Source organism: Mucilaginibacter angelicae, from assembly GCF_042434235.1.
Taxonomy (GTDB): domain Bacteria; phylum Bacteroidota; class Bacteroidia; order Sphingobacteriales; family Sphingobacteriaceae; genus Mucilaginibacter; species Mucilaginibacter angelicae.
Genome location: NZ_JBHLTS010000024.1, coordinates 173,015 through 230,685 on the forward strand (window position 1 = coordinate 173,015; position 57,671 = coordinate 230,685).

At 40.6% G+C, this 57,671-nt stretch carries 49 protein-coding genes and 5 tRNA genes (2 of these 54 running past the window's edge); 3 read left to right on the forward strand and 51 right to left on the reverse strand.

Annotated elements, in window-relative coordinates:
- From ACFFGT_RS18715 to ACFFGT_RS18940, 46 genes are all read right to left on the reverse strand, one after another.
- Positions 1-212, reverse strand: the 5' portion of a protein-coding gene (locus tag ACFFGT_RS18715) for a NanQ anomerase/TabA/YiaL family protein (protein ID WP_377024060.1). It extends 244 nt beyond the left edge of the window; only the first 212 of its 456 coding nucleotides appear in the window; its start codon is at positions 210-212; the stop codon falls past the left edge of the window.
- Positions 213-221: 9 nt separating this feature from the next.
- Positions 222-1,283 (reverse strand): AroB-related putative sugar phosphate phospholyase (cyclizing), encoded by a 1,062-nt coding sequence (locus ACFFGT_RS18720; protein WP_377024061.1) that lies wholly within the window; start codon positions 1,281-1,283, stop codon positions 222-224.
- Positions 1,276-2,037 carry an SDR family NAD(P)-dependent oxidoreductase gene (locus tag ACFFGT_RS18725; RefSeq protein WP_377024062.1) on the reverse strand — a complete coding sequence of 254 codons (762 nt, stop codon included), beginning with the start codon at positions 2,035-2,037 and terminating at the stop codon, positions 1,276-1,278. Before ACFFGT_RS18725 ends, ACFFGT_RS18720 begins: the two co-directional genes overlap by 8 nt.
- 9 nt (positions 2,038-2,046) lie before the next feature.
- Positions 2,047-2,652, reverse strand: a complete 606-nt coding sequence (locus ACFFGT_RS18730; RefSeq protein ID WP_377024063.1) for a D-sedoheptulose-7-phosphate isomerase — start codon at positions 2,650-2,652, stop codon at positions 2,047-2,049.
- Positions 2,653-2,676: 24 nt separating this feature from the next.
- A complete protein-coding gene (locus ACFFGT_RS18735; protein ID WP_377024064.1) occupies positions 2,677-3,666 on the reverse strand; it encodes a Gfo/Idh/MocA family protein in 990 nt (329 codons plus the stop codon).
- Between the two features lie 9 nt (positions 3,667-3,675).
- On the reverse strand, positions 3,676-4,593 hold the full coding sequence (locus tag ACFFGT_RS18740) for a phosphoglycerate dehydrogenase (RefSeq protein ID WP_377024065.1): 918 nt from the start codon (positions 4,591-4,593) through the stop codon (positions 3,676-3,678).
- Between the two features lie 155 nt (positions 4,594-4,748).
- Positions 4,749-5,687, reverse strand: coding sequence for a glycosyltransferase family 2 protein (locus ACFFGT_RS18745; RefSeq protein WP_377024066.1), 939 nt, complete (start codon positions 5,685-5,687; stop codon positions 4,749-4,751).
- 19 nt (positions 5,688-5,706) lie between these two features.
- Complete coding sequence (locus tag ACFFGT_RS18750) at positions 5,707-7,113, reverse strand: O-antigen ligase family protein (protein ID WP_377024067.1); 1,407 nt, start codon at positions 7,111-7,113, stop codon at positions 5,707-5,709.
- Positions 7,114-7,147: 34 nt separating this feature from the next.
- On the reverse strand, positions 7,148-7,798 hold the full coding sequence (locus ACFFGT_RS18755; RefSeq protein ID WP_377024068.1) for a CatB-related O-acetyltransferase: 651 nt from the start codon (positions 7,796-7,798) through the stop codon (positions 7,148-7,150).
- Positions 7,799-7,806: 8 nt separating this feature from the next.
- Positions 7,807-8,793 (reverse strand): glycosyltransferase family 2 protein, encoded by a 987-nt coding sequence (locus tag ACFFGT_RS18760; protein WP_377024069.1) that lies wholly within the window; start codon positions 8,791-8,793, stop codon positions 7,807-7,809.
- An 8-nt stretch (positions 8,794-8,801) separates the two neighbouring features.
- Positions 8,802-10,190, reverse strand: a complete 1,389-nt coding sequence (locus tag ACFFGT_RS18765; RefSeq protein ID WP_377024070.1) for a lipopolysaccharide biosynthesis protein — start codon at positions 10,188-10,190, stop codon at positions 8,802-8,804.
- A gap of 32 nt (positions 10,191-10,222) precedes the next feature.
- On the reverse strand, positions 10,223-11,086 hold the full coding sequence (locus ACFFGT_RS18770; RefSeq protein ID WP_377024071.1) for an NAD-dependent epimerase/dehydratase: 864 nt from the start codon (positions 11,084-11,086) through the stop codon (positions 10,223-10,225).
- Between the two features lie 40 nt (positions 11,087-11,126).
- Positions 11,127-12,428 carry a lipopolysaccharide biosynthesis protein RfbH gene (rfbH, locus tag ACFFGT_RS18775; protein ID WP_377024072.1) on the reverse strand — a complete coding sequence of 434 codons (1,302 nt, stop codon included), beginning with the start codon at positions 12,426-12,428 and terminating at the stop codon, positions 11,127-11,129.
- Between the two features lie 43 nt (positions 12,429-12,471).
- The gene (gene rfbG / locus ACFFGT_RS18780) at positions 12,472-13,548 is read right to left on the reverse strand and encodes a CDP-glucose 4,6-dehydratase (RefSeq protein ID WP_377024073.1); all 1,077 of its coding nucleotides are present in this window, start codon (positions 13,546-13,548) and stop codon (positions 12,472-12,474) included.
- A gap of 1 nt (position 13,549) precedes the next feature.
- Positions 13,550-14,320, reverse strand: coding sequence for a glucose-1-phosphate cytidylyltransferase (gene rfbF / locus ACFFGT_RS18785; RefSeq protein WP_377024074.1), 771 nt, complete (start codon positions 14,318-14,320; stop codon positions 13,550-13,552).
- Between the two features lie 30 nt (positions 14,321-14,350).
- Positions 14,351-15,391: an FAD-binding oxidoreductase gene (locus ACFFGT_RS18790; RefSeq protein WP_377024075.1), complete on the reverse strand. Its 1,041-nt coding sequence runs from the start codon at positions 15,389-15,391 to the stop codon at positions 14,351-14,353.
- A 47-nt stretch (positions 15,392-15,438) separates the two neighbouring features.
- Positions 15,439-17,847: a GumC family protein gene (locus tag ACFFGT_RS18795; protein WP_377024076.1), complete on the reverse strand. Its 2,409-nt coding sequence runs from the start codon at positions 17,845-17,847 to the stop codon at positions 15,439-15,441.
- Between the two features lie 18 nt (positions 17,848-17,865).
- Complete coding sequence (locus ACFFGT_RS18800; RefSeq protein WP_377024077.1) at positions 17,866-18,693, reverse strand: polysaccharide biosynthesis/export family protein; 828 nt, start codon at positions 18,691-18,693, stop codon at positions 17,866-17,868.
- 160 nt (positions 18,694-18,853) lie between these two features.
- A complete protein-coding gene (locus ACFFGT_RS18805; protein ID WP_377024078.1) occupies positions 18,854-19,165 on the reverse strand; it encodes a DUF3467 domain-containing protein in 312 nt (103 codons plus the stop codon).
- 226 nt (positions 19,166-19,391) lie between these two features.
- Complete coding sequence (rpoC, locus tag ACFFGT_RS18810) at positions 19,392-23,681, reverse strand: DNA-directed RNA polymerase subunit beta' (RefSeq protein ID WP_377024079.1); 4,290 nt, start codon at positions 23,679-23,681, stop codon at positions 19,392-19,394.
- Between the two features lie 110 nt (positions 23,682-23,791).
- A complete protein-coding gene (rpoB, locus tag ACFFGT_RS18815; RefSeq protein WP_377024080.1) occupies positions 23,792-27,595 on the reverse strand; it encodes a DNA-directed RNA polymerase subunit beta in 3,804 nt (1,267 codons plus the stop codon).
- A gap of 249 nt (positions 27,596-27,844) precedes the next feature.
- Entirely contained in the window at positions 27,845-28,228 is a 384-nt protein-coding gene (rplL, locus tag ACFFGT_RS18820) for a 50S ribosomal protein L7/L12 (RefSeq protein ID WP_073405423.1), read from the reverse strand.
- A gap of 61 nt (positions 28,229-28,289) precedes the next feature.
- Entirely contained in the window at positions 28,290-28,808 is a 519-nt protein-coding gene (gene rplJ, locus ACFFGT_RS18825; protein WP_110585431.1) for a 50S ribosomal protein L10, read from the reverse strand.
- Positions 28,809-28,810: 2 nt separating this feature from the next.
- On the reverse strand, positions 28,811-29,509 hold the full coding sequence (gene rplA / locus ACFFGT_RS18830; RefSeq protein WP_091145359.1) for a 50S ribosomal protein L1: 699 nt from the start codon (positions 29,507-29,509) through the stop codon (positions 28,811-28,813).
- A 108-nt stretch (positions 29,510-29,617) separates the two neighbouring features.
- Positions 29,618-30,058, reverse strand: coding sequence for a 50S ribosomal protein L11 (gene rplK, locus ACFFGT_RS18835; protein WP_330859560.1), 441 nt, complete (start codon positions 30,056-30,058; stop codon positions 29,618-29,620).
- Positions 30,059-30,256: 198 nt separating this feature from the next.
- Positions 30,257-30,799, reverse strand: a complete 543-nt coding sequence (gene nusG / locus ACFFGT_RS18840; protein ID WP_377024081.1) for a transcription termination/antitermination protein NusG — start codon at positions 30,797-30,799, stop codon at positions 30,257-30,259.
- Positions 30,800-30,815: 16 nt separating this feature from the next.
- Positions 30,816-31,010: a preprotein translocase subunit SecE gene (secE, locus tag ACFFGT_RS18845; RefSeq protein WP_090529653.1), complete on the reverse strand. Its 195-nt coding sequence runs from the start codon at positions 31,008-31,010 to the stop codon at positions 30,816-30,818.
- 18 nt (positions 31,011-31,028) lie between these two features.
- A tRNA-Trp gene (locus ACFFGT_RS18850) sits at positions 31,029-31,099 on the reverse strand.
- A gap of 83 nt (positions 31,100-31,182) precedes the next feature.
- Positions 31,183-32,370 carry an elongation factor Tu gene (tuf, locus tag ACFFGT_RS18855; protein WP_290324709.1) on the reverse strand — a complete coding sequence of 396 codons (1,188 nt, stop codon included), beginning with the start codon at positions 32,368-32,370 and terminating at the stop codon, positions 31,183-31,185.
- 59 nt (positions 32,371-32,429) lie between these two features.
- Positions 32,430-32,501: transfer RNA gene (locus ACFFGT_RS18860), tRNA-Thr, on the reverse strand.
- 97 nt (positions 32,502-32,598) lie between these two features.
- Positions 32,599-32,671 (reverse strand) — tRNA-Gly (locus tag ACFFGT_RS18865).
- Positions 32,672-32,793: 122 nt separating this feature from the next.
- Positions 32,794-32,874 (reverse strand) — tRNA-Tyr (locus tag ACFFGT_RS18870).
- 65 nt (positions 32,875-32,939) lie between these two features.
- Positions 32,940-33,012 (reverse strand) — tRNA-Thr (locus tag ACFFGT_RS18875).
- Between the two features lie 240 nt (positions 33,013-33,252).
- On the reverse strand, positions 33,253-33,600 hold the full coding sequence (gene hpf / locus ACFFGT_RS18880) for a ribosome hibernation-promoting factor, HPF/YfiA family (RefSeq protein ID WP_377024082.1): 348 nt from the start codon (positions 33,598-33,600) through the stop codon (positions 33,253-33,255).
- Between the two features lie 12 nt (positions 33,601-33,612).
- Positions 33,613-34,524: a tyrosine-type recombinase/integrase gene (locus ACFFGT_RS18885; protein WP_377024083.1), complete on the reverse strand. Its 912-nt coding sequence runs from the start codon at positions 34,522-34,524 to the stop codon at positions 33,613-33,615.
- Between the two features lie 89 nt (positions 34,525-34,613).
- Positions 34,614-34,805, reverse strand: a complete 192-nt coding sequence (gene rpsU / locus ACFFGT_RS18890) for a 30S ribosomal protein S21 (RefSeq protein WP_090528691.1) — start codon at positions 34,803-34,805, stop codon at positions 34,614-34,616.
- A 102-nt stretch (positions 34,806-34,907) separates the two neighbouring features.
- A complete protein-coding gene (locus ACFFGT_RS18895) occupies positions 34,908-35,579 on the reverse strand; it encodes a hypothetical protein (RefSeq protein ID WP_377024084.1) in 672 nt (223 codons plus the stop codon).
- A gap of 203 nt (positions 35,580-35,782) precedes the next feature.
- Complete coding sequence (locus tag ACFFGT_RS18900; protein WP_377024085.1) at positions 35,783-37,225, reverse strand: TlpA family protein disulfide reductase; 1,443 nt, start codon at positions 37,223-37,225, stop codon at positions 35,783-35,785.
- 190 nt (positions 37,226-37,415) lie between these two features.
- Complete coding sequence (locus ACFFGT_RS18905; protein ID WP_377024086.1) at positions 37,416-38,906, reverse strand: SusD/RagB family nutrient-binding outer membrane lipoprotein; 1,491 nt, start codon at positions 38,904-38,906, stop codon at positions 37,416-37,418.
- 14 nt (positions 38,907-38,920) lie between these two features.
- Entirely contained in the window at positions 38,921-42,109 is a 3,189-nt protein-coding gene (locus ACFFGT_RS18910; protein ID WP_377024087.1) for a SusC/RagA family TonB-linked outer membrane protein, read from the reverse strand.
- A 726-nt stretch (positions 42,110-42,835) separates the two neighbouring features.
- Positions 42,836-43,216, reverse strand: a complete 381-nt coding sequence (locus ACFFGT_RS18915) for a hypothetical protein (RefSeq protein ID WP_377024088.1) — start codon at positions 43,214-43,216, stop codon at positions 42,836-42,838.
- 138 nt (positions 43,217-43,354) lie between these two features.
- Entirely contained in the window at positions 43,355-44,536 is a 1,182-nt protein-coding gene (locus ACFFGT_RS18920) for an acyl-CoA dehydrogenase (protein ID WP_377024089.1), read from the reverse strand.
- A 246-nt stretch (positions 44,537-44,782) separates the two neighbouring features.
- Positions 44,783-44,923 (reverse strand): hypothetical protein, encoded by a 141-nt coding sequence (locus ACFFGT_RS18925; protein ID WP_377024090.1) that lies wholly within the window; start codon positions 44,921-44,923, stop codon positions 44,783-44,785.
- A gap of 2 nt (positions 44,924-44,925) precedes the next feature.
- Positions 44,926-45,225, reverse strand: coding sequence for a hypothetical protein (locus tag ACFFGT_RS18930; protein ID WP_377024091.1), 300 nt, complete (start codon positions 45,223-45,225; stop codon positions 44,926-44,928).
- 215 nt (positions 45,226-45,440) lie between these two features.
- Complete coding sequence (locus ACFFGT_RS18935; protein WP_377024092.1) at positions 45,441-45,968, reverse strand: adenine phosphoribosyltransferase; 528 nt, start codon at positions 45,966-45,968, stop codon at positions 45,441-45,443.
- On the reverse strand, positions 45,965-46,834 hold the full coding sequence (locus ACFFGT_RS18940; protein ID WP_377024093.1) for a ComEA family DNA-binding protein: 870 nt from the start codon (positions 46,832-46,834) through the stop codon (positions 45,965-45,967). Before ACFFGT_RS18940 ends, ACFFGT_RS18935 begins: the two co-directional genes overlap by 4 nt.
- A 74-nt stretch (positions 46,835-46,908) precedes the next feature.
- On the opposite strand from ACFFGT_RS18940, the gene ACFFGT_RS18945 reads away from it, so the two are divergent.
- From ACFFGT_RS18945 to ACFFGT_RS18955, 3 genes are all read left to right on the forward strand, one after another.
- Positions 46,909-48,663: a bifunctional lysophospholipid acyltransferase family protein/GNAT family N-acetyltransferase gene (locus tag ACFFGT_RS18945; RefSeq protein ID WP_377024094.1), complete on the forward strand. Its 1,755-nt coding sequence runs from the start codon at positions 46,909-46,911 to the stop codon at positions 48,661-48,663.
- 159 nt (positions 48,664-48,822) lie between these two features.
- On the forward strand, positions 48,823-50,526 hold the full coding sequence (locus tag ACFFGT_RS18950; protein WP_377024095.1) for a sensor histidine kinase: 1,704 nt from the start codon (positions 48,823-48,825) through the stop codon (positions 50,524-50,526).
- A complete protein-coding gene (locus ACFFGT_RS18955) occupies positions 50,519-51,214 on the forward strand; it encodes a response regulator transcription factor (RefSeq protein ID WP_377024096.1) in 696 nt (231 codons plus the stop codon). The genes ACFFGT_RS18950 and ACFFGT_RS18955 overlap by 8 nt, the downstream gene beginning before the upstream one ends.
- Positions 51,215-51,290: 76 nt before the next feature.
- On the opposite strand, the gene ACFFGT_RS18960 is transcribed toward ACFFGT_RS18955, so the two are convergent.
- The 5 genes from ACFFGT_RS18960 to ACFFGT_RS18980 form a co-directional block, all read right to left on the reverse strand.
- Complete coding sequence (locus ACFFGT_RS18960; RefSeq protein ID WP_377024097.1) at positions 51,291-54,566, reverse strand: TonB-dependent receptor; 3,276 nt, start codon at positions 54,564-54,566, stop codon at positions 51,291-51,293.
- 313 nt (positions 54,567-54,879) lie between these two features.
- A complete protein-coding gene (locus ACFFGT_RS18965) occupies positions 54,880-55,428 on the reverse strand; it encodes an Mpo1-like protein (protein WP_377024098.1) in 549 nt (182 codons plus the stop codon).
- Between the two features lie 64 nt (positions 55,429-55,492).
- Entirely contained in the window at positions 55,493-57,058 is a 1,566-nt protein-coding gene (gene rny, locus ACFFGT_RS18970; RefSeq protein WP_377024099.1) for a ribonuclease Y, read from the reverse strand.
- Positions 57,059-57,300: 242 nt separating this feature from the next.
- Complete coding sequence (locus tag ACFFGT_RS18975) at positions 57,301-57,591, reverse strand: cell division protein ZapA (RefSeq protein ID WP_090529762.1); 291 nt, start codon at positions 57,589-57,591, stop codon at positions 57,301-57,303.
- A 21-nt stretch (positions 57,592-57,612) separates the two neighbouring features.
- Positions 57,613-57,671: the 3' end of a hypothetical protein gene (locus ACFFGT_RS18980; protein WP_090529765.1), read on the reverse strand. It continues 232 nt past the right edge of the window; only the last 59 of its 291 coding nucleotides appear in the window; the start codon falls outside the window, past its right edge; the stop codon is at positions 57,613-57,615.

Genomic DNA, 57,671 nt, shown 5'->3' on the forward strand with positions numbered 1-57,671 from the left:
TGAATGTCAATCACATGCTTATGAGCCTCATATCCTCTTGAAAAATCGGCAACGGTTTCATATTCGCTAACCACCGCTTTTACATTATCATTTATAGGGTATGTTCCAACTGCTATATCCGGAGTTGCATTTTGCAAAAACTGCAGTCCCGCATATATATCAGGCGAAACCCCTTTATAGATATCTATATTTTTTAACTGATCAAGTATCATAAGGCAACGTTACAATTGTGTTTCAAAATATTCCTTCATCCAGCCTATAAATTCGTCATCCATCGGCCTCATATCCCTGAATATTTTACCGTAACCTTTGTTAAGGATCAATCCTAATGTTTTACCAACATTCTTTTTATCCTTACTCAGGGCCGTTGTAAACTTATCAAGCGAAATATCATCTATTGAAGTACCTTCCCAAACCTGCTTTAACAGCTCACGGATGTTTTGGCGGATAGATTCATCAATATAGCCTAATTTAACCGATACAAAATTAGCCATATCCATACCATAGCTTACAGCTATACCATGCGGGATACGATAATTTGTAAGCGATTCGATAGCATGGCCGAATGAATGCCCGTAGTTGAAAACAAGACGCTCGTTTTTATCAAACTCATCGCGCTCGATATACCCCTTTTTTATCTCAAGGCTCCTGTTGATGATACCGGCCAAAACTTTTTTATCAACCAGCGCGCTGGCATATTCGTTTTTAAACCTGGTAAAATCCTCCTCGCCCGATACGATAAAGTAATGGCACATTTCGCCCATGCCCGATTTCAGGTCCCACAGTGAAAGGGTATCTAAAAAGTGCAGGTTAATAAAGATCTGGTTAGGTGGATAAAAACCGCCTAACTGGTTCTTGTATTTATTAAAGTTGATAGAGGTTTTGCTGCCTATACAGCTATCACCCTGTGCAAGCAATGATGTAGGGAAAAAGTACCAGGCAACACCACGGTACATGATAGAAGCAATAAACGCAGTTGCATCCTGGGTAATACCACCGCCAATAGCAATTAAACGGTGATTTTTTCTGAAGCCGTTATCAATGAGGTTTTCAATTATCGGCATTACACCCTGGTAACTTTTTACCGATTCAGAAGCGTCAAGACCGATATGTGTATAACTATCCAAAACAGGCTGAAGTATCTCTTTATACAGCTCCTTTATTTTGTTGTCGATGATGATCACATCGCCCTCTTTTAATTCGCTTAAAAGTGTTTTCTGGGTATCATCAATAAATTGTACACTATAATCGTGTATGATTGATTTAACTGTGAAATTATACATTGGTATATCCTCCGTCAACAATTATGTTTTGACCTGTTAAATAACTGTTGAGATTACTGCTTAAAAAAAGAATTACGTTGGCTATTTCAACCGGCTGCGCCATCCTGTTCATGGGGATAAGCTCAGTTATTTTCTGAAGTTCTTCGGCGGTATTTGTAGTTGCCGTAAGTTCAGTTAATGTAAAGCCGGGGCCAACCGAATTTACAAGGATATCATATTTACCAAGCTCAATAGCCAGTGTTTTGGTTAAGCCCGCAACTGCATTTTTATTGGTGGTGTAAATTGACCTTCCCGGCCTTGTTATAGCGCTCCAGATAGAGGTTATATTAACAATGCGGCCATAGCCATTCTTTTTCATCAGCTTGCTTATTTCGCGGCAAAGCACATATGGCCCTTTTACGTTAACGTTATGAAGCAGATCAAAATCTTCGTCAGTAGTTTCGGTGTTCAGGGCAATTTTGTTGATCCCGGCATTATTGATCAATACATCAATCCTGTCGAAATCATTTAGCTTAGCTACAAAAGCAGTAACCGAAGCCTGATCGTTGAAATTTAACTGCAAATAGCTAACTCTTTCGGCCGTATTTGCAGCATTTAAGCGTTCAACTTCGGCAGCATCAGTTCCGGTGAGGATAACGGATGCGCCGGCTTCCAGGAAACGTTCGGCTATAGCTTTTCCAATACCGCGGGTTCCGCCGGTTATTAAAGCAATTTTGCCGGTAAGGTCAATCTTTATATTTGATATGCTATCCATTAGCGGTTATTATTGAGCGGTAAGCGCTAAAAATTCTTCGTCGGTTGAAAGGTAGTTAACAATAATGTGGTTCAATATCATGTGTACGTCTTCAATCGGGCCGTAATCGCCTTTAGGGTTTGGTGTATACAATGGCACTGTTGAAATTTCGTTAAGCTTACCGCCCAGGAAACCAACAAAAGCGATGGTTTTACCACCAAGCTCATTAGCATACTCAGCCGCTTTAACCAGGTTTGGCGAGTTACCGCTTGCAGATATAGCGATCAAAACGTCGCCTGCTACAAATTGACCGCGCATTTGCTCAACAAAAACATCATCAAAGTTATTGTCGTTACCGATAGCAGTGATCATAGGTACGTTATCAGTTAATGCGATGATCTTTGGACGGAATTTTGAAAAATAACGTACAAAGAACCTGAAATCGGCCTGCATGTGCGATGCTGTAGCAGCGCTGCCGCCATTACCTACCACGTAAATGGTATTACCGCTTTTAAAAGCTTCGATAAAGGTTGTAACTACCTGGCCCAATTTTTCAGGGTCAATTTTATTTAAGATATCAGTTAACCTGCCAACATAATCTGCCAGGTAATTTTTTAATAGATCTGTTCTTTCCATATTAAAATAAATGTTTTACAATGATTAAAAGTCCTTTTGCTCGTACACTTTATCAATAATGCGCATTAACTTAAGCGCATCGTCTGAGTTACCAATAGTTACCGGTTGGTTTTTATCAATGGCATCAAAAAAGTGATCCATTTCGTAACGCCAGCTATTATTGTTAACATATTTGGTTATAACCTCATCCTGCCAGGTTGCAGCAGGCGCTGTTGAACGGTTTTTAGCAACTGAAAGCGTTTCTTCGCCGTATGACATGGTTGAAGTTATCAACCCGTTCAGCACCATATAACCTTTTTCAAGGAATATTTCCAGCGAAAACAGGTGACGCCATTGCGACATGGTTGAGTGCAAAGACGCAACTTTACCTGTAGCCGATTCTTTCAAAATAACAAATGCGTTATCCTCAACATCCATATGCCAGTAAAGGTTGGATACTTCGGCTTTAACAATATCAAAATCGCCCGAAAGAAACAGGAATAAATCCAGCATGTGAATACCCTGGTCCATCAGGATGCCGCCGCCTGCAAGCTCTTTTTTGGCGCGCCACTGGTTAAAATAATCGGCGGTAACGCTTTTACCGTACCTGCCCCTTAACCATAAAACCTTACCGTATTCATTGCTGTCGATAAGCCTTTTCATGTGCAGTACGCTGTCATGATGACGGTGGTTAAAACCATACATCAGGATTTTACCGCTGTTTGCTTCAGCAATTTTAATTTCTTCAATATCGGCTCCGGTAAATGCCGGTGGTTTTTCACAAAAAACATGCTTGCCTGCATTAAGCGCCCTGATGGTTAAATCCTTGTTTAAAAAGTTAGGAGTACAAACAATAATCACATCCAGTTCGGGATGGTTAATGATCTCCTCATGACTTACATTAGGAATACCTTCAAAATCGGCACCGATGTTAGGTTCCGATATAGCTATAACCTTGCCTCTTTTAATTTCAGTAATGGCCGTATTACGGGTTTTACCCATTACACCGTAACCAATAATGCCTACTTTATACATATAAAAAAATTATTTTAATGAATTTATAAGATTATTCACAGCGTCTATTTCCATCAGCAACTTACCTTCTTCGGCGTAAGAACCAAGGTGAGGGGTAAGTACTACGTTGTCCAGATCGCAAAGCGGGCCAGCGTATGGCTCTTCAGAAAACACATCAATTGCAGCACCTGCTAATTTTTTGGTGCTAAGAGCATCAAATAATGCCTGTTCATCAACTATACCACCACGTGATATGTTTATCAGGAAAGATCCGGTTTTAAGTAATTCAATTTCTTTTGCGCCAATCACTGCCGAACCATCTTCATTACCCGGAACGTGGATAGTCAGGATATCAGCTTTAGCCAGTAATGATTCCAGATCCAGTAGCTCAACATCGTTTTTTGCAGCCCATGCCTCATCAGCATATGGGTCAAAGCCAATTACCGGGTTACCCAAACCTCTGAACATTTGAGATACCAGTTTACCTATCCGGCCTAAACCTACCACGCCAACTACTTTATTTAAAAACAGGTTACCGGTTTGTTTTTTCCAGACTTTATTTTTAAGATCGTAGTGCGCCTGCGGAATCCTGCGTAACAGGGACAGTGTCATACCCAATGTTAACTCGGCTACGGCACGGGTTGGGCCATCAGGTGTATTTTTTACGATGATACCTTTTTGGGCGGCATATTTTAAATCAACGCTATCCATGCCAATACCTACGCGGCTTATGCATTTCAAATTAGGTAATGCATCCATTACCCGCGCAGTTAAAGGTTCAACGCCGGCAACTATTCCAACACAATCGCCTGCAAGTTCAATTACTTCATCTTCGGTTAGCTTTCGACCGTAAGGATTGTTTATAACTTCGTAACCGTTTTCGGTTAGTAAATCTAATGGAGCGCTGCCAACCTGTCCAAAGGATGACGGAGATGTTAAAATTTTCATAGGCTTTAAAGCGGGTTGTTTAGGCTTCCCGTTTTTTCTCAGGTAACAATTTTAATTTATTAACAAAAAAGGCGTTACAATACAAAAATAGTAATTATATTCAATAATGTTATCAAATTTTTAATTTAACAATACCTTAATTTCATTTTATTTAATTATTTCAATTTCAAAAATTTCTCAAATTTTCCCTTTCCAAACCTGCCATGCTTGTAGTCAACTATTGCATCATATATGGCAGTGTAATAAACAAAGGTCCCTTTTTTTACAAGCTGGATGCCCGCCTTGGCAAAAGCTTTTGCCGTTTCCTTTATCGAAATCTTTATAAAATCGGCAGGTGTTGAATGGCGTTTAAACAAGTAAAACTTATTCCTTAACCTTAAATATTCCTTGGCTGCCATTGGCGACGATTTGCCAACCTTATGAAGGATCCTTGCATCGGGGATAAATACAACACCGTAGTTCTCCTTTTTTACCCTCAGGCAAAAGTCAAGCTCCTCTGAATAAGCAAAAAAGTTGGGATCAAGTAATCCTACTTTATCGGCCAAAAATGCCCTGAACATTATTGATGATCCGGGAACATATTCAACCATGGTAATTTCCTGGGCAGGATCTACCTCGGCCAGTTTTATGTTTCCTGTTTTTACTGAAACATGCGCACCGGCCTGCCAAACTTCTTCAGGGTTTGAAAAATAATAATTGACTGCACCAACAACACCTACATCGGGATACTTTTGCAGCGTACTGGTCATTTTTGCAAGTACATTGTCTAACAAAACCGTATCGTTGTTTAGCAATAAAACATACTCGGGTTTATACTCCATAGCTAACCGCGTACCGATGTTATTACCCTCGGCAAAGCCCGAGTTTTCATGGTTTTTGAGGATCAGCACCGGGATAGCCCATTTCCTTTCAATTAAAGGTTCGATAGCCTGGCTGGAGTTATTATCAACCAATACAATAAAGAAGTTTTCAGCAATGCAATATTGCTGAATCGACTCCAGGCACTCCATCGTATCTGCCAAACCATTCCAATTAAGGATCACTATGGCCGTTTGATATGAGCTATTATTTATATTGATTTTAATCTGTTCCACTTTATATCAGATGAATTGATTATGCAGCTATATTGCCTGTAATTGATTGATTATTTAATGCCTGCTGCTGATTATAAAAGGCAGCGTCCTTTTCCCTTTGTATCTGGAGATAGATCAGCTTACCAAACATCCCTGCATAAAGCATAAAAAATGCGAACGTATTCATTTCGCCCGTTAGGGTTACGAATATGATGTAACAGATCACGGTAACAATGGCAATGGATATTTTGCGGGAAGTAGCCTTGGTAATGGCCCTTCGCTTTTCTTTTAAAAAGCGCCGGATCACACTTACAAAAAATAAAATGTAGGCCACTATACCAATTATGCCGTTATCAATCAATATTACCAACCAGATACTTTCAGCACCCTTAAGGTCGGAGTCACCACCCAGGTCTGCCAAAACCTTTTTAATAGCACCAAAACCACTGCCGGCTATATAATTGTCCTTTACCATTGAAAAGGCCGTTCCGAACTGAACTGCACGCATCTGGGCGCTACTGCCTTTTACCTGGCCATCGTCTTTTGCGGTAAAATATCCCTCGAAACTATTTAACAGCTTTGGCGATAATGTCATGGCACAAGCAGCCGCAAAAATAATAACCGTAATTAAGGTTGATTTTCGCTTACCCCCAGGCATTATCCAAAACATGGTACCAATCATAAATATTGTTGGTACAAAGCATGATCTTGAACGGGTTAAGAAGATATTGAAAAACACAATAACAAACATCAACCCGTATTTGTAAAACGAAAAATTGCTTTTTGCATTAAAAACCAGGAACAAAAACGATGATCCTAAAATTACAAGGTATCCGCCCCATGAGTATGAGTGATAAAATACTGTTTGGATCCGGTAACCGCGGTCGTCATCAAAAGTATACTTTAAGATCAGATCGCTTGCTATAGCTGATGACCCTCCCCTGTTGAAGATATCTATAATCGGGCTGGTTTTCAGGATGCTTTCTATTATCCCGTAAACGCATAAAAGTGCAAATACTTTTAAAACCTTGGCAAACAGCTTTTCACCTTTTTCTACCGTATTGAAGGCCATCCAGCCGATATAGGCTACTGCAAGCTTCTGTAAAAAGAAGAAGATATAGGCCACTATGTTTGCTGCAATTACTTCTGTGTTAATTATAACCGTAAAAAGCAGGATAAACATTAGCAGGAACACGGGGTACCCAAGGAAATTAGTTTTGATATCTGCAGCGGCTTTTTTACTCCTTATCGTTTTAAAAACGATGCAAATAAAAACAACCACCGTTAAAATTGCCTGCAGCGGGTAACGGAAAAAAGCTAAATCCAAAACTACATAAGGCTGCAGAAACGGAAACAAAAGAATATATAATTCAATACCCTTTTTCAGGTTAAATAACACCAACCCCGACGTGGCAAAAAAAATCAAAAACACTAAAATCACTTCCATGCTATACCCGGATTTAGCTATTTATTTTTAACATTTAACCGTTCGTTATTTTTTGCTGAAACAACTTAACCGTATCCAAATCTACTATCTTTTTATGCGAAAGTAAATCGAGGTTTTCCTCAATTACTTTTTTGCTCAGCTTACTGTAATCTATTTTCAACAGTTCATCTATAATTTCTTTTGAAAACCTATGCTTTTTTACTACAGCAGGATTGCCGGCCACAAGCGAGTATGGCTCAACATTTTTGGTTACCACGCTCCCTGTGCCAATGATAGCACCCTGGCCAATTGACACCCCGGAAAATATGATCACGTTTTCACCAATCCAAACATCATCGGCTATGGTGATAGGCCCTTTTGAATAGGATAAAGTTTCCTTATTGAAGATCTTTTGCTGAAACGGATATGTAGATAAGGTATCTGCAGGATGGTTACCACCCAGAATAAATTTCGAGTCGATACCTATGGAAACAAAATGACCTATCTTTAAAATTTCGTTAGCGCCGCCATAAGTTTTTATGTTCAGGCCGCCATAGGTATAATTCCCAACCTCAACATCATCAATAGGAAAAGTGTTGATGGCTATGGTAAAGTTATGAGCATTCTTTCTTCTCCAGGCGCTTTTAAAGCGCTGTTTGCCAACTTCTCTGTCAATAATCTTTTTAAATGTATTGAAATAACCCATGTAATTAGTTAAGAAGATAGTTTGGAAAATAGTTTAACCCCCTGTTTGTATCCTTTTGCCAGGCCTTTAGGCAGATAAGCAATAGGGTAACAGCACATATAAAAATAAAAATTACCTGCGTACAGCTCTTTCAGCTCCTTAATAGCATCGGTATGCACAAAGGCATTCTTGTTATTAAGCCTGAATTTCAGGATATAGTCTGGAAAAAAGCCAATCAATAACTTCCTGTTAATTGCAGCCTTTATATTATCCTTTAAGCTTTTGCTTGATGTTTGAATACCATCAAGGATATAGTTAAAGTTTTTACCAAATACCTTAAACAAGTTATAGCCGCCTGTATTATCAAGCTCAACACCAAGCAGTACCGTATCAACAACTACATTTTGCTTTGCCGATAACACAGCGTTCATAAAAAACGGAACCTGTGGCAAGCTCGTGCCAAGATATTTTAACATATTGTCTTTATCCAGGTATTTGGTATTAACAATATTGCCCGATATAAAGGTGATATAGTAATGCACCTTTTTTACAAAATCAATTGGCTCGGTAAACTCCGTAAATGAAAGCTTTTCGGCGGTTACCTTGTCTATCGTTGCGCCTTCGGCAAAACCTTTGCTCTTGAAATACACAACGCCGTAATCCTTATTTTGTAAAAAATCAGTTAAAAGCTTTAATGATCCATCAAGCAAAAAATCGTCATCACCAACCGCTACCACATATTGCCCCTTCGCCAACAAATAACACTGCGCTATATTGAAATCCATACCCTTATTTTCAGGGTTACGTACATAGCGCAGTTTTAAGCCGTTGTCGATATGTTTTTTCACAACGCTTTCGGTATCATCAGTTGAGCAGTTATCTGATACAACTACTTCAACCGGTAAATCCTGGTCAATAAGTTGTATTGACAGTTGTTTTAACGCCCTGTCTAAAAACACCGACCTGTTGTAAGTTGGTATAGAAATAGTTAATAATGGATTTTCACTGGCCGACATAAAATTGCTTAATTACTTTCAACTACAACTGCTTGTGCCGGAACAACATGCTCATGCCATTCCTTCTTTTTTCTTACAAATATGATGTATGCCCATGCCAGGCTTACAAATACTGTTAAAAACGTATAACTGTAAACTATGCCCATCAGGCCAAAAAACTTACCAAGCCCAAGGGTTGCAGCTGCGGTTAAAACAGCCATTACTACCGAAAATAAAAGGAAAGGCTCTTTTTTATGGCACCTTAAATAGGTAGCCCAGGCCGATACCAGCTGGTTTACAAATGTTGATGTTGACAGCAATGCCAATGGCAGGATTGGTAAAAACCGGGTACCGATATTAATGTTATGGCTTTTTAAAGCTGCAATAACACCAATAAAGAACAATAAGCACATTAAACAAACAGCGCTTGCCTGTTTAAGGGTCCTGTTAAACAGGCTATCCAGATCGCTATAGTTTTCCCTTGCAATAAGTATTGAAAACTGAGGCACCTTGGTGTTTATCCAGCTTAGGGAAACAGTTAAGATACCTGAAAGTGCGGCAAGTGAAATACCCATTTGGCCTGCTACAACCGGTCCGTCGGTAGCAAAAAGAACAGGGTTAAACAACTGGTACATAAAGTAACCGCTTATCCAGCTCAATGCTATACGCCACTGATACGGGAATATTTCTGTACGGTAATTTACCGACCAGCCTTTTAATTTGCCCCATATAAAATACAGCATCTTCTTTTTGTACGAAAAGAAAATCCATATAGGCACTACTAAAAATGCCGTCATTGAGCCCAGCGGACTGGCATAAAGCTTTCCTCCCAGCGGTAAAAGCACAAAAAGGAACAGTAAATTAACTATCTGCTGGATCAGTTTGATCTGCGCTACTTCTTTTACCAAACCCAAACCCGCAAAAAAAGCAAGTATCGGTGATACCAAAAGCAGGCAGGCTGTTGCAACCGACAAAACTATCCAGGGTAACTGCCAGTTTACATTTGACCCTTTGCCATAGGCACTGAAAAAGAAATACCCGGCCGCTATCAGTATAAAGATGAATACGAAAGAAATTACCGCAAACCATTTTACACAGAACTGCAAAAGTGATGATAAGCGCGATAATGCTTCGGGCGAACCTTCCAGCTCAGTTTTGCTGACCCATTTTAAATTTGCAACCTCATGCGCCACAAACTGGGTTATGATATTAGATAAACCTAATTCAAAAAAAATCTGGATTGCTATAATACTGTTAAAAGTGAAAAAATAGCCCTGTTCAACTTTGTTAAGATACTTAGCAATAAAAATTATGGAAACTGCACCACCGCCGGCCTGTAAAACCCGGGCTAATATGGTATATGCAATTGCCTGGTCAATTCCTATCTTTTTAAAACTATTACGAATAATACCAAGCATATTTTGTTTTTTATATAATTTAAACGCAACAATTACTGTAACAGTTCGGTTAAACCTGTTTTAAGGTTAAATGCAGGGGCCCAGCCCAATTCAACCAGGCTTTTGTTGTTGGCTACTGAATCCATTATTTCATTTTCCCGGTAATCAAAAGCACCAAAATTTAAGTTTGATGTGCTTTGGGTTATCCCGGCCATGGTTAAGGCTAAATCTTTAATTGAAACCGAATAGCCCATACCCAAATGAAACTCTAAAAAGCCAGGGAGTAATGATCCTGCCTGCTGAAGCACAGTTTCATAGGCTGACACTGCATCTTCAACATAAATAAAATCCCGTTTCTGCTCGCCAGGTGTAAGGTTAACATCAGGCATATTGCTGCGGATATCTGATAAAAGCTTTGGAATAAATTTACCAGGCCCGTCATTTTTTCCATACATATGGAAAACCTTCATGTTTATTAAATGGCATTTATCCTGCTGCATAATTTTGAGCCATTCAATGGAGTGCTTTTTCGACAGCGTATAATCAACCAGGTATTTATAATCAAACTCCGGGTTATTAAAAAAACTATCCGTGTTTAAAAACAGGCTGGTACCATATTTGTTTGACAGATCATACAGCTCAACAGGTAAAAGAACGTTTGTACGTATCAGTTTTTCAATCGGCTCATCATTTCGCCTGTAAACGGTTGCCGCGTGAATAACGGCATAAACTTCATTTTCTGTGAATATCGGCTCTAAAGCCTCTGTTGAGGAATAAACCTTAAATGCGTTTTCGGGTAAACGATTTAAATTTTTATTACCGCTTCCAAGCCCAATAACGTTATAATGCGCTTGAAGCCTTATTGCTAACCTTGATCCAAGAAATCCGTTTATGCCGGTTATTAATACAGTTTTCATTGTTGTTATCCGGGGTATCTATAACACAATTAAAAATAAATTATGCCAGGTATTTGGCTATAACGTCAGCCATGTAATCATAATGACTTTCATTTAAACCTGGCCATACACCCAACCAAAACGACCTGTTCATGATGATATCGGTATTGGTAAGATCACCAACCACGCGGTGGTTAATGTTAGCGTAAGCAGGCTGACGTAATAAGTTACCGGCAAACAACAGGCGTGTACCTATTTTGCTTTCTTCCAGGTGCTGAACCAGCATGTGCCTGTCGGCAGCATCCCCTTCGCGCAGGGTTAACAGAAATCCAAACCATGAAGGATCGCTGTTAGGAGTAGGTTCGGGCAAAATGAAAATATCTTCAAACTGCTTCATCCGCTCATATAGCGCCTTGTAGTTTTCGCGTCTTTTTTGAACAAATGAGTCAACCTTTTTCAATTGTGAAACACCAAAAGCAGCCTGCATATCAGTAACCTTTAGGTTAAAGCCGATGTGCGAGTAAGTATATTTATGGTCGTAACCAAATGGCAACGATCCTAATTGCTGTGAAAAGCGGCATCCGCAGGTATTATCTTTACCAGGCTCGCAATAGCAATCGCGGCCCCAATCCCTGAAGCTTTCTGCAACTTTAGCAAGTTCGGGGTTGTTGATCAAAACAGCACCGCCTTCGCCCATAGTGATGTGATGTGCCGGGTAAAACGAAAAAGTTGAGATATCACCGTAAGTACCTGTCTTTTTATCCCTGTAAGTAGCGCCCAATGAATCGCAATCATCTTCAACAACCCACAGGTTATATTTTTTAGCAACACGCATTACCTCATCAAGGTTAAAAGGGTTACCTAATGAATGCGCAATCATTATTGCTTTGGTTTTATCAGAAACTGCAGCTTCAATCAAATCGGCATTAACGTTGTGGGTTGCCAGATCAACGTCAACAAAAACGGGCACAGCGCCAAACTGAACAACCGGGTTTACCGTAGTTGGGAAACCGGCAGCTACCGTGATCACCTCGTCGCCCGGGCGGATAGCTCTTTCACCCAGCTTTGGTGATGTAAGCGCATAAAAAGCAACCAAATTTGCCGATGAGCCCGAATTAACAAGCAGTGCCTTAACAGCGCCAAAATATTGAGCAAAATCTGCTTCAAATTTATTGGCAAAACGCCCTGTTGTTAACCATCCGTCTAATGCTGCTTCCACACCAAACAAAATATCTTCTTCATCCAATACTTTCCCGGTTACCGGAATATAATTTTGACCGGCAATAATGGTTTTCTCTGTTTGTGCTTTTGCTATGGCCCGCAGGCTTTTTTCTAAGGCCGGATCGCTTATGTGTTTTAACATCTTAAAGGGGTTTTAAGGATTTTCTGTCTTTTACTCTATATTTTTAATTTACAAACTCAATAATTTGAGTTTCTGTAAATTGATTAATCTCGTTACGGTTACTGAAATAAAATTTATACCAGTCAATTGTTTTCTTAATGGTTTCTGTTGCCTGGTATTTTGGTTTCCAGTTAAGGTTAGCCATTGCCTTGCTTATATCCAGTTTCAACAAACCTGCTTCATGCGGCTGTTTATCCGAATTGAAGATCTCAACTTCACCTTTACCCCAGTTTTTAATAGCTAAATCAACCATTTCATGAACCGGCAGGGCATCACTGAGGCCAGGGCCAAAGTTGTAAGCATCGGCAAAGGTTACCGGCTCTGATACCATGCGGCTTCCCAATAGCAAATAACCAACTAAAGGTTCCAGTACATGCTGCCATGGCCTTACGGAATTGGGGTTCCTGATAATTATTTTTTGCTCTTTCGACAGGAACCTTACTATATCAGGTATCAGGCGGTCTTTTGCCCAATCTCCACCACCAATTACGTTACCTGCACGGCCAACAGCTATCGACTTTTTATGGCTTGCATAATCGGCAGTATTAAAGAATGAATTTCTGTATGAATCAATTACCAGCTCAGCGCATGCTTTACTTGCACTATACGGATCATAACCACCCAAACGATCGCCTTCGCGATATGGATAAACCCACTCATTATTGTGATATACCTTATCGGTAGTAATTAATACTACCTGGCATGCTTTTTCTATCAGCCTTACACCATCAAGTACATTGGCGGTACCAATAGCATTTACCTCAAAGGTTTCGGAAGGGATATCGTAGGATAACCTAACCAAAGGCTGTGCTGCAAGGTGAAAAACAAAATCGGGCTGGCAATCAGTTATTGCTTTGGTAAGCTTAGCCTTATCACGCAGGTCGCCTATTATGGAGTTACAAATGCTGTTGCCTTCAATTAAATGAAATAAATCAAAATCATTTTCAGGCGCCAGTGCATATCCTGTAATTTCGGCACCAAGCATTTTCAGGATCTTTAACATCCATGAGCCTTTAAAGCCCGTATGGCCGGTTAAAAAAACCTTTTTTCCTTTGTATATAGTTTCTAATTGTTTAAACATATTACCAGGTTTTCCATTTTGCCTTATTTTGTGACCAATCTTCTTCAAGCTCATGCTTGTCGCGCAGCGTATCCATCGGTTTCCAGAAACCTTCGTGATTAAACGCTACCATTTCGCCGGCTTTGGCTATTTGCTCCATTGGTTCTCTTTCCCAAATAGTGCTATCGCCTTCAATAAAGTCAAATACAGCTGGCTCGCATACAAAAAAGCCACCGTTTATCCATGCACCATCACCTTTGGGTTTCTCCATAAATGAGTGTACCGAATTATCTTCGTTTAGGTTGATTGCACCGAAACGGCCTGATGGCTGTACAGAAGTTACTGTGCAAAATTTGCCTTTTTCCTTATGATATTTAACCAGTTCGGTAATGTTAACATTACTTACACCGTCGCCGTAAGTAAGCATGAAAGTTTCGTTACCAACATGTTCTTTAATTCGTTTAATACGACCGCCGGTCATTGATTCATTACCGGTATCAACCAGGGTAATTGTCCATGGCTCGGCCTGTGAATCATGTACTTTGATAGAGTTATCCTTCAGATCGATGGTAACATCAGATTTGTGCAAAAAGTAATTAGCAAAATACTCTTTGATCACGTAGCCTTTGTAACCTAAACAGATAACAAAATCATTAAACCCATGAGATGAATAAATTTTCATGATATGCCATAATATCGGCATGCCACCAATTTCAACCATAGGTTTTGGCCTTAAAACAGTTTCTTCGGATAAACGGGTTCCTAACCCTCCTGCCAGTAATACAACTTTCATCTATTTTTTCATTAAGTTAAGTGTCCTCTGTTAAATACTAACCTGAACGTCACCTGTTAAAGGGTAACTGCAACATAAAAGGCATTCACCCGGTAACAACTTCTCATACTCCTCTGCGGGTTTAGGCATTTTTACCTCTCCTGCCAATAGCTTTGCTTTGCAAACAAGGCAGCTACCTGTTTGACAGGAGTAATCTATATCAATTCCTGCATCAAGGCCTGCATCAAGTATGCTTTTGCCTTTTACAACTTCAACCTTATTAAGAACGCCGTCTTTTGTTATTTCAACAATCTGAGTAGTTATATTTTCAAGATCCTTCTGGTTTAACACCACCTCAAAATCTTCGGAAAATATTTGTTTGGGGGTAACCTCAATGTCCTGTAAAACTTCTTTCACAGATTCTTTTAACCCCGTTGGCCCGCATATGTAATGAATTGTATTCTGCAGGTCTACCTCGTGCTTCATTACCGAAAGAACTTTTGCCGGGCTTATCCTGCCTTCTATCACATCCGGGTTATTATCCGATACCCTGAGCCTTGAATGGAAGTGATAGGTTTTTAAATCTTCATGATGGTTTTTCCTGAGCTCTGCAATTTTGTCTTTAAAAATCACCGATTCAGAATCCCGGTTACCGTAAATCAATGTTATTTTATTTCCGGTTTTATGATGAAGTATATATTTAGCAATTGATATCAGAGGGGTTATACCGCTGCCGGCCCCCCAAAGTATAATATGCTTATCACTATCTATAAGTGTTGGGTCGAATATAAAATCGCCCATTGGCGGTAAAACCTCTACCTGATCGCCAATCTTTAAAAAGTCGATGATGTGATTTGAAACTACACCACCGGTTACCCTTTTTATGGTTACCTCCAAATAAGGATCGGCGCCGGGAGCCGATGAAAACGAGTAAGGCCTGTTATACTTACGCCCATTTATTTTGAAAACAAGCGTAAGATATTGTCCCGGCAGATATTTTACTTTTTTTAAACCAGGTTGTTTGAAACATATAGTAACTGTGTCATTTGTCTCAGTTCTTATATCTATAACCTGTAGTGTAAAAGACAACATGATCAATTAACTAAAATATTTACACACTCTATTTCTAAACGGATCAATTAGCCTTTTTTAAATAAACGGCTCAACCATGTTCCGCTCTTTTCTTTATTATCTTCAACGTAGCCATAACCATAGCCGTAACCGTAGCCATAACCATAACCGTAGCCATAGCCACCATAATAACCAGCCTTTTTAGATTCGATGTCATTGATCACCAGATAGGCCTTTTTGAGTTTTTTATTTAAAACCAGGTCATTGATGATGCCCAACTGCGACTTATACGTATATTTTTGACGGATGATATACAAAGTGATATCAACATGTTTTTCAATTATAAGCGCATCAGATACAAGGCCAATTGGCGCACTATCGATAATGATATAGTCAAACTTTTCCTTAAGTTTCTCAATCATCACACCCAGCTTATCATGCAGCAACAGCTCAGATGGGTTTGGAGGTACAGAGCCCGAACTAACCAGGAAACAGTTTTCGCTAAACCAGGTTGGCTTCAGGATCTCGTCGATATCCATGGTTGATGAGATCACGTAGTTTGAAAAGCCGTTATCCCTTTCCATACCCAAACTTTGCGATAATTTAGGTTTGCGCAAATCGAGCTCAACCATACATACCTTTTTACCGCTCAGTGCCAATACACTGCCTACGTTTAACGAGATAAAAGATTTGCCCTCGCCGCTCATACTTGAGGTTACCATGATAACCTGCGGTTTATCTGAATTTAACAGGTATTGCAGGTTGGTACGTAAAGCCCTGAACTGCTCAGAAATAATTGAGCGGGATTGAGTGTTAACCACAAGGCTGTTCTGCGATTCGTTATGGCTTACTTCACCTACGATAGGTATTTTAGTTCCATCCTCTACGTCAGATTTGTAGCTGATAGTAACATTAAACAATTCACGTATGTAAACGAATGCCAGCGGCACCAGGAAGCCCATCGCAAACAACACAAGTGCTATCAGTGTTGATTTTGATTTATTAGGCTCGTATTCGCTCTTGGCAACGTCAATTATCCTTGCATTTGAAATTGTTGACGTTTTAGATATAGCGGTTTCTTCCCTTTTTTGAAGCAGGAATATGTACAGGTCCTGTTTAACAGTTTGCTGCCTGGTGTAATCAAGAAACTGGCGTGATATAGCAGGAACGCTTTCTATCTGTCCGTTGAACTTTGAATTTTGCCCCTGTAAATTGCCTTTACTAACCAAAAGCGATTTTATGTAGGTATTTAAGTTTTTAAGGATTATGCCATGTAAACTCTCAATTTGGGTATCAAGTGTTTTAACATATGGGTTATTATCAGTGCTTGCTATGCTCTGACGATCTTTTTCAAGTAACAATTCGTTATACCGCTGAACTGTTTCTGAAAACCCATCCACATCCACTCCCATTGTTGAAGGGATAACTTTTCTATTTACAGGATTGCTCAAAAACTTCTGCAGATCTTGTGCTACCGAAAGCTGTACATCAAGCGTGCTTAATTGCTTCTGAAAATCGCTTGAAGCGCCAATCAGGGCTTTTGATTGCTCATCAACATCGGCAATCTTATTTTGCTTACGGAATTGTTCAAATTGCTTTTCAACACCCGAAAGCTCTTTGCCCACCAGGTCTAAACGCTGGTTGATAAAGGCAAGCGTGCTATCCGCAATCTGAAGTTTATTGGCCCGGTTAGCTGTAAGGTAAACATCCATTACCCTGTTCAGGATAGCTTCGCCCTTTTTTGAGTTTGTATATCCCAGAGCTAAATCAATAGTTGTAGTTGTTTTACTTGACAAGCCTACATCCAGCGCTTTTGATAAATTCTCAACAGCCGACTCAACCGATGTAATAACAATTGTATATCCGTGTTCATCAACCGGCTTTTGCTTCCGTATCAGAAACAGATCATATTGAGGCAGGCTTATTTTTTGATTAAAAGAGGCTTTTAAATCAATATCCTCTTTACTGTTAGTTACATGGATATCATTATTAACTATCGAAATATTATACTTCCGCGCTAAAAGCGAATCTGTTTTATAAACCAGCTTAACTTCAAACGGGGCCTCGTCAAATAATTCGGTTTGCTTGATCCTGCCGTTGCGGTAAACAATTATGTTTAACTTCAGGTCCTTTACAGCATCCGTAACAACACTCCTTGATTTTAATATGTTAACTTCATTTTCGGCGTTGCTTGTTACCCCAAGTAATGATGATATATCTGTTAAAGCGCCTAAGCCACCCATTGCGCTGCCGCTTGAGCTGGCTCCTTTATCATCATCAATGAGCATCATCGCATGGATCTTATAATCAGAAACAGCGTATCGTTTATAAAAAACAGCGGCACAACCAAATATGATCACCCCTATTACAAAAAGAGGCCAGTTAGAAACTATTTTTGTTAAAAATTTCTTGAAATCAAATTCAGCCTCTTCATTTTGATTCTGCGAGACTTGATTTAAAGGATTTTGAGTATCCATTCCGTTTTAAATAAAATGTTATTTCCTGGTAAATAAAACAATGAGAACTGATAGAAGCGATCCGATCAAAGTGTAGTATCGCGCCTGTGATGCATCTGTTGCAGAAACTTTTCCAGGTCCAGGTTCAACATAGATCATATCATTTTGATGCAAATAAAAATAGGGCGATGTCATTACATCGGTCTTTTTTAAATTAAAACGATAAGGAGTTTTTGTTCCGTCTTCGTTTTCTCTTATTAAAAGAACATTATCCCGCTTCCCAAAGATTGTCAAATCACCGGCTAAGGCTATTGCGTCAAGTACGCTAACTTTTTCGTTTGGTAAAACATATACACCCGGCTTTAAAACCTCGCCGGTAATGTTTACCCTGAAATTGGCAAAGCGTACTGTTGCTACCGGCTCTTTAAAGTATTTTGATGCAACTGATTTTACAGTATCTGCAGCAGCAGTTGTAGTAAGGCCGGCCAGTTTTATTCTCCCCAAAATAGGTACAGATATAAAACCCTCCTTATCAACAAGATAACCTGAACCAATCTGCGTATTTGCCGGGCTAAGCGTTGCGTTGGAAGCACTTAATATTGAACCGGTTGTTGCCGTAGGCAAATTAGCCGAATTAATTACCAATGTACTCTGAGGATCAATGGTTTGAACCACTACGGTTAATATATCGTCAGATTGGATTTTTAGTGGAACATACTCCGCCTTAGCTATTGCTTTAAGCTGTCCAGAATCCGGAATATTCTGAAAATATTTAACCTTTTTTGATGTGTTACAGGAAAACAGCCCTGCAGAAATGAACAAAATGAATAAAAGTAAAAATGAATTTACAATGTAGGATTTTCTCATAAAATTAGGACTCCCATGTCTTTATAGGTATAAGTTTTAAAACGTTGCAATATATACACTTTTTTCTCAAATACAACACACTATTATTAAATTTTTCATAAATACGCCAAAAGCGTAACTTTTTTTTAATCAAAAGTGCATTTTAATATAATAATCAAAATTATGCTTGACCCATTGTGCCGCCAAAATTCATCGGAAAGCCTGGATGATCGGGCTGTACTTTGATACGGCCGTTAATAGTTTCATACTTTTCAATGTTGTCTTCCAATGCCGAAAGGAGACGTTTGGCATGTTCGGGGGTTAATATGATCCGCGACTTTACCCTGGCTTTGGGCACCCCGGGCATAACCCGGATAAAGTCCAATACAAACTCAGAGTTTGAGTGAGTAATGATAGCAAGGTTTGAGTACACACCTTCTGCAATTTCTTCTGACAGCTCAATGTTGAGCTGATTTTCATTTTGTTCTTCCATGCCACTAAAATAACAAAAAGACATTCTTCGTAAACTGTCTTTTTTGCTGGGTAAATATTGAGCCATATATAGCTTTTAAGAATACGGACCAGCCCGGTATCCTGCTTGCACAAGGTCGAACGTAGAACAGAGGTGTTTAGTTTTTGTTTTAACTATTTTAAAAAAAGCATAAAAAAAGCCTCCCGGAAAACCGGGAGGCTTAGTAAAATATTTAAACCGTTGAAAATTAAGCTTCCAACTCTTCTGCTTTTGAAGCCATCAGGCGGTCAAATTCTTCCTGGGAGCCTACGCGGATATTTTCATACTCACGTAAACCGGTACCTGAAGGTATTAAGTGACCTACAATAACGTTTTCTTTCAGGCCAAGCATTAAATCTTTTTTACCTGCGATAGCTGCTTCGTTCAGTACTTTGGTAGTTTCCTGGAACGATGCTGCCGAGATAAACGACTTGGTGCCTAACGACGCCCTGGTGATACCTTGCAGTATCGGGCTTGATGTTGCAGGGATAGCATCACGCACTTCAACCAGTTTAAGGTCGCGGCGTTTCAATACCGAGTTTTCATCGCGTAAGCGGCGTAATGAAACTATCTGACCAGATTTTAATGTAGTTGAATCACCTGGATCGGTAATAACTTTCTTGTCATAAATTTCATCATTCTCGGTCATGAAATCCCATCCGTCAACAGCTTCACGCTCTAAGAAACGGGTATCGCCCGCATCCTCAATCGATACTTTCTGCATCATCTGGTGAACAATAACCTCAAAGTGCTTATCGTTGATCTTCACACCCTGTAAGCGGTAAACTTCCTGGATACCGTTAACAAGATATTCCTGTACAGCGGCAGGGCCTTTGATAGCAAGGATATCTGAAGGTGAAATTGAACCGTCTGACAGTGGCATACCGGCTTTAACAAAGTCATTATCCTGTACGAGGATGTGTTTTGAAAGTGGTACAAGGTATTTTTTAACCTGGCCGTCTTTTGATTCAATAGTGATTTCGCGATTACCACGTTTAACACCACCTAAAGTTACCACACCGTCAATTTCGGTTACTACAGCAGGGTTTGAAGGGTTACGTGCCTCAAATAACTCGGTTACACGTGGTAAACCACCTGTAATATCCCGGGTTTTACCGGTTGAACGAGGAATTTTAGCAATAACCTGGCCTGTTTGCAGTTTGTCGCCTTCATCAACAGCGATGTGGGCGCCTACCGGGATGTTATATCCTTTAATGATATTACCTTTAGTGTCGGCAATCTGGATAGCAGGGTTTTTAGTTTTATCCCTTGTATCAATGATCACTTTTTCGCGGTGACCGGTTTGCTCGTCGCTTTCTTCACGGAAAGTAATACCTTCCAATACAGCATCAAACTGGGCAATACCTGCAAATTCAGATATAATTACCGCATTGTATGGATCCCATGAACAGATACGGTCGCCTTTGGTGATCTTGCTGCCATCTTTCACATACAGGTATGAACCATATGGAATGTTGTTGGTAACAATTACTTTATTGCTTCCGGCTTCAATGATGCGGAATTCGCCCGAACGGCCTAATACCACATCAACAGCGCCGTCTTCGGCAGTTTCATAAGTAACGGTACGTACGTTTTCAAATTCAATGATACCATCAAATTTAGCGTTGATCTGTGACTCAGCCGCGATGTTTGATGCGGTACCACCCACGTGGAATGTACGAAGTGTTAACTGTGTACCCGGCTCACCGATTGACTGTGCAGCAATTACACCAACAGCCTCGCCTTTTTGCACGCGTTTACCGCTTGCAAGGTTACGGCCGTAGCACAATGCGCATACGCCACGTTTACTTTCGCAGGTTAATACCGAACGGATCTCGATACCTTCAAGCGGCGAATTCTCGATCTTCTTAGCTACCTCTTCGGTAATATCATGGCCGGCTAAAGCTAACAGTTCGTTGGTGATAGGGTCATGAACATCATGAAGTGTAGTACGACCTAAAATACGGTCATATAATGGCTCAACAATATCCTCGTTGTCTTTCAGTGCTGTTGTGTAAATACCCCTTAAGGTACCGCAATCAACCTCACCAACAATCATATCCTGGGCAACGTCATGCAGCCTACGTGTTAAGTAACCAGCATCCGCTGTTTTTAACGCCGTATCCGCCAAACCTTTACGTGCACCGTGAGTTGAGATAAAGTACTCCAATACCGACAAACCTTCTTTAAAGTTTGAAAGGATCGGGTTTTCAATAATCTCACCACCTGAACCTGATTTTTGAGGTTTCGCCATCAAACCACGCATACCTGCAAGCTGACGGATCTGCTCTTTTGAACCACGGGCACCTGAGTCAAGCATCATGTAAACAGAGTTGAAGCCCTGGTTATCGTTGCTCAGGATGTCCATCACATTCGCGGTTAAGCGGTTGTTGATACGTGTCCAAATATCGATGATCTGGTTGTAACGCTCATTGTTAGTGATGAAACCCATGTTGTAGTTACCCATAACCTCGTCAACTTGTTTAGAAGCTGTTTCGATCAAAGTAACTTTTTCAGCAGGGATATTGATATCCTTCAGGTTAAATGATAAACCACCCTGGAATGCCATTTTGAAACCTAATTCCTTAATATCATCAAGGAACTGGGCAGCACGTGCCATACCGGTAATTTTCACTACCTCACCAATGATATCACGCAGTGATTTTTTGGTTAATAGCTCATTGATATAACCTACTTCAACCGGTACATGCTGGTTAAACAACACGCGGCCTACAGTAGTATCAATAATTTTGCTTACAATTTTACCATCGCGCTCTTTAGTGAAAGCTTTAACTTTAATAAAGGCATGCAGGTCGAGTTTCTTTTCGTTATAAGCGATGATTACTTCTTCGGCAGAGTAAAAAGTTAAACCCTGGCCTTTAACCACACGTGTTTCATCGGTTTTACGGCCTTTGGTTATGTAGTACAAACCAAGCACCATGTCCTGAGATGGTACAGTGATTGGCGTACCATTGGCAGGGTTAAGGATGTTGTGCGAAGCAAGCATCAGGATCTGGGCTTCCAAAATTGCCGCGTTACCAAGTGGTACGTGAACGGCCATCTGGTCACCGTCAAAATCCGCGTTGAATGCTGTACAGGTTAATGGGTGCAATTGAATCGCTTTACCTTCAACCAGTTTTGGCTGGAACGACTGGATACCTAACCTGTGAAGCGTAGGCGCACGGTTTAGTAATACAGGGTGTCCTTTCAATACGTTTTCCAGAATATCCCAAACCAATGGGTCTTTACGGTCAACAATCTTTTTGGCAGATTTTACTGTTTTAACCACACCACGCTCAATCATTTTGCGGATGATAAACGGTTTAAACAGCTCGGCAGCCATATCTTTTGGTAAACCGCACTCGTGTAATTTAAGGTTTGGCCCTACAACAATTACCGAACGGGCAGAGTAATCCACACGTTTACCTAATAAGTTTTGACGGAAACGGCCTTGTTTACCTTTCAGGATGTCTGAAAGTGATTTCAATGCACGGTTACCTTCGGTTTTTACCGCGTTAACTTTACGTGAGTTATCGAACAACGAATCTACAGCTTCCTGTAACATACGTTTTTCGTTACGTAAAATTACCTCAGGTGCTTTAATCTCGATCAAACGTTTTAAACGGTTGTTACGGATAATTACACGACGGTAAAGGTCATTCAAATCTGAAGTAGCGAAACGGCCACCTTCCAGTGGTACTAAGGGACGCAACTCAGGAGGGATAACCGGAACGATCTTAACGATCATCCACTCAGGGTTATTTTCAATCCTGGTTTTTGCATCACGGAAAGCCTCAACAACCTGTAAACGTTTTAAAGCTTCGTTTTTACGTTGTTGTGAAGTTTCGTTTGCTGCCTGGTGACGCAGGCTGAATGATAATTCATCAAGGTCAAGGCGTTTTAATAATTCTTCCAGAGCTTCTGCACCCATTTTGGCAACAAATTTCTGCGGATCTTTGTCGTCAAGGTACTGGTTTTCTTTTGGAAGGGTATCTAATACGTCAAGGTATTCTTCTTCAGTAAGGAAATCCATTTTGTTGATTCCGTCTGCTTCTTTAATACCTGCTTGGATAACTACATAACGCTCGTAGTATATAATAAGATCTAACCTTTTTGTAGGCAGGCCTAATAAATAACCAATTTTGTTTGGTAACGAACGGAAGTACCAGATATGCGCAACAGGCACCACCAGGTTGATGTGGCCCATACGCTCACGACGTACTTTCTTTTCGGTTACTTCAACACCACAACGGTCGCACACGATACCTTTGTAACGGATACGTTTGTATTTACCGCAATGGCACTCATAATCTTTAACCGGGCCAAAAATACGCTCGCAAAACAAACCATCACGCTCAGGTTTGTAAGTACGGTAGTTAATGGTTTCCGGCTTTAAAACTTCACCGCTCGAACGCTCAAGGATAGACTCGGGAGAGGCTAAACTGATGGTAATGGTGGTAAAGTTACTTTTGATTTTATTATCCTTTTTGTAAGACATAGTCTACTTTGATTTTTTAAAGGTAATTTTTAGGCGAAAGGGAAAAGGTGAAAGGTAAAAGGTTTTTGGACTTGCCCTAACCTTTCACCTTTAGCCTTTAAGCTTTAACCTTATTCTAATGTGATATCCAAACCTAAGCCGCGTAACTCATGAACCAATACGTTGAATGATTCAGGAACTGATGGCGTTGGCAGGTTTTCACCTTTAACAATAGCCTCATATGTTTTGGCACGGCCGATAACATCATCCGATTTAACGGTCAATATCTCCTGCAGTATGTTTGATGCACCAAATGCTTCCAGTGCCCAAACCTCCATCTCACCAAAACGCTGACCACCAAATTGTGCTTTACCACCCAATGGCTGTTGTGTGATCAGTGAGTACGGTCCGATTGAACGGGCGTGCATCTTATCATCAACCATGTGACCTAATTTCAGCATGTAGATAATACCTACAGTAGTTTGCTGATCAAAACGATCACCTGTTAAACCATTGTATAAATAAGTACGGCCCGATTCAGGTAAGTTGGCTTTCTTAACCCACTCTTCCACTTCTTCATGGCTTGCACCATCAAAAATAGGGGTAGCGAATTTTACACCAAGCTCTTTACCGGCCCAGCCCAATACGGTTTCGTAGATCTGGCCCAGGTTCATACGTGAAGGTACACCCAGCGGGTTCAACACAATATCAACCGGTGTTCCGTCTTCAAGGAAAGGCATGTCTTCGTCACGTACAATACGCGCAACAATACCTTTGTTACCGTGACGGCCTGCCATTTTATCACCCACTTTAAGCTTACGCTTTTTAGCGATGTAAACTTTAGCCATTTGCACGATACCTGATGGAAGCTCATCACCCACACTGATAGCGAATTTATCACGACGGTAAGCACCCAGCTCTTCATTGTACTTAATGTTAAAGTTGTGAAGAAGGATCTTGATCTGATCGTTTTTATCATCATCAGTAGTCCATTTAGTTGGGTTAATGTTATCGTAATTAAGCTCAACTAATATTTTCTGGGTGAATTTAACACCTTTAGGAACCTGTAACTCTTTGTAAACGTTGTAAACGCCTTGCGAAGTTTTGCCGTTAACGATCTCAAATAACTTTTCGATCAAAGTATTTTTCAGATCTTTTACAGCTTTATCATGCTTGTTATCCAATTTTTCCAGCTGTGCTTTTTCTTCAGCTTTTGAAGTTTTCTTAGCACGGGAGAACAATTTGGTATCGATAACAACACCGGCAATTGACGGCGGGGTTTTCAATGAAGCATCTTTAACGTCGCCTGCTTTATCACCAAATATAGCACGTAACAGTTTTTCTTCCGGTGATGGGTCTGATTCACCTTTAGGGGTGATCTTACCAATCAGGATGTCGCCTTCTTTAACCTCGGCGCCTACACGGATGATACCGTCTTCGTCAAGGTCTTTAGTAGCTTCTTCTGATACGTTAGGGATATCCGGTGTTAACTCTTCCTCACCGCGTTTAGTGTCACGAACTTCAAGCTCGAACTCTTCAACGTGGATTGAAGTAAAGATATCTTGTGAAACAACGCGCTCAGAGATCACAATCGCATCCTCAAAGTTATATCCCTGCCAAGGCATGAACGCTACTTTAAGGTTACGGCCTAATGCAAGCTCGCCATTTTGGGTAGCGTAACCTTCGCAAAGTACTTCACCTTTTTCAACCCTCTGGCCTTTTTTAACAATAGGCTTAAGGTTCATGGTGGTGCTTTGGTTGGTTTTCTTAAACTTGGTTAAGCGGTAGCTTCTGCTATCTCCTTCAAACGAGATCAAACGATCAAGTTCGTTACGGTCATATTTAATACGGATTTCATTGGCATCAACATACTCAACCACACCATCGCCTTCGGCGTTGATCAGGGTACGAGAATCTTTTGCAACACGGCCTTCCAAACCGGTACCAACAATCGGCGCTTCAGGGCGTAACAATGGTACGGCCTGGCGTTGCATGTTTGAACCCATCAATGCACGGTTAGCGTCATCATGCTCCAGGAACGGAATCAATGAAGCCGCTATTGAGGTGATCTGGTTTGGCGCGATGTCCATTAAGTCCAGACGCTCTGGCTCGATAACCGGGAAGTCACCCTCGAAACGTGCTTTTACACGTGGCAATTCAAACACACCTTTATCATCATACACCGCGTTTGCCTGGCCAATGGTTTTACCGTCTTCATCTTCGGCAGATAAATAGATAACCGGCTCGTCAACCATTACCTTACCATCAACCACGCGTTTGTACGGTGTTTCGATAAAGCCTAAGTTGTTAATTTTGGCGTGTACGCAAAGTGAAGAGATCAAACCAATGTTCGGGCCTTCGGGAGTTTCGATAGTACACAACCTACCGTAGTGGGTGTAGTGAACGTCACGAACCTCGAAACCTGCACGCTCACGTGACAGACCGCCGGGGCCTAAGGCTGACAGACGACGCTTGTGCGTGATCTCTGCCAGTGGATTGGTTTGGTCCATGAACTGTGATAACTGGTTTGTTCCGAAGAACGAGTTGATCACAGATGATAATGTACGCGCGTTGATCAGGTCGGTTGGTGTGAACACCTCGTTATCACGAATGTTCATACGCTCACGGATGGTACGGGCCATACGTGCTAAACCTACGCCAAACTGAGCGTAAAGCTGCTCACCAACGGTACGTACACGACGGTTTGACAAGTGATCAATATCATCCACCTCGGCTTTTGAGTTGATTAATTTGATCAGGTATTTAACAATCGCGATGATATCCTGCTTGGTTAAAACTTTAGTTTCTTCCGAAGTACTCAGTTTTAATTTACGGTTGATGCGGTAGCGGCCCACATCGCCCAGGTCATATCTTTTATCTGAAAAGAATAAACGGTCGATGATACCACGTGCTGTTTCTTCATCAGGTGGTTCAGCGTTACGTAACTGGCGGTAGATGTGCTCAACCGCTTCCTTTTCAGAGTTGGAAGTATCTTTCTGTAAGGTATTGTATATAATAGTATAATCACCGCTGGTTGAAGCATCTTCCTTGTTCAGGATGATGGTTTTAACACCAGAGTCGATGATCATATCAATATGATCGTCTTCCAGTAAGGTTTCACGCTCAAGGATGATCTCATTACGAGGGATAGAAACTACCTCACCGGTATCTTCATCCACAAAGTCTTCAATCCATGTTTTAAGTACCCTTGCAGCAAGCTTACGGCCAATATATTTTTTAAGGCCTGATTTGCTTACTTTAACCTCGTCGGCCAGTTCAAACAGCTCTAATATATCTTTATCAGAGTCATAACCTATGGCACGAAGCAGCGTAGTAACCGGGAATTTCTTTTTACGGTCAATGTAAGCATACATCACGTTGTTAACGTCTGTAGCAAACTCAATCCATGAACCTTTGAAAGGGATAACACGGGCCGAGTATAATTTTGTACCGTTGGTATGGCGGCTCTGACCAAAGAACACACCTGGCGAACGGTGTAACTGTGATACAATTACACGCTCGGCACCATTAATAACAAATGTACCTTTAGGGGTCATGTATGGGATAGTACCCAGGTACACATCCTGTACAATTGTTTCAAAATCTTCGTGCTCCTCATCATTACATGACAGGCGAAGCTTGGCTTTTAATGGTACACTGTAAGTTAATCCGCGTTCAATACACTCTTGTATATCATAACGTGGCGGATCAATAAAGTAGTCAAGAAACTCCAGGACAAAGATGTTTCTTGAATCTGAAATAGGAAAGTTTTCGGCAAACACTTTAAACAGCCCTTCTTTATAACGGTTGTCGGAAGTGGTTTCCAATTGAAAAAATTCCTGGAAAGATTGTAACTGAACATCCAGAAAATCAGGGTACTCAAGCACCTTTCTGCTGGTTGCAAAGTTTACTCTTTGATTATTATTGTTTGCCAAGGTATTTAAATTTTAGTTTATTAATAAACTTGATAGATGTGAGATTTAGGATTTGAGACATGAGCATTGAGATTTGAGAACAGAAATACGATTCAGACAGATGCCGCTAAACCAAGCGGCAAAAATCTCATATCTTAAATCTCATATCTATCATCTCCTATCGGATATCTGCACTCCAAACCTTTATAAACAGCAATAGACCCCGACCGTTATGGTCGGAGTCTCGATGCTATATTTCAGTAGGTTAAATTACTTAACCTCAACTACTGCTCCGGCTTCTTCTAATTGTTTTTTCAAAGATTCAGCTTCTTCTTTAGTTACACCAGTTTTAACTTCTTTTGGTGCACCATCAACAAGATCTTTAGCTTCTTTCAAACCAAGGCCAGTTAAGTCTTTTACTAATTTAACAACTGCTAATTTAGCGCCGCCTGCTTCTTTCAGGATAACGTCAAATGCAGTTTGTACTGCTTCAGCAGCAGGGGCATCATCGCCACCAGCAGGAGCAGCAGCAACAGCTACAGCTGCAGCAGCAGGCTCAATACCATACTCATCTTTTAAGATTTGAGCTAATTCGTTTACTTCTTTTACTGTTAAGTTTACCAACTGTTCAGCAAACGCTTTTAAATCCGCCATTTTATTTAAATTTTTACTTTTAATGCTTTTTGTTTGTTATTATCGAACTTAAAGGTGTTCGTTAACCTCTTTCCTGTAATGTTTTTACAAGGCCTGCAATTGTATTTCCGCCTGATTGTAATGCCGAAATAACATTTTTTGCTGGTGATTGTAGTAATCCAATAACTTCGCCAATCAGCTGCTCTTTTGATTTTAGTTTGATCAAAGTGTCAATCTGGTTGTCACCGATAAAGATCGCTGAATCAATATAAGCTGCTTTTAAAATTGGTTTTTCACCTTTTTTCCTTAATTGTTTGATCAACTTGGCCGGAGCTGTTGCTGATTTTGAAAAAAAGATTGATGATGAACCCTTTAATACATCAAATATTGGGCTGTAATCGCCGCCTGCAGCTTCCATAGCTTTTTTAATCAAGCTATTTTTTGCTACTTTCATCGTAATGTCGCTTTCGAAACATTGACGACGGATGTCGTTGATTTTTGCAACTGTCAGATCTGAAGTATCAGTAATATAAAAGTTACCGAACTCCTGCATTTGCTCAGTTAGGGCTACAACAAGGTCGTATTTTTCTTCTTTATTCATGATTAGATCCCCGCTACTGATTTAGTTTCAACTGTAATTCCCGGCGACATAGTTGAAGAGATATGAATGCTCTTGAAGTATGTACCTTTTGCTGCAGAAGGTTTTAATTTAGAGATGGTTTGCAATACTTCTAATGCATTCTCATAAATTTTATCTGCAGGGAAAGATGCTTTTCCTATTGAGGTATGGATGATACCTGTTTTATCAACTTTGAAGTCGATTTTACCACCTTTAACCTCAGTTACAGCTTTACCAACTTCTGGGGTTACTGTACCTGATTTAGGGTTTGGCATAAGGTTACGCGGGCCTAATATACGACCTAAACGACCTACCTTAGCCATAACACTTGGCATAGTGATGATAATATCAACATCAGTCCATCCACCTTCAATCTTGGCAATATAATCATCCAAACCTACAAAGTCCGCACCTGCATCTTTTGCTTCTTGTTCCTTATCAGGAGTACAAAGCACCAATACACGTACAGTTTTGCCGGTTCCATGAGGTAATGTTGCAATACCACGCACCATTTGATTGGCTTTACGCGGGTCAACACCTAAACGAACGTCTATATCAACTGATGAATCAAATTTAGTTAAGGTTAATTCCTTTACCAAAGCTGATGCAGCTTCTAATGAATACGATTTGTTTGCCTCAATTTTGGAGAGTGCCGCTTTTTGATTTTTTGTTAATCTTGCCACTGTCTTAAACTGATTTGTATAAATTTTTAATTCTTGATTTGAGATTTGAGATCAGAGACTTGAGATTTATAAAAATCTGAAATCAAAAATCCGCTATCCAAAATCAATTTAATTCCAGGGAGCCGTACCTGATACGGTGATTCCCATACTACGGGCAGTACCTGCCACCATTTTCATGGCTGATTCAACTGTAAATGCGTTCAGATCTACCATTTTATCCTTAGCAATAGTTTCAACCTGCTCCCAATTTACATTGGCAACTTTTTTACGGTTGGGCTCTGCTGAACCACTTTTTAAACCTGTTGCTTCCAATAACTGGATTGCAACCGGTGGGGTTTTGATGATAAACTCGAAAGATTTGTCAACATAAACAGTAATCAAAACAGGCAATATTTTACCAGGTTTGTCCTGGGTACGTGCATTAAATTGCTTGCAAAACTCCATGATGTTCACACCCTTTGCACCCAATGCAGGGCCAATTGGAGGTGATGGGTTTGCGGCGCCGCCTTTAACTTGCAGCTTTACCATTGCACCGATCTCTTTTGCCATTTTAATTTACTTTAATTATAACTCAATGTTAGTAAGTGGAAGCTAAGTAACATTTAAGGTTTTAGTGAGTGGTTGATTTTGTGAGTGGTGAGCAGTTGCCTCATTTACACATTTCAATACTCTATTATATTTTATTAATGTTTAGATAATTGCGGCAGTTAACTATTCACTTAATCAACCACTCACCGTTCACCAAACTTATTCTTTCTCTACCTGCATGTAATTCAATTCAAGCGGCGTACGGCGCCCAAATATCTTTACCATTACTTTCAGTTTCTTTTTCTCTTCGTTAACTTCTTCAATAACGCCGCTGAAACCGTTGAAAGGCCCGTCCATAACTTTAACGGCCTCACCTACATAGTAAGGTACGTTCATAGTTTCGCCCTGGGCACTCATCTCATCAACCTTACCTAAAATACGGTTAACTTCTGCCTGGCGAAGCGGGATAGCATTTCCGGCTTTATCACCCAGGAAACCTATAACGCTGTTTATATTTTTTATGATGTGCTCGGTTTCGCCATCTAAAACAGCTTCCATAAGCACATAGCCGGGAAAGTAGTTACGCTCTTTAGCGATCTTCTTTCCATCGCGCATCTGGTAATACTTTTCGGTAGGTATTAATACCTGTGGTACCAAATGACTAATGCCCAAACGGCTAATTTCGGCATCTATATATTGTTTAACTTTTTTCTCCTTACCACTAATAGCCCTAACTACATACCATTTTAATTGATCACTCATCTCCTTCTCCCTGATATTATGTTAGCGATGTGTAAAACAGTTTAAGCAAATAATTAATGATCTGGTCCATACCTAAGATAACCAGCGCAATAATTATAGCGGCAACCAATACCAAAACAGCGCTGCTTTGCAGCTCACGCCATGTAGGCCAGGTAACCTTTTCGGTTAACTCGATGTATGACTCTTTAATATATTCAGCTACGCCTGCCATTTTTATATTGTGCTTAAGCACGGGAACAAGGATTCGAACCCTGATCAAAGGTTTTGGAGACCTCTATTCTACCGTTGAACTATTCCCGTGTGTTATTTATAATAAGAAAACATAAGTTTGCCATTGAAGGCTAAACTTATGTTTTCAAATTAACCTTTTTATTGAAATATTATTATTTCAAGATTTCAGTTACCTGACCAGCACCTACTGTTCTGCCACCTTCACGGATAGCGAAACGTAAGCCTTTTTCCATTGCGATAGCGTTGATCAACTTTACAGTGATTGTAACGTTATCACCTGGCATAACCATTTCTACACCTTCGGCTAATGAAATCTCACCAGTTACGTCAGTTGTACGGAAATAGAATTGTGGGCGGTATTTGTTGAAGAATGGAGTGTGACGGCCACCTTCTGCTTTTGATAATACGTAAACTTCTGCTTTGAAATCGGTGTGAGGAGTTACTGAACCTGGTTTGCAGATAACCATACCACGACGGATATCAGTTTTCTCAATACCACGTAACAATAAACCTACGTTATCACCAGCTTCACCGCGATCAAGGATCTTACGGAACATCTCAACACCAGTTACAGTTGATTTCAAGTTTTCAGCACCCATACCAAGGATGTCAACTTGCTCACCTGAGTTGATTACACCACGCTCAATACGACCGGTAGCAACAGTACCACGACCAGTGATTGAGAATACGTCTTCAACAGGCATTAAGAAAGGAAGATCTGTCAAACGTGGAGGGATTGGGATGTAGCTATCTACAGCATCCATTAACTCCATGATTTTACCAACCCAGGTAGGATCGCCGTTAAGACCACCTAATGCAGAACCCTGGATAACTGGGATATCATCACCTGGATATTCGTAGAATGATAATAATTCACGAATTTCCATTTCTACTAATTCTAATAATTCCGGATCATCAACCATGTCAACCTTGTTCATGAAAACAACAAGTGCAGGTACACCTACCTGACGTGCCAACAGGATGTGTTCGCGGGTTTGTGGCATCGGACCATCAGTTGCAGCAACTACAATGATTGCACCGTCCATCTGAGCAGCACCAGTAACCATGTTTTTCACATAATCCGCGTGACCTGGACAGTCAACGTGTGCATAGTGACGGTTAGCTGTTGAATATTCAACGTGGGCAGTGTTGATGGTAATACCACGTTCTTTTTCTTCAGGAGCCGAGTCAATTGAATCAAATGAACGAGCTTCTGATAAACCTGCATCAGCCAAAACCTTAGTAATAGCTGCGGTAAGGGTTGTTTTACCGTGGTCAACGTGACCGATTGTACCGATGTTTAAGTGCGGCTTACTGCGGTCAAACTTTTCTTTTGCCATGATCTATAAATTATTTTTGTAGGTTAATTTTAACTTTAAATGTATGTTTTATAACACTGAGCCAACAATGGGATTTGAACCCATGACCTCTTCCTTACCAAGGAAGTGCTCTACCCCTGAGCTACGTCGGCTTATTTTCTTTAGTTTTCAGTTACCAGTTGTCAGTTTGCAGTTGTTAGTTATCTATATAACTGCAAACTACACACAGCTAACTGCCTTCTGTAACCGAGCGGAAGACGAGGTTCGAACTCGCGACCTATAGCTTGGAAGGCTATCGCTCTACCAACTGAGCTACTTCCGCTTGTTAAGCTTTCGGCTTATGATTTCAATTAATGAAACCTCAAACCTCTTTAATCAAGTCAGCAGTTTACAATTCCGTTAACTTATTGCTAACTGCGAACTATAAACTGCCTACTCAATATGTGGGGGGAGAAGGATTCGAACCTTCGTAGCCGAAGCAACGGATTTACAGTCCGTCCCATTTGACCGCTCTGGTATCCCCCCAGTAGTTGTTTCCGGATTTGGGATGTCCAAAATTGAAGCTAAACACCTCAATCCGAAAAAAACTGAGCCTCCTATCGGGATCGAACCAATGACCTACTGATTACAAGTCAGTTGCTCTACCAGCTGAGCTAAGGAGGCTTATATTTAATTTGCCTGGTTAATTATTGGGGCCTTATGGCTTCCGTTAATCGAGCGGCAAAAGTAATAAGCTTTTTGATATTTAAAAGAACTATTTTAACTTTTTTTTGAGGCGTTAAATACCTCCCCGAAAGGGACTGCAAATCTACAAAAATTATTATCGCTGCAAAATTTTTTATCAAAAAAAATCGGCAGGCTAAAAACCTGCCGATTTAGGCTTAAACCAAGCCCTTTATAATATTAAAAACCGTCCTCTGCTGCCGTTAAAACAGCTTTTTTGGCTGTAGCATCAGCAATGGCTTTCTTTTGTTTATGCTTTTCAATCTGCTTCCTCAGGCTTTCAACAGCCAGGTCGGTTGCTTCCTCAAAACTCTTACACTTCTCTTTAGCAAATATCTGATTTCCGGGCAGCAACAATTTTATCTCCGTTATCTTGTTGGCCTCATCTTCCACATTCTCAAGCTTTAAGTAAACTTCACCGCTAATAATATGATCATAAAACGTATCAAGCTTATCCGCTTTTTTCTGAATAAAATCTAAAAGTTTCTTGTCTGCGGTGAAATGAATTGACTGCACTGTAATTTTCATGTTTCCTCCTTTTTAAGCCTTTGGATGGGCGAGTTTATAAATAGATTTTAGTCGTTCAACTGAATTGTGCGTGTAAATTTGGGTAGCACTTAAATTAGCATGCCCCAAAAGTTCTTTAATTGAATTTAAATCGGCCCCGTTATTTAGCATAGTGGTTGCAAACGTATGCCTGAGCACATGCGGGCTCCGCTTGTTTTGGGTTGATATGTTGGAGAGGTATTTCTGCACTATTAAATAGATCAATTTCGGATAAGCATCGGCTCCTTTATTTGTAACGATCAATGTAAAGGAATTGTTATCAAAATTTTGATTTTTCTTTAACTCCAAATATTCGGGCAGCAGGATCTTCAGCTCATTGTTGATAGGAATGATGCGTTCCTTGTTGCGCTTGCCCAACACTTTCACTACTCCCGCATCAAGGCTAAGGTCCTGTTCTTTAATACCTAACAGCTCGGCGAGGCGGATGCCGGTGCCAAACAGCATTTCAATAACAAGCTTATCGCGCAGGCCCGGAAAGTCATTTGTAAAAATGTCATCACTATCTAACATTTTTGTGAGGCGTGCATCTTCAACTACTACGGGCAAGGTTTTAGCAACTTTTTGCGACCGTACCCTGGATACCGGGTTAGTTTCAACAACACCTTCCTGCAGTAAAAATTTAAAGTATTTGCGCAGCGTGGCCATTTTGCGGTTAACCGATCGGCCTGTAAGTTTTTGGTCAATAAGCTCAACCATCCAGTTACGGATATCATGATAGCTTATCTGCGATGGATGGGTAATAACCGGCTCGGGTGCGGGATCGGCACCGCCGGGATTGTTTAAAAAGCGCATGAACTGATCCAGATCAGACTGATATGCGGAAACAGTATGGACTGAATACCGCTTTTCATATTTGATGTATTGGATAAAACGCGCTAAAAACATAAAAAACTATTTATACATCCGGGATTATGAATGTACAAATAGTTTTAATATAGTGTTAAGAAATCTGAAAAAAATTCTTTCAACAAGAATTAAACAGTTTCCTGGTTCAAAGTCTGTTTGTAGATAGCATGTTTAACAACATGACGACGGGTTACAGATTTCTTTTCGAAAGCCTGACGACTGCGTAGTTCTCTTAAAACACCTGTTTTTTCGAATTTCTTTTTGAAGCGTTTCAATGCTTTGTCTAATGATTCGCCGTCTTTTACGTTAATAATGATCATAATTCCTAAAATACCTCCTTTCAAGGGAGGGCAAAGATAATCACAATGTTTTGAATATCAAAGAGAGAGCCGGAATTATTTTTTTGATTAAAGACCATTACATTACCGCGCCACAATTTCATTGCTCCATATAACATTATCAGTTTCCCGTCGAAGCGTTAGCCCGCGCATATCAAAAGGCAGCTGAGCCCCTTCAATATCCTTGTACAAACTCATCCCTATTTTAAAACCTTTAGATGTAAACAACTTGCCTTTGCCAGTATCAGTTAAAAAATACACCGGTATATAAAACGTTACCTGCTGATAAGGAGCAACCTTGTAAATGGAAGGGCTATTTTTAAAACAGTCCATCAAATTTGACGGGATTAATCTTACATTTTCGGCATTGGTTGTAAATATATCGAGCCATGAACACGACATATTAATATAGCTCAAGGTATCGGCTGATTGGTTATTGAGTGTAACTGGCACTACCGTGTAAAGGCACCTGTGCATGTTACCTGCATAATAACACACGGTATCCTTCATTTGCTTAACAGAATCCTGATTGATGGTTATTTTAAACTTCTCCCTGTCAGTAGCCGAAAGTTCAGCAAATCCCGCCGGAACAACACTTGCAGGATCATGCCGGTAAAAACCATGCCTTGTATCAAAAATCCCATCATCCCATCCCGTACGGATCAGTTTCGCGTTTACAAAATCTGAATCTATGCGAATACTGAATATTTGATTATATGCTACAAAAGATTGCTTTCTATGCAAGTCGGTCCTCATTTTGATAATATTACGCTCTTTAATTGAGGGATATATTGGAAAATGATTGCCTTGCAGTACGGAGAACCATTTTCCTGTATCTGATTTTAAGAGCATGCAGATACCATAACTTTTATTTAAAGTTAAAAGGAACAACATGATTACGATAAGGTAGGATCTTCTCATTTATTAAATATGAACTTAACAAGGCGAAATAGAGTCAATTATTTCTTCAAAAGCCCGTCCAGGTAATCCTTTAACCCTGGGTTTGACGGTACGGGCCCGTAAAGCATTGCCACCCTAAAATCCTTGTTAATAATTACAACCCTTGGTATTGAAAGTATCTTATATGCCTTCAGTTCTATTACATCGGCAAATAGCTGCATGCCTGTAGCATTATTTTTTTTCAAATGATCTTTCCATATCTTTTTATTATCACCCACACTTAAAGCAATGAATGCTATATCTGCATTACTTTCATATTGTTTTTTAAGCTTTTCAAAGTATGGCATTTCCTCAAGACAGGGGCCGCACCATGTGGCCCAAAAATCAATGAAGATTACTTTACCTTTTAAACTACTCAACTTTACCTGTTGATCATTTGCATTAAAAGCAGTAAAATCCCTGGCCTCATCGCCAGTAGTAAATTCCAGTTTACCGGTAAGCGTTTCCTTAGCTGCTTCCCGGTAGCTGCGGTTTTTTATCGAATCTATTTTAGGCAAAAAGGTTGCCAGCATCTTTTTATCATCCACCTGGTTTACCCGGTAAACCAGTTCATAAGCATATTGCCAATCTTTCAATTGGGCATCAACAGGAATATGTTTTCTTTCATAACTATCGAGAATGCTGTAGTAATTACTTCTGAATGCTTCAACCTTAAGGTTTTCGGCATTCATGAGGTTTACAGCATATTCATCCCATAAAGGATCTAAAAGTTTTTTTGTCTCGGCAAATATGGAGTCCTTTTTACTCTCAGGCACCTTGTTCCTTCTGATAAAAAGCCCTGCAAACAATTTGAAACTGCTAAACAAATCGGCTTCTATACGCGCCCTTTCAATATCAGCAAAAGCATTGGATAGCCCTTTAATAGTTTTAAGATTATCCCGCCGGGCCTGAGCTAATTGCAAAACTGTATCAAGAGTTTGCTGTAATGTATGCTTAATATTAAAACCACCATCCAAATACGAACCTGCTTTGGGAAACGGCACAGTTTTAAGGTAATTATCAGCCGCAGTTCCTGAACCACGAAACACCGATTTTTCGGGCGCGTTATTATCTATAACAACATTCAACACATCCCCGGGCGAAAGATAAAGCTCATTTCGTCCTAAAAGAAAGTAGTTTGCCTCTTTTAAATTGAATTTGATAGAAAAGTTACCATTGGTATCAGGGACGATTTGCAGGTTGCTTTCCGGGGGTTTTAAGTACAATAGCTCAGAATAATCGAGTAACACTACACGGTTATTAAAATTTACCAGCTTACCGGTTATAATTACTTCCTGTTTTTGCTGTTTTAAATCTGATACTTTTGGATGATTGAGAAATGCAGTACGCTTACTAAAGCTTACCGGTTTATCACTTTTAATGACTGGCTGCTTTTGTTGAGCGATAATTGGATTGTAAAATAGAAAAATGATAAACGAGAGCAGGATACATTTGATTTTCATGAAAGGTTTAAGATTATATAACTAAGATAGCTTTTTTAAGAAATGCCATTTGTTAAAAAATCTTAAATCTGTGCAATGCCCCGCCTCCAGGCCCTTATAAGTTTCTACATTAATACAGCAATGTTGTCCCCATAAACAACAAAGGCCGCCATAGGCAGCCTTTGTTATTATAATGATCTGTAATCAACAATTATTGTTTATCCCAGTATACTCTTGTATTAAGCGCATCCGGGCCCTGACGGGCAATTACAGCATTGTAATTAGTTTTGTTAAGGTCAAACTCAGTTTGCGGGTATTGTTGCCTGCGGGGGATCTTTTGATCAGGGCTTAATGAACCCGGAACCGGGTCAAGCAGTTTAGGCAAGCCTGTACGGCGGTATTCTGCCCATGACTCCCAACCGTTGCCTAAGAAACCAGCAATCCATTTCTGGGTCATGATCAGGTTCATAGCGTTTGCAGCCGAAAACTGAACTGATGCCTGTGCAAGATAAGCACTTTCGTCGGCCGAGCTAACAGCGTTTTGCTCCAGAGATGCAGCTATACCTTTTTTATAGAAATCGGCAGCAGCGCCATCACCACCGGCAATCCAGTTAAGGTGAGCAGCTTCGGCCTGGGTAAACATGATCTGGGCATATGATGTCCAAACAGTTGGTGAAGCCTGGCCCGAAACAGCCAAACCAATTAATGATACGTTACCAGGTTTACTGCGTGTTCCTTTGTTATAATTGCCTAAAGCATCGCCAAAAGTACCGTAAGGTAAACCTACGTATGTTTTTGAAGCTGTTTGTGCTGCATACACCGCTAACCTTGGATCATTAAGGCCGCTTAAGGTATTAACCACCAGGCTGCTTACAGCATAATCATAACGGTTGCGGTAATTAGTAAAATAAGGGTTTTCGTTAGTTTGGATAGCAAGGTAATCATAAACAGCGTTATCATCGTTTGAGGTCATTAAACCTCCGGCTACCGCTTTTGCATATTCTGCTTTACCTGTTGCAGGATCAACTTTTGAAAGCCTTAATGCCATAACAGCATGTAAAGAGTTCGCCCAATGTTTCCATTTTGTGGCATCGCCACCAAATAAGATATCACTTGATAAGGCAGCACCAGTATCGAACTGAGCCTGTGCCTCATCCAGCTCTTTCATCAATGCTGCATAGATATCTTTTTGCGCATCAAACACAGGTGTTAATCCGGATACGCCGTTCAATGCCTGAGAGTATGGGATATCGCCCCACCTGTCGGTAATAGTAAGGTATATAAACGCCCTTAAAATACGTGCTGATGCTATCTGATTAGCATTTGAACCAAATTTAATTGTCGACTGCAGGCTTTTCTTAGCCGGATCGGTATTAAACTGGATCAGGGTTTTCAAATCTTCAAGCGGGCCAGTGTAATAACCCTGGTAGTCATATTGCTTTAATGAAAACTGCGATTCGCTGGTATAAAATGTTTCGGCAAGATATTGTGAATATAATTCGCCGGTGAACGAGTTGATGTTGGTTGTTGCACCAGCACCGTTAATACCACCCAAATACTGCAGCGCACTGGTTAACAGGTAACCGGTTTGCGCGTTAGGTGACTGGTTGGGGTTAACGTTTAAATCGCCGCCCACTTTACATGAGGCAAGTATAAACATACCAGCCCCGATTATATATTTACTGATATATGATTTTTTCATGATTGAAGAACTTATTAGAATGTTACCTTAATATTGAACCCTAAGTTTCTGGTGTTTGGCAACTGGCCTCCTTCATAAAATGAAGTTTGCAGTTGCGATGGATCAACACCTTTAACCTTTGAATAGATCATCCATGGGTTTTGGGTTGTAATACCAAAGTAAGCAGTTTGGAATGGCAGTCTGCCTAACATCTTTTTAGGGAACGAATAACCAATGCTAACTTCCCTTAATTTAACGTATGAAGCATCATAAGTCCATTTTTCCCAGATCTGGCTGTATGACTGTTCGTATAAGGTACGGGTTTCTACATAAGTAGTGTTCGGGGTACCATCGGCATGTACGCCCGCAACCAGGGTACCACCGCCTTCGGCTACAGGGTTACGTACCGGGTTACCTTTGGCATTGTTGCCAACAGTTTCGATACCTAAGCCAGATCCGTTAAGGTTTTGCTGGGTAACTGATACAAATTTGCCGCCTTTCTGAAAATCAAGAGAGAATGCAAGTACCACGTTTTTGTAGTTAAATGAGTTGGTAAAACCGCCTGTGTAGCTTGGCAACATGCTGCCAAGGTTAACATTGTCCTGCCTTACAGGAAGGCCGTCGGCACCAATTATAATATTTCCTTTACCATCGCGGGCAAAACCAGAACCAATGATCTGACCGTATGACTGACCAAGGTAACCGTTGATACCAAAGCTTGGTGAACCCACAAAGCCAAAGCTTTGGGTACCTGCAGCCTGGTTACCACTTGCTAAACCATAACCGCCAAGGCCGTCAGGAGTTACCTTAACGTTTGTTACACCAGGATAAAGTGAAACGATTTTGTTACGGTTAAATGAAAGATTGAAATCGGCATTCCAGGTAAAATCTTTCGATTTGATTGGAGTACCACCAAGGCTGATCTCGATACCGTTGTTACGGATAGAACCTGCGTTGATAACAACTGTTGAATAACCGGTTGTACCGTTTACAGGTAATGATAAGATCTGATCTTTAGTAGTACGTGTGTAGTAGTTGAAATCAAATTTAACCCTGTCTTTGATAAAATGTAACTCGGTACCAATTTCGTACGAAGTTGAAAGACTTGGTGTTAAATTTGCATTAGGTAAAGTATTAGGTACTGTTTGCACAGCATCATTTCCGTGTGGGGTAGTACTTAGGTTATAAGTTGGAAATGTTGAGTAAATAGGTGCATCAGAACCTAACTTAGCTGCTGATAACCTCAGTTTACCAAACGTTAAGATATCGTTTTTAGCCATCAGCTCGGTAAACACAAATGAACCCGACAAACCGCCGTACCAATATGAGTTGTGGTTTACCGGTAAAGTTGAAGACCTGTCATTACGGGCATTGAAATCAAGGTATAAAAAGTCTTTATAGCCAAATGAAGTATAACCATAGTAACTGTTTACCCTTGAAAGTGCGTTATAGCTAAATGATGTTGCCGCGTTTGCAGAGTTGCTTAGTGTATACAAGTCTGGAATTGCCAAGCCACCTACTGTTGCACCAGAAAGATAAGTGTAACGGTCCTGACGTGTTTCGGCGTATACACCGGCTTTTACAGACAGGTCTTTAAAGTTATGGCTGTATGATACGTTACCTACATAGTTGTTTTCTTTGTAAGTATACTGGTTTTGTGAGTAAGCATCAGGGTTAATCGTACCCGAACCTACCTGTGCGCTCGCATCGCGGTTTAATAAATCTTCTCTTGCGATAAATGATGCAGAGATATCTTTAGTAAACTGGTAGCTTAAAGTTAAGTTACCGTAAACACGGTTGTTGTTTGATTTTGAAGTATTTTCATACGCCTCGGTATATGGGTTATCCCAGTAGTGAGGTGTTAAATCATCAGGGCTGGTAATGTTCCATGAAGTAAATGTACCATCAGCCCTTTTGTAATTTTTAAGCTTGTCAATTTCAACATCCCTGTGAAACCACTGACTGAAAGAGCCGGCAGTTTGGGTTCCGTATCCTTCCTGAGGTATATTGAATGAATTGATTTGCGAAAAGTTGGCGTTAGCGCTTACAGTTAATTTTTTTGTAAGTTTCAATTCGCCGTTTAAGCTTACGCTATTACGTTTTTGATCGCTGTTAGGAGTAATACCGGTACGATCGATATTGGTATATGATACCCTCAGGTTATAATCATCCGTTGCTTTTGAGAAAGCTGCATTGGTATTGAAAGTAACACCGGTGCGGTAAAAATCTCGAACGTTGTTTGGTTGCGGAACAAATGGTTTTAACTTACCAAAGTCGGGGTTTGTTGGATCCCAGAAATACCATGGTGCATAAAGCGTACCATCCATTTTAGGTCCCCAGCTTTCGTCAACGCCGTAATCGTAAATTTTTGTACCGTTAAATTTAGCGAATGAAGCAGGAGATCCGTTAGCGGGGTCATAAGTGTAAGTATCCCATTTAACGCTGGTACCACCACCATATTCATTTTGGTACTCCGGTAACTGGTAAACTTTTTCAAAAGTAGTTGATTGGTTAATAGAAACGCCAACACCTTTGTTTGAACCTTTTTTAAGCGTGATAACAACAGCACCTTCAGATGCACGCTGACCGTAAAGGGCAGTAGCAGCAGGGCCTTTCAATACCGAAACTGATTCGATGTCATCATTGTTCACCGCGTTTGGATCGGTAATAACACCATTTACCACGTAAATTGGGTTACCACCCGATAATGAGTTGATACCGCGGATACGGATAGTTGATGTACCAAATTTTGCACCAGAACCGCCTAACACCTGTACACCTGCAATTTTACCTGCAAGGGCTGTGTTAAGGTCAGATTGTTTGGTAACGCTAAGGTCATCACCCTTTACCTGCTGCGCAGCGTAACCTAATGATTTTTGCTGCCTTGTGATACCCAACGCAGTTACAATCACCTCGTTAAGTCCGCGGCTTGATGCCTCTAAAACCACTTTAAGGTTTGTTGAACTGCCAACAGGAACATCCTGTGTAGCGTAGCCAATAAAGCTGAATGTTAAAACCGCGCTGTTTGAAACGCTGAGTGAAAATTTACCGTCGACGGTAGTTTGGGTACCGGTTGTTGTACCTTTTATTTTAACCGATACACCCGGCAGAGGAAGACCGTCCTCCTTGGCTGTTACCGTGCCGGTAACAGTGTGATTTTGCGCAAAAAGCTGAGTTACAGCAAATACGAAACTGCACAAAATTAGTAGTAGTCGTTTTTTCATAGAAAAAATTTAGCTAATAGTTAAGCCGACAAACTTAATATCCAGGGGTAAAATAAAACGACATTTGAATGTAATATTTCCTTTACAAAAACTTATTTAACCATGGAGAATATTTTAGGAAATATCCAACAAGAAATTACCTTTGCGACCGTTAATACCATATGGCCGATTAGATCCGGCCGGTAATAAGTCAGTTAATATTGTTAATTATAAATTAGGAAAATGCGCGAGGCATTTTCCTAATTTGCTTTATAAGCCACTGTAAATCAAAACAGAATAAATTTAACTGCAACGAGAACTTGAAGAGAGAAATTTGCATGCAAGGGCTTGCAAAACTGTGTTGAAACTGGCAAATGAGGCCCGATAAAACATGCCGAAGAGGTAAAGGTTCAGGCTCAAAAACATAGCAAAAACATTGTTTTAATCATGTTTTCACATAAAAAAAATTAATGTAACAATATATTTACGTGATGTAAACCAAAGTAAACAGCCCCTGACCGAAGACTAAATGACACTAATTTGACAATAGGCGAATGTAAAAGATTGGTTATTTCAGCCTTTTGTGAACCTGTCTTTCCTTTTTTTATACCAAATTGCTTTTACTCCATACCTAACATTACCCGGGAACAAGAAATGTAACCAGGATCAATACGGCTAAGAGGTAAGCTTTTTTCATTCTTAAATATACCTTTCATTGATAAATTTAAGGAGCTTAAGTATTATGCTTTATTTGACCCGGGTATATGCTGCTTCTGTTCTCGGCTTAACTTTCGTAGTTTTCCATTTGCCATGAATGAGCTTACTGTAACCAATTCCGTATAAAGCATTGCCCCGTATCACATACTTTTCCTGGTAAAAATCGGGCTTACCACCATCTTCAGAATGTGAATCATCCTTTTCAAAAATTGTTACAGTGTCTGCAGATATTTTGTAAGTATCGCGAAACGTATAATCCAGCTCACAATTATAATTGTAAACCTTGCCCCCGGCTTTAAACTTTAGGGTGTTGATACAGGTGTTGGTTACCTTGTACATCCAGCTTGAATTTATTAATCCCGATTGGGTAGGTTGAATCGCGAGTACAAGAATAATTAATAACGATCTCATTTATTTTAAGATTCAGGGATAGTTTTTGTCAGCAATATAACCGTATTCTATTATATAAAATCAATTATTCTTGCATTAGTAAAAGTTTAGCGATGCTAAACTTTTACTAATAGAAAATCCCCTCAATCTGTCCCTTATCTATCCCCTTAACACCTCCCTGCTGATCACTATTTTCTGAATCTCGCTTGTCCCCTCACCTATGGTGCAGAGCTTAGCGTCACGGTAAAATTTCTCAACGGGGAAATCCTTGGTATATCCATATCCGCCAAAGATCTGTACAGCTTCAGTTGCCGTACGCACCGCCGTTTCGGAGGCAAAGTATTTGGCCATGGCCGATTGTTTAGTCACCGGCAAGTGCCTGTTTTTTAAATCGGCAGCCTGCATTACCAGTAGTTCGGCCGCTTCAATTTCGGTAGCCATATCGGCCAGTTTAAATGCTATCCCCTGAAAATTACCAATAGGTTGCCCAAACTGGTGGCGTTCTTTGGCATATGCAACTGCTGCCTCAAAAGCGCCCTTGGCTATCCCTAATGACAGGGCCGCTATCGAAATCCTGCCGCCATCCAGCACCTTCATGGCTTGTTTAAAACCTTCGCCTTCAATACCCAGCAAGTTTTCTTTAGGCACCCGGCAATTGTCAAAAATAAGTTCAGTAGTTTCAGAAGCGCGCATGCCCAGCTTGTTTTCCTTTTTACCATGCGTAAATCCAGGTGTGCCTTTTTCAATTACCAGGGCCGAGATTCCGTGCGAATCGCCTTTATTACCTGTACGTACCATCACCACGGCCACATCGCCTGATTTACCGTGGGTTATCCAGTTTTTGGAACCGTTAACCACATAATGATCGCCATCCAAAACGGCAGTAGTGTTCATGCCCAGCGCGTCCGATCCGGTATTGGCTTCGGTAAGCCCCCAGGCGCCAAGCCATTCGGCAGTGGCCAGTTTGGGCAGCCATTTGAGTTTTTGTTCTTCGTTACCAAAGGCCAGGATGTGTCCTGTACAAAGCGAATTATGGGCAGCAACCGATAAGCCTATGGCACCGCAAACTTTGGCTATCTCGCTTATCACGGTTACATATTCAAAATAGCCGAAACCCGAGCCGCCGTATTGCTCTGGCACAAATACGCCCATCATGCCAAGCTCGCCCAGTTGCTTAAACAAATCTACAGGGAAATGCTGGGCTTCGTCCCATTCCATTACATGAGGTTTAATATAGCGTTCGGCAAAGTCTTTAGCCATCTGGCCAACCATTTGCTGATTTTCATTCATACCAAAATCATACCCACCAGTTGGCTGGGTATCAGTTAACAAAGCATCCATATGTACATTTATAATTGGTTATTAACAAAATAACGTATAAAAAATGAGATTGGTTTGCCCATAAAAGCCTGCAAATCAAGAACGGTTTGGTATTGGGTATGAATTATAGGTTTAGTTGAAATAGGGTAGTTTTAAGGAGGGTAAAATTAGTGGAAAATATTTTTCAGGAATTATTTGCAGGGAATTGGTTTAGGCACCATCTTTAATTATTTTGCTTCACCACAGGCCACATAGTAACACAAAACATTATAAATTGTCTTCTATATCGTCCATCGCTTCATTAAAATCAAGAATCTGCTTTGGGTCATTCTTATAATTCTCAGCACGTTCTCTTACTATATTTGCCTGCCATTCGGGCACTCCTATTTCTTCCTGTTCAATTTCCATAATTAATACCCGCTTTCCATTTCTGTTATAATCAATTCAGGCTTATTTATCGAATACCTGAAGCTGACCGAATCGCCTTTGCCAAGGTTTTTGAGATTTTCATCCCAGCCGCCAATGTGTTCGTACGTCACATTACCTATTGTATATTGTACATGTAACGAGTGACCTTTATGATAAAAAATTTTAGTAATAACACCCTTACCATAAGCAGAGTGACTATTGATCTCTTTTAAATTTGCAGCCCTGTTCCTATTGCCTACAACAATTAACCGCCATAACCCAGCTATCACTAAGGTAGTCATGATAATGAGCGGTAAAAAATTTTGAAATTTATTTTTTAATTGAGGCTGTTTCTTATTCATAGCGTTGCCTGCGGCCCGGGCTGTACGTTACAAGTCCTCGCCTTTCCTGTGCCCGCAATCCCAACCCGCGCTGTGGGCTTTCCACTGCCATCCCTAACGCGGGCATTTTCATTAGCACTAAAACTTTCGTTAAAAAAGAGCAGCTAATAAACCTATCAATAATCGGCCAATACTACCAGCTTGTCGCAAATAGGCGTAATCCGTTCTTTACCATTCAAAAAGCCAAGCCCAACCACAAACGAAAAACCGGCAACTACGCCGCCCATTTCTTTGATGAGTTCGCTGGCTGCAGTTACTGTACCACCGGTAGCCAACAAATCGTCATGCAGTAATATATGCTGACCAGGTTCAAAAGCATCAGTATGCAGTTCGATAGTAGCGGTGCCATACTCCAGCTTATACGCTTTTTGCTTTATGGTGAAAGGCAGTTTGCCCGCCTTGCGCACCGGAACAAACGGCACCCCTAATTTGGTAGCCAGCGTAAGGCCAAACAGGAAGCCTCTGCTTTCGATACCAGCCACAGCATCAATCCGGGTGCCCTGCAGCTGCTCAACAAAAGCATCAATGATATTTTCGCACAGTTCCGGATTTTTGAGTATGGGGGTGATATCTTTAAAAATGATTCCTGGTTTTGGAAAATCAGGAATATCCCTTATGGCTGCTTTAATTTGCTGAGCTATCATTTGAAAACTAAATAAGGCCCAATTTTACGCAAAATTCCTTCATTAAGTATGGCAATATTTTTCAGGTCGGTCAAAGCATTGTAATTACCATGCTCATCGCGGTAAGCGACAATGGCATCCATCTGTTTAAAGCTCAGATAAGGGAAACGCCTGAGTTCATTAAATGTGGCGGTATTAATGTTCACTTTAATAATATGTTTCCCATCAACCGTAATACCGTCTTTAATCTGGTTATACTTTTCCTCGTCAATACCATAAACTTCCTTTAATTGTTCCTTACTGTGAAATCCGCCTATCCGCCCACGATAATGCACAATGCGCCGGGCAAATGCCGGGCCTATCCCCCTGATCATGGTAAGCCTGGCCGAATCGGCACTGTTAATCTCTATCACTTCGCCTGGTTTGGCTTTGTTTACATGATAGGCAGGGCCATCGGGCAGGCTGATGTATGGCTCAAGGCGTTTGTATTCGGCCGGGTTAATACTGTACATTTTTTGCACATCACCTTTGGTGAAAAACCGTCCGCCCTTTTCTTCATAATGTTTAATTACCTGTGCCTGGTGTTCGGTGAGGCCAAGCTTTATCCAGCCGGTAAGGGGTAAGTTGTTGGGATTAAATTTAAAGAGCGTGGCAGGCGAGGCACTATGATCACCTGCAAACGTATTCTCATCTGCTATAAGATCGCCCGTTTTATCGGCATCGGCAATCGCTTTATCAAATGCCTTAAAATTTATTGTATTATCTTTGCGGTTTGCCTGGAACGCATATGGGGCCAGCAAAACCATTGCAATTAAAATAATCAACACTACTATTCCGTTCCATTCCTTTTTAGTGATGGACAGGTAGCTTTTAATTTGCGGCCTCATTTATATACATTCCTGAGGTTAAATTAAATAAAAATTTAGGATATTTATTTGTTAAAACATACTGCTGATAAACAATGAAAGTTATAACCACCGAAGAGTTTGCCAAAGCCACCAAACTGGATAAGTTGAAAATGCCGGGCCTGGCCGCTTTATTGATGGAGCTAATGAAAATAAACCAGGTTAATGACCTGTTTGCCCAGGCACAGCCAAAGCAAGGCCCTGAGTTTGTTGATGCTATATTAGAGGGTTGTGGTATTGATATTGAATTTGACGAGCGCGAACTGCGCAACATACCCAAAGATGGTAGTTTTATAGCCATAGCCAATCACCCTTACGGTGGTATTGAGGGTATGGTGCTGCTAAAGATCCTGTGCATGGCCCGCCCCGATTCAAAGCTGATGGCCAATTTCCTGCTTAAAAAGATCCCCAACCTTGCCGACTACTTTGTAGCCGTAAACCCTTTTGAAAACGTTGAACATTCATCAAGCATCAGCGGTTTAAAAAACACGCTCGAACTGTTAAACCAGGGAACCCCGATAGGGATTTTCCCCGCCGGTGAGGTATCAACCTTTAAGGTGGAGCAAAAACAGGTAACTGATCGCATGTGGCATCCTGTTGTGGGCAAGATCATAGCTAAAGCTAAAGTGCCGGTAGTGCCCATTTATTTTCATGGCAACAATGGCCTGCTTTTTAACCTGCTCAGCTTGCTGCACCCTACCCTGCGTACAGCCAAGCTACCGTCTGAGCTATTTAACAAACATGGGCATACTATTAAGCTGCGTATAGGCAAACCTATTAATGTAACCGAAATTCCGGAGTATACCAACACTACTAAACTGCTTAACTTTTTACGTGCCCGCACCTACGCCTTAGGTACTGGTTTAGAAGAGGAAAAGAAGATCTTCAACCCGCGCAACCTGTTTAAAATTAAACGCGATGCCGAAGATATAGCTCCCGAAATGGATCATGCTATCCTCGAAAAAGAAATTGAGCCACTGCGCGAAAACTATAAGGTTTGGACCGAAAAAAACTACGAGGTATTTATTGTACCAACGGCAACCATCCCTAACGTAATCCGGGAGATTGGCCGTTTGCGGGAGATCACGTTCCGCGAAGTTGGTGAGGGTACCAATAAAAGTATCGACCTTGATGAATATGATATTTACTATCACCACCTGTTCATCTGGGATTTTGAGGCCAAAATGATAGTAGGCGCCTACCGGATTGGTTTAGGCGATGAGATTTTTTACAGCGTGGGCAAAAAAGGATTTTATGTAAATGAGCTATTTAAACTTAAAACGCAGTTTACGCCGGTATTACGCCGCAGCCTTGAGCTGGGCCGTTCCTGGATCCGCAAGGAATATCAAACCAAACCGCTGCCGCTATTCCTGCTATGGAAAGGCATCCTGAAATTCCTGATAGATAACCCAAGGTACCGGTACCTCATCGGTCCGGTAAGTATCAGCAACTCCTTTTCCAAATTTTCCAAGTCGCTTATTGTCGATTATATCAACCGCAACCATTTTGATCATGAAATGGCGCAGTATGTTAAACCGCGCAAAAAATTCAAGGTTGACTTTGCCAAAATTGATACTGACCTGCTCATGGCCGGCGAAGATAGCTTTAAAGGCCTCGATAACCTGATATCAGAAGTAGAAACCCGCAACATGAAAGTTCCGGTACTGCTGCGCCAGTATATTGCCCTAAACGCAAAGATCATCAGCTTCAATATCGACCCTAAATTTGCCGATTGTCTTGACGGTTTCCTGGTGCTCGACCTTGAAAAAGTACCGCAGGACATATTGGATAAGCTGGGGAAAAATTTGTAACAACCCAATTTACCATCAAACTTATCAATGCCGTTTCATATTTTGAGGCGGCATTTTTTGTACATTATTATTAACGCCGGTTATTTAATGTTAAGCAATGTTAACAAATCGCCATGCCTGCTTACGATGAACTTACTTTTATCGTAAGCAAATCAAACTATGAAAAAGAAACTCAAAACTGTATTAATACTAATTGCCTTATCCCTAACGGGGATTGTTATTTTCCAAACATATTGGAGCATAAACGCCTATCAGGTAAATAAAAAAACCTTTGACGCCAACATTGATGCAGCCATGCAGCACGCACTTGACAGCTGCAAGAAAGATTATTTTGATTCGATAAGGGTAGTTTTAGTGAGGAGACTTTCTGATCCTAATGTTGTCATAAAGATCGATACCGTTCGCCTTCAAAAACGCTCTTTTCAGAATGAAATTATTGATACCGTTTACGATCAAAAAAAGCAAAAACGTTCGCACGCGATAATTGCAAAAGTGACGCCGCCAAATAAAGAAAACGATGCCAATGCCCTGCTCAACATCTGGCTCTTTAATCACCATTCCTTATCAAACAATCCTGTTCATTCAAGCGTACCGATATACAACTACTATAAACACCAAGTTGGCAATACAGCTACCATTCCGCAAGTATTAACTGAAATGGCTTTTTATACTCCCAAATTAGCATCTTACATCATTGCTATACTAAGTATTGGCGATATCCCGGTATTTCCTCCACACCCGCCGGCATCATCAAAAAGCCCGGATAACAAACCATTGCCTTATGATTCTATTTTTAAAAACGCCACCTTTTCTATGCCGCCTAATTATCGGCAGGCCACCGTCCTGAAGGTCAAAAAATACTATACTGCCGAACTTAACAAAATGCACATCTATACTCCTTTTCATATAGCCGTAACAAATACTCCTACCCAGTCGCAAAGCCCTACGTCAAGTTACAGCGAAACCACTGAATATAATTATAGATACAACGCGTTTCTTCTTTTCAACCAGTATAATTCCAATCCTCTATTTCTCAGGGCCACTTTTCATCAGGTACAATTTGCTGTTATAAAAGGAATGGTGATCACACTTATCTGTTCGATGCTGCTCATTCTGCTTACCATCTATTGCTTTTATTATATTATCCATACCATTAATCAGCAAAAGCGGCTCGCCGAACTAAAAGATGATTTCATCAACAACATGACTCATGAGCTTAAAACCCCCATTGCCACTATAACTGTTGCAATAGAAGGGCTTCAAAAATTCAATGGCTTAAATGATCCGGAAAAAACGCAGCGGTACCTGCAAACATCGCGCAATGAACTTAACCGCTTAAACGAACTGGTTACCAAAGCACTTAATGTGGCAGCTTTTGAAAATGAAGAAATCTCACTAACAAAAGAAAAAATTGAAATAGATGTGCTCATAAACGAAGCGATATCGACCGAAAAGTTAAAAGCTGATAAGGCCGTAACCATTAATTACAGTAACAAAAACAACATAAAGTATATTGAGGCAGATAAACTCCATTTCAGGAATGTAATAGTTAACCTGCTGGATAACGCCATAAAATACACGGATGGGCCGGCCAATATTGAAATAGAACTATCAAAAGCCGACAAGCAAGCTCAAATATCTGTTAAGGACAACGGCATAGGCATACCTGCCCAGCACATTAACCGGGTATTTGATAAATTTCATCGCGTGCCTACAGGTAACCTGCATAATGTAAAGGGTACCGGGCTTGGGTTAAGTTATGTTAAGTATATTGTAGAAGCGCATGGCGGCAGCGTTGCTGTAAAAAGCCAGATTAACGCAGGCAGTAGTTTTACCGTCACCATACCACTAAAAAATGAATAAGATCCGCGTATTATTAGCAGAAGACGAGCTGGCACTGGCTCATATTGTACGCGAAAGCCTGGAAGAAAGCAACTTTGAAGTAATATTATGCGCCAATGGCGAACAGGCGCTGCAAAAGTATCAAAGCTCAAAACCCGATATTTTGGCGCTTGATGTAATGATGCCCAAAATGGACGGTTTCCAGGTAGCAAAAAAAATCCGCGATAGTGACAAAATAACACCCATCATATTTTTAACAGCCCGCTCCCAGCCTAAAGACGTTGTAGCCGGGTTTGAATCGGGGGCCAATGATTATTTGAAAAAGCCGTTTAGTGTGGAAGAGCTGATTGTTAGGATAAAAGTGCTTTTAAGCAACAATCGTTTGCTGGATACGCCTAAGCCAAAACCCGAAAATGAAAACTATCAGATAGGCAGTATCAATTTCACGCCGCTTAAAAATACCGTAAGGCAAGGCGTCAATACATGGCGGCTAACCAATCGCGAAAGTGAGATCTTGAAACTGCTTTGTAAAAGTCGGCATGAAGTTATACCCAGGAAAATGCTGCTTGATGATATCTGGGGCGATGATAGTTTTTTTAACGCCCGCAGCCTTGATGTGTTTATCAACAAACTCCGGGGCCATTTAAAAGCCGATCCTAATGTACAGATCATCACCATACGCAGCGTCGGATATAAACTTGTTTGGTAAAACATATTTCCAAAAAACAAAAAACGCCCCCGATTAACATCGGAGGCGTTTTTATTAGCTATATTTTGTTTTACAATTACCAGCTGTAACGTAAACCAAATTGCATTTGCCACCTTGAAGTAAACAAGTCAACTGAATACGGTACTCCAGGATTCTGGAAAGTATAAGTTGGGTATGTAGTTGCTGCATTGGCATATGAAGGCGTAGTTTTTGGTGTTAAACCAACGCTTGAGGTTGAGTTATACGTATTTGCTGAGAAGTAATAACGGCCCCAGTTTTTGCTCAACAGGTTGGTAAGGTTGATGATGTCATAAGTAAATGTGATCATCTGTTTATGCTTACCTGAACCAAATTTAAAGTCCTGAGTGAAACGGAAGTCAAGATCATTGTTCCATGGAGTGAACGCGGCGTTACGCTGAGTAAACTGACCACGACGGGTGCTCAGGTATTTGTCTGCATCAATAAATGCATCAAATTTTGCTGCCTGTTGTGCTGCTGTCTGAGCAGGAGCAGTTCCTGAAGCTGGCAGGTCCTGGAAGAACTTAACAGTTTCGCCCCTGTTAGGGATATAAGCTAAACTAACTTGCTGACCGGTTCCGTCGATAGCATTCGGGTAAAAACCATAGGTATATGGGTTACCTGATTGTGCGCTGAAGAAGAAGGTAAAGTTAGCAGTATAGTTATGCTCTCCATCCCAATCATGTTTGAAGTTAACGTTTGATACGATGCGGTTACGGATATCAAAGTTTGAGTTAGCCAAACCAGGGTTATTTGGATTTAAAGCCTGGTTAAGCTGCCAGTTTGACTCCATAGAGTTACGGATACCGTTGGTAACATCTTTTGAATGGCCAAAAGTATAAGCAACTGAGAAGTTTAAGGCGCTTTGTGCATCAAACTGGGTTAATTTAGCAACCTGTGCTGTAGCACTGTAACGGTAACCCTGGCTTGTGTTTGAAAGTAAATAAGCATTGGTATATAATGAATTTACTTTTGTATTGATGAAAATTGGCTGTTGGTGCTGAGTATCGTAAGGATAGAAAGTTGACTGATCGGTAGTATTTACCTGTTGGAACTTTAAATCGTGGATAACTTTGGTATAGATACCTTCTACAGTAAATTTCCATTGGTTATCAGTTGAATAATCAACAGCTAAGCTGCTTCTCCATACTTGCGGCATTTTGAAGTTATTGTCAATTAAGTCAACCTGGGTTGCACCATTAGGGTCATTGATGTTAACGCCCCTGTCTTTAACATAACCGGCACCACCAATATTCGGGGCCTGAACAACACTTACACCTGCCGGAGGGGTTTTGTTGTCATATGCACCGTAAGTAACACCATTGTTGTAGAATGAATAACCGAACCACGCAAAAGGAACACGGCCGGTGAAGAAACCACTACCACCACGCAGGATAACGCTTTGGTCACCCAATGCATCATAATTAAATGATACACGAGGGTTAAACTCTGCGTTACCAAGATAGTTTTGTTTGATATCTTTTGGTTTGGTATAGGTAAATGATGCACCATAGTTAGGATCAACCGGCGCATTTGTAGTTTTTGAGCTTAAAGGCTGTTTGTTAGGTACATCAGCATAATCTACACGAAGAGCAGCAGTTAACTTAAAGTTATCAGTGATCTGAATTTCGTCCTGACCATATAAGCTAAACAGGTTAACTTTAAATTTAGCCGATGGATTAGCTAAGATATAGTCGCGGGTGTTATTAGTATAGTTAAAGTTAGCACGTACACGTGAAGGCTTATCAGCTAAGAAATCGGCAACGCTTTTAAATGCGTCACGGCCATTCCATGCGTTAACAAAGTTGTAAGTGATATCATAAAACTCGTTGTGTGTACCGAAAGTAAATGTATGCCTTCCTTTTGTGAAGGTTAAGTTATCGGTAAACTCAGCAGTTTTTTGGTGCATATCAAAAATGGCAGCCTCACGGTCGGTACCAACAAATATGGTTGTACCTGGCGTGTTACCTGTGATCTCGATTTGCGGTAAAGCAGGGTTTGAATTTGGATCGCGGTAATCATGAACGCTTGAGTAACCTAATACCAGGCTATTACTTAAGCTGTTTGAAAACCTTGATTTTAACTCGGCAACTGTTGAAGTTGAGTTGTTATGTGATGTATAGTCAATACCACCAAAGCGGAAGTTTTGCTGATCACGCTCTAAGTTAGTTGCTTTTGAAGTAATGGTATTGTTACGGATAGTTAACTGGTTATGATCATCAATGTTCCAATCCAAACGGTTAAAGAATTTGTTTGAATTTGAAAAAATTGAAGTATTATCATAAGTACCGGCGTTTAAGCCTGCATCGCTGAATTTTTTAGCGATTGCCTGTGCATCAGAAAGGGTCAGGATATTAGCTGAACCTGCTGTACCTGCACCGGCGATAACCGGGTCAACACGGCGTGCTATTTCTTCGTTGGTGAAGAAGAATAATTTGTTTTTGATTATCGGGAAACCTAAACGGATACCGGTTTGATAATCATGAAAAGTAGATGGCAATTTTGAACCATCACCACCTGAAGCAGCAGGGGCATTGTTGTTACCTACCAGGAACGCGCCACGGCCGTAACCATAAACAGCACCTGAAAAATCATTTGTACCGCTACGGGTTACAGCGTTGATACTACCACCCAATACGTTACCAATTTTGATATCGTAAGGAGCAACATAAACCTGGATATCCTGGATAGCGTCAAGCGATATAGGGCTTGTACGTGTGCTGCTACCTACCTGACCTGAAGCATTGTTCTGACCACCTAATGATGGGCTGAAACCAATCGCGTCGTTATTGATAGCACCGTCAAGCGTTACGTTATTGTAACGGTAGTTGGTACCCTGAAACGAGTTGTTATTGCTTTGAGGGGTGTTCCTTGTTAAATCCTGTAAGCTGCGGTTAATTGATGGAGCAGTACGGATCTGATTTTGACCGATACGGGTACTTGCACCTGTTTTAGCCGGGCCTGCAGATGCTTTTACTTTAACTTCCTGCAGGGTAGTAGTTTCGTCCTGCAATACAAAGTTTAAAGTAGCGTTACCTAACTGAAGGGTAAGGTCGCTGCGTTCGTCTTTTTTGTAACCGATAAAAGTAGCGGTTACAGTGTAAGGGCCACCCGGGTTAATGTTGTTAACCGAGAAGCGGCCTTCGGCGTTGGTTTGTGCACCATACCTGGTACCTGTGCTGGTATTAAGTACAGTAATGGTTACACCCGGAAGTGTGGCACCCTTTTGGTCTGTAACTTTACCATTAAGTACCGAGGTGGTGATCTGAGCGTTTGCAACGCCCCCAACCCCAATAATTATTAGTGTTAAAATAATAAAGTAGAGCTTTTTCATTTGTGATTTTTTATTGCACAAAATTGCCCTACCAATGTTAAGTTTACATTAACAACAGATTATTATATTAACAACTGCTTAATGTTTTCTTTTTTACTTAACACAAGCGATCCAAACATAGATTAAAAATCATTGACTATCAATATCATACAAAAAATCAACGTATCATAATGTTAATTTTTTATTTATCACATGTGCAATATAAATTACACAGCCATGAGCTTTATAGCTAAAAAAGTGTTGCCTTTATAAGGCATATATAGCTAATAATAATTAGCGCTTTAACAAAGGCTTAATACATTATTGGCTTAAATCAATTTTTGATTCTCAGTTTATTAAGCAATTGATTTAACAGGTATGCAGGTGCAATAATTAATGATTTGATATTGAGCCCTTTTGTTGCGTATTGCGGCTCACGGATATTCCCTATCAGCAATGCACTTAGCGAAGGGATAAATACAGAAATGCATAATAACCACATGGCAGGGCCCCCTGCCTGCTGCCATGATACAAGCTCCATTATACCATAACTAAACCCCAACAAAATAAATAAGATAAAGTAAGATATAATTGGCGAGAGCTTTAAATAAAAGTAAATAGCAATAGCTATTACAAACGAGGCCCAATTAAAATACCCGTTATAAACACCCAAAAACGCCAGGTGCGGAAACGGGATTGACCAGATCAGTCCAAATACACTAAACGCCAAAGTTGGGATACATATATAATGTATAACCTGGTTAACCTTTTCCTGGTGGGCTTCTTCATACTCCCTGAAATAACGATCAACAGGGCGCTCACCGGTACTTGCAGTAGTTTTAACTACTGCTTTCTGTTTATTATTTGATGTTTTTGCGGTCACGCTGTAAAAATAAAAAACCCTTTCAGTTTTTATGCCGAAAGGGTTTTGTTTAATTTTATAATGATTACTTGGCAAAGGCTACCGAACGGGTTTCCCTGATAACGGTAACTTTAATTTGGCCAGGATAGGTCATTTCTGTCTGGATCCGGTTTGAGATATCAGCAGCCAATACTTCTGATTGCGCATCGCTGATCTTTTCACTTTCAACAACAACACGCAGTTCACGGCCGGCCTGTATCGCAAAGGTTTTTTCTACACCCGGATATGACAATGCCAGTTCTTCCAGTTCTTTTAAACGTTTGATGTAGCTTTCAACAACCTCACGGCGGGCACCCGGACGGGCACCTGATATAGCATCGCAAGCCTGGATTATCGGTGATAGCATTGAAGTCATCTCAATTTCATCGTGGTGGGCGCCTATAGCATTGCAAACTTCAGGGTGCTCTTTATATTTTTCGGCCAGCTGCATACCCAAAATAGCGTGTGGCAGTTCCGGGTTATCATCAGGTACTTTACCAATATCGTGCAGTAAGCCGGCACGTTTAGCCATTTTAACATTTAAACCAAGTTCGGCAGCCATGGTAGCGCAGAAGTTGGCAACCTCGCGGGAGTGCTGCAACAGGTTTTGACCGTATGATGAACGGTAACGCATCCGGCCAACCATACGGATCAACTCGGGGTGTAAGCCATGAATACCAAGGTCAATTACAGTACGCTCACCAATTTCAACAATTTCTTCTTCAATCTGCTTTTTGGTTTTGGCAACAACCTCTTCGATACGCGCCGGGTGGATCCGACCGTCGGTTACCAAACGGTGCATAGCCAAACGGGCAATCTCGCGCCTTACCGGGTCAAAACCCGAAAGAATGATAGCCTCAGGGGTATCATCAACAATGATCTCAATACCGGTAGCAGCTTCCAAAGCACGGATATTACGTCCTTCACGACCGATGATACGACCTTTGATCTCATCATTTTCGATATTGAAGATTGATACCGTATTTTCAATGGCACTTTCGGTAGCAGTACGCTGTATGGTTTGAATAACTATTTTCTTTGCCTCTTTAGTAGCGGTAAGCTTAGCCTCGTCAACAATATCCTTAATCTGGATCATTGCTTTTGTACGGGCCTCTTCGCGTAAGGTATCAACCAACTGGGTTTTGGCCTCATCAGCAGATAAACCGGCTATGGTTTCCAACTGTTGTACATGTTGATTTTTCAGGATTTCAACCTCCTCTTGCTTTTTAACCACTACTTCGGTTTGCTTTTCAAGATTTTTGCGGGTATTATCCAGTTCGCTCTCCTTGCGGTTAACGTTTTCCATACGCTGGTTAAGCGACTGCTCTTTTTGCTTGATCGTGTTTTCGCGCTGGTTTATAGCATTGTTTTTATTGTTCACTTCCTGCTCATGCTCAGCTTTCATTTGCAAAAACTTCTCTTTGGCTTCAAGCAGCTTGTTTTTCTTCAGGATATCAGCATTATTTTCAGCGTCCTTTAAAATCTTTTTCACTTTATTTTGAGCTGAGGCCTCCTGGTCTTTAAACAATTTTCGGAGCAGGAAGCGGCCTATCATGACGCCTACAATGGCGCCTACAAGCAGGCCGATGATAACGTATAGTAATATGTCCATTTTAGGTTTGGTGGTGTTGTATATATGTAAATAAAAAAACCGCAACTAATTCTTAAGTATCATGTATTTAAAACCTCATTTCGGATATTGGGGACCATGGGTTGGTTAACGTTAATCGTAACTAACGCATGCCTCTTGATCCGCTTAATATTGAAGCGTTAAGTTTTTAATAGTGAAACCTAAAATTTAACTGCGGTTAAATCTTAATGTGCTCTGTATGTATATTATATAAAGAACGATTATTACTTCGAAAAAAATTCTGTCAACAAATGATCTAAATGATAAACCTTTTCAGTTACCTCCGTATCTTCTACGGTAACCTTTTTTTCTGCCTTTAACGATGAGGTGGCGTAATGCAACACACACATCGAAAGCAAATCCTGCTTATCCCTAACCGCATAATTTTCCTGATATTCCTTTATCCGGTCGTTGATTAGCTTTGCCGCCCTGCGTATTATTTCTTCTTCCTCCATGTTAACCTTTAAGGGGTAAACACGGTCAGCAATATTTATTTTTATTGAGATTTCTCCCATTTGAGCTTTTCACTTTTTGTACTATTTTTTCAATAATACAATACACTTATCTATTTCTTGCACAAAGTCGTTAATTTTTT

Bases quoted from the DNA above. Each gene is read 5' to 3' on its own strand.
- ACFFGT_RS18720 (WP_377024061.1), bottom strand. From the start codon at position 1,283: ATGTATAATTTCACAGTTAAATCAATCATACACGATTATAGTGTACAA.
- ACFFGT_RS18725 (WP_377024062.1), bottom strand. From the start codon at position 2,037: ATGGATAGCATATCAAATATAAAGATTGACCTTACCGGCAAAATTGCT.
- ACFFGT_RS18730 (WP_377024063.1), bottom strand. From the start codon at position 2,652: ATGGAAAGAACAGATCTATTAAAAAATTACCTGGCAGATTATGTTGGC.
- ACFFGT_RS18735 (WP_377024064.1), bottom strand. From the start codon at position 3,666: ATGTATAAAGTAGGCATTATTGGTTACGGTGTAATGGGTAAAACCCGT.
- ACFFGT_RS18740 (WP_377024065.1), bottom strand. From the start codon at position 4,593: ATGAAAATTTTAACATCTCCGTCATCCTTTGGACAGGTTGGCAGCGCT.
- ACFFGT_RS18750 (WP_377024067.1), bottom strand. From the start codon at position 7,113: ATGGAAGTGATTTTAGTGTTTTTGATTTTTTTTGCCACGTCGGGGTTG.
- ACFFGT_RS18755 (WP_377024068.1), bottom strand. From the start codon at position 7,798: ATGGGTTATTTCAATACATTTAAAAAGATTATTGACAGAGAAGTTGGC.
- ACFFGT_RS18760 (WP_377024069.1), bottom strand. From the start codon at position 8,793: ATGTCGGCCAGTGAAAATCCATTATTAACTATTTCTATACCAACTTAC.
- ACFFGT_RS18765 (WP_377024070.1), bottom strand. From the start codon at position 10,190: ATGCTTGGTATTATTCGTAATAGTTTTAAAAAGATAGGAATTGACCAG.
- ACFFGT_RS18770 (WP_377024071.1), bottom strand. From the start codon at position 11,086: ATGAAAACTGTATTAATAACCGGCATAAACGGATTTCTTGGATCAAGG.
- rfbH (WP_377024072.1), bottom strand. From the start codon at position 12,428: ATGTTAAAACACATAAGCGATCCGGCCTTAGAAAAAAGCCTGCGGGCC.
- rfbG (WP_377024073.1), bottom strand. From the start codon at position 13,548: ATGTTTAAACAATTAGAAACTATATACAAAGGAAAAAAGGTTTTTTTA.
- rfbF (WP_377024074.1), bottom strand. From the start codon at position 14,320: ATGAAAGTTGTATTACTGGCAGGAGGGTTAGGAACCCGTTTATCCGAA.
- ACFFGT_RS18790 (WP_377024075.1), bottom strand. From the start codon at position 15,391: ATGTTGTCTTTTACACTACAGGTTATAGATATAAGAACTGAGACAAAT.
- ACFFGT_RS18795 (WP_377024076.1), bottom strand. From the start codon at position 17,847: ATGGATACTCAAAATCCTTTAAATCAAGTCTCGCAGAATCAAAATGAA.
- ACFFGT_RS18800 (WP_377024077.1), bottom strand. From the start codon at position 18,693: ATGAGAAAATCCTACATTGTAAATTCATTTTTACTTTTATTCATTTTG.
- ACFFGT_RS18805 (WP_377024078.1), bottom strand. From the start codon at position 19,165: ATGGAAGAACAAAATGAAAATCAGCTCAACATTGAGCTGTCAGAAGAA.
- rpoC (WP_377024079.1), bottom strand. From the start codon at position 23,681: ATGTCTTACAAAAAGGATAATAAAATCAAAAGTAACTTTACCACCATT.
- rplL (WP_073405423.1), bottom strand. From the start codon at position 28,228: ATGGCGGATTTAAAAGCGTTTGCTGAACAGTTGGTAAACTTAACAGTA.
- rplJ (WP_110585431.1), bottom strand. From the start codon at position 28,808: ATGAATAAAGAAGAAAAATACGACCTTGTTGTAGCCCTAACTGAGCAA.
- rplK (WP_330859560.1), bottom strand. From the start codon at position 30,058: ATGGCAAAAGAGATCGGTGCAATGGTAAAGCTGCAAGTTAAAGGCGGC.
- nusG (WP_377024081.1), bottom strand. From the start codon at position 30,799: ATGAGTGATCAATTAAAATGGTATGTAGTTAGGGCTATTAGTGGTAAG.
- secE (WP_090529653.1), bottom strand. From the start codon at position 31,010: ATGGCAGGCGTAGCTGAATATATTAAAGAGTCATACATCGAGTTAACC.
- tuf (WP_290324709.1), bottom strand. From the start codon at position 32,370: ATGGCAAAAGAAAAGTTTGACCGCAGTAAGCCGCACTTAAACATCGGT.
- hpf (WP_377024082.1), bottom strand. From the start codon at position 33,600: ATGAAAATTACAGTGCAGTCAATTCATTTCACCGCAGACAAGAAACTT.
- ACFFGT_RS18885 (WP_377024083.1), bottom strand. From the start codon at position 34,524: ATGTTTTTAGCGCGTTTTATCCAATACATCAAATATGAAAAGCGGTAT.
- rpsU (WP_090528691.1), bottom strand. From the start codon at position 34,805: ATGATCATTATTAACGTAAAAGACGGCGAATCATTAGACAAAGCATTG.
- ACFFGT_RS18895 (WP_377024084.1), bottom strand. From the start codon at position 35,579: ATGAGGACCGACTTGCATAGAAAGCAATCTTTTGTAGCATATAATCAA.
- ACFFGT_RS18900 (WP_377024085.1), bottom strand. From the start codon at position 37,225: ATGAAAATCAAATGTATCCTGCTCTCGTTTATCATTTTTCTATTTTAC.
- ACFFGT_RS18905 (WP_377024086.1), bottom strand. From the start codon at position 38,906: ATGAAAAAATCATATATCAGTAAATATATAATCGGGGCTGGTATGTTT.
- ACFFGT_RS18910 (WP_377024087.1), bottom strand. From the start codon at position 42,109: ATGAAAAAACGACTACTACTAATTTTGTGCAGTTTCGTATTTGCTGTA.
- ACFFGT_RS18915 (WP_377024088.1), bottom strand. From the start codon at position 43,216: ATGAGATCGTTATTAATTATTCTTGTACTCGCGATTCAACCTACCCAA.
- ACFFGT_RS18920 (WP_377024089.1), bottom strand. From the start codon at position 44,536: ATGGATGCTTTGTTAACTGATACCCAGCCAACTGGTGGGTATGATTTT.
- ACFFGT_RS18925 (WP_377024090.1), bottom strand. From the start codon at position 44,923: ATGGAAATTGAACAGGAAGAAATAGGAGTGCCCGAATGGCAGGCAAAT.
- ACFFGT_RS18930 (WP_377024091.1), bottom strand. From the start codon at position 45,225: ATGACTACCTTAGTGATAGCTGGGTTATGGCGGTTAATTGTTGTAGGC.
- ACFFGT_RS18935 (WP_377024092.1), bottom strand. From the start codon at position 45,968: ATGATAGCTCAGCAAATTAAAGCAGCCATAAGGGATATTCCTGATTTT.
- ACFFGT_RS18940 (WP_377024093.1), bottom strand. From the start codon at position 46,834: ATGAGGCCGCAAATTAAAAGCTACCTGTCCATCACTAAAAAGGAATGG.
- ACFFGT_RS18945 (WP_377024094.1), top strand. From the start codon at position 46,909: ATGAAAGTTATAACCACCGAAGAGTTTGCCAAAGCCACCAAACTGGAT.
- ACFFGT_RS18950 (WP_377024095.1), top strand. From the start codon at position 48,823: ATGAAAAAGAAACTCAAAACTGTATTAATACTAATTGCCTTATCCCTA.
- ACFFGT_RS18955 (WP_377024096.1), top strand. From the start codon at position 50,519: ATGAATAAGATCCGCGTATTATTAGCAGAAGACGAGCTGGCACTGGCT.
- ACFFGT_RS18960 (WP_377024097.1), bottom strand. From the start codon at position 54,566: ATGAAAAAGCTCTACTTTATTATTTTAACACTAATAATTATTGGGGTT.
- rny (WP_377024099.1), bottom strand. From the start codon at position 57,058: ATGGACATATTACTATACGTTATCATCGGCCTGCTTGTAGGCGCCATT.
- ACFFGT_RS18975 (WP_090529762.1), bottom strand. From the start codon at position 57,591: ATGGGAGAAATCTCAATAAAAATAAATATTGCTGACCGTGTTTACCCC.